The following is a 57671-nucleotide window of genomic DNA, read 5'->3' as shown; positions in this document are numbered from 1 at the left end:
CATGATGGAAGTTTTCCTATTGGGAATTCTAGTATCCATGATCAAGCTGGGGAAAATGGCAACCATTATTCCCGGCACTGCAATGTGGGCATATGCCGCACTTATTCCGGTTCTCATCGCAGCATTTGCGGGACTTAATCCCCATGACATATGGAAGCGCCTTCCACTTCGTGATGATTGTGACTACGAAGGAATGCACACACAACCGGCAACATGCCATAGTTGTTCTCTCGTCAGTGAGATTCCTGAAATGCACCATACGTCATGCCCGCGCTGTGGAGCTGCATTGCACCTCCGAAAACCGAACAGCTTTCAGCGTACGACTGCGCTCGTTATCGCTGCCATAGTTCTTTATCTCCCTGCCAATATGCTGCCCATTACTGTTACTGAAGTTTTCGGCAGTGCACAGGCAGATACGATTATGAGCGGTGTTATTTATTTCATGTTTTCAGGCTCGTGGCACATAGCACTCGTCATCTTCATCGCCAGCATTCTTATCCCGTTACTCAAACTCATTACGCTGGTATATCTGCTTATTTCAGTCAAATTTCGCCATCAATGGAAGCCGGAAACCCGCACCCGCATGTATCGCCTAACAGAAGCAGTCGGCCGATGGTCAATGGTTGATGTATATGTCGTTACAGTGTTGGTTGCTCTGGTTCAGCTAGACCCGTTTGCTGCTATTAAAGCAGGACCGGGAGCTGTCTATTTTGCTGCTGTCGTGGTTATTACTATGTTTGCAGCAGAAAGCTTTGATCCAAGACTTATTTGGGATCAGAAGGAAAATTAGATGTCAGAAGAAAATACTGCTCCGGCAATTTCAGAAGAACTCCCACAGGCTGCAATTCATAAAAAGAAGAGTTTTTCATTAATTTGGATAGTTCCCCTTGTTGCCCTGCTCGTCGGTATAGGACTTGTATACACCGCAATGATGGAAAAAGGGCCGACTGTTGTTGTTACGTTTGCGTCTGCCGAAGGGCTTGAAGCCGGTAAAACAAAAGTTAAATATAAAGATGTGGAAATCGGAAAGGTTGAATCCGTCGAACTTTCTGAAGATTTTGAACACGTTGAAGTCACAGTCTCGCTTGTTAAGCGGGCTGATTCCTATTTAAATGAACAAACCAGTTTCTGGGTTGTTCGCCCGCGCCTCAGCGGGGGGAATGTTTCCGGCTTAAGTACACTCCTTTCCGGCGCATATATTGCGGTTGATCCCGGAAAAGAAGGGGACTCAAAATACGAATTTGTCGGTTTAGAAATTCCCCCTGTTGTCACAGAAGATACTCCCGGTAAGTTGTTTACTTTGAAGGCAATCGACCTCGGTTCCTTGGACTATGGCTCTCCTGTGTACTATCGGGGAATAAAAATAGGAAAAGTCGTAGGCTACTCACTACAGGACAAAGGTGAAGGGGTTGATATTACAGTCTTCATCGATGCACCATATGATGATTACGTAAAAGACGCCTCCCGTTTCTGGCTTGCCTCTGGAGTAGATTTAGAAATGAATGCTGATGGCGTACGTTTTGATACCGAGTCACTTGTCAGTCTTCTTATCGGAGGGATTACTCTCTCCAATCCTGACCACCTGAAGGGCGTACCGGTTGCAGACTCCGGAGATATTTTCCAGCTGTTCCCGACTCGGGAAGCTGCCATGACAGAACAATTTGTTGAAAAAGAATACTACCTTCTCAAATTTGCCCAGTCTGTACGCGGTCTCTCCATTGGCGCACCTGTTGAATTCAAAGGTTTCCCTGTCGGTCGTGTCGTTGATATCGGCATTGAGTTTGACTGGAAAAGCGGTGAAGTACTCGTTCCAGTACGCATTGAGGTAGAGCGCAAACGTCTGGAGCGTATTGCTTCAGAAACTGGTGAAGCAAGCACAGACTCTATGCTCAACCTGCTTGTCCAACACGGTTTACGCGGACAAGTGCGCACAGGAAATATTCTTACTGGTAAACTCTATGTCGCACTTGATTTCTTTAAACCGGTGAAACCTGCTAAAGTTGTGGCACATGACGATGTTCTTGAGCTTCCAACTGTTCCGACACCTATTGAAGAATTAACCAGCAACTTTACGGCATTGCTTGAAAAACTTCAGAAAATACCTATGAAGGAAATCGGAAACAATGCTGTTGAAACATTACAAAGCATTAAAGAAACGAGTGAAAAGCTAGAAAAACTGGCTGAATCTGAAGAAATCCGTCTTGCTTTTGAAAAGACACGCAAAACTATGGATAATGCAAATAAACTGCTGGCAAACGACTCTGCGACCATGGTTGAACTCCAGCGCGCTATGCGTGAAATGAGCGAGGCCGCCCGTGCGGTTCGCTCGCTTGCTGACCAGTTGGAACGTCACCCAGAATCACTGCTTAGAGGGAAGGAGAATTAACAATGCGCAAAGCAGTATCTACCACTCTGCTTCTTGTGGGAATATGTATTGTGCTCGCGGGCTGTGGCAAAATGTCCCCGCCTTCTTCATACTATGTTCTGACAAGTACCAAGGCTGTTCAAACACAAATGGAACCTCTTCATGACATCAGCGTCGGAGTAGGACCAGTGACTATTCCGGGACACCTTGACCGCTCACAGATTGTTACCTCTACAGGCCAGAACAGTATCAATATCCATGAATACCAACGCTGGGGCGATTCCTTTAAAACACAAATCGAAGAAACACTGGCAGAAAACCTTTCTACCCTGCTGCAAACTCCCAAAGTAGCCGTCTACCCTTGGGAACGTGCGCAGCGCCCTGCCTATCAGGTATACGTCACGGTTCGTCGATTTGAAGGTAAATCCGGTATGGATGTCACCCTTGATGCCATCTGGCAGCTTGTTGATATCAAAACAGAAAAATCCCTCCTAACCCGTCACTTTGTGCACACAGAACCTGCTCTTGGAACACAGATGAGTACCTATGTGCAGGCACAGAGCGATGCTTTGGAGGCGTTAAGTATTGATATCGCCAAAGGCTTGCATACAGTGCATACCCAATAAATAGAAAAGGCAGATTGAGTAACTCAATCTGCCTTTTTTTCTTCTGATCGCAGGCTGCTACAAATCTTCCACAGCTTCATACTGCTCTCCGGTAATTTGCTCACCAGCCAAAGAATATTCATACTTAATTCCCCATTTCTTCATTTGCATAAAGATTGGAATTAACTCCTCACCAAGCTCTGTAAGAGAATATTCCACACGCGGCGGCATTTCATTATATGCAGTACGCAAAACAAGCTTATCTGCTTCCAATTCCCGCAGCTGTTTTGTCAGCATCCGTTGCGTAATATTTCCCATTGTTTTTTTGAGCGCGCCAAAACGCATTACTTTTTCCTGAGACAGATGGTATAAAATTATCGGCTTCCATTTACCGCCAATAACCTGCAACGTCAGCTCAAAAAAACATCTATACTTCTTACCTTCCACTTCTTTTTCATCACATAAGCGGATCATTATCTCTCCAACAGTACCCTGTATGATACCTAGGCACAAAAAAAACCGTACTTGTATATTTACAAAAATATGTCACTATTTCTGTACCTATCCATCATCTACCTTTTGTCGAGGCTGATGAGGATATAAACACTACTTATACCATTTCAAACGAGGATTACATTTTTATGTACGTACTTGCCATCAACGGAAGTCCGCGTAAAGGCGGCAACACCCATATTTTACTGGAAAACGCAGTAGCACCACTTGCAGCAAAAGGCTGGGAAACCGAGATCGTACAGATCGGCGGTAAAAAAATGAAAGGATGCCTTGCCTGCTCTAAATGTTTTGAGACCAAGGACAACTGTTGCATCATTAAAAATGACATGTTCAACGAACTTTTTGAAAAAATTCTTCGTGCAGATGCAATTATCCTTGGTACTCCGACATACTTCACAGATGTTTCCGCTGAACTCAAAGGCCTGATCGACCGCATGGGGTATGTTGCCATTGCCAACGGCAGAGCTCTAGCCGGAAAAATCGGTGCAGCAGTTGTTGCTGTTCGACGTGGCGGTGCAACACATGCCTTTGACAGCATTAACCACTTATTCCTTATGTCCCAGATGATCGTTCCAGGCTCTATTTACTGGAACCTTGGCTATGGCCTTGCTCCAGGTGACGTAAAAAGTGACGCTGAAGCCATGGCAAACATGGAAAACCTTGGTCAGACTATCCACTGGCTTGCAAGTGCCACTCACGATCATAAAGATTCCTTCCCTGTATCCACTTTTGGACGAAGAGACTAACTCCCTGCCTCCAACACAAAAAAGCCATACCGCGAATACGGTATGGCTTTTTTGTTAGCTGTGTCATCAGCATAAAGGCTTAGCAGATGCTGCAAATCTTTTGGCGCGGTGTCCAGCCTATTACTGAATTTTGGCTGTCCAGTTCAAATGAACAACAGTCGTATAGCATTTTACGTAACAGCCTTCGTCCACGTTGAACCCGCGACTTCGCTCCAGAAAGCGATATTTCTTCCATAACAGCAAGATCTTTTTCTGTTTTCTTCTTTGATGGAAAACTCAACAAAAAACGGCATACAGACGTTTACCGCCTGTATGCCGTTTTTCATTCAACGATAACCTGTCTCAGACAGGTGACATGTCGTCTCGATTGCTATGCTTCTGAAAGAACTTCTACACCAGGAAGAGCTTTGCCTTCGAGGAATTCAAGTGAAGCGCCGCCACCTGTTGAAACGTGAGATACTGCTTCAGACAGACCGGCTTTTTCGATAGCAGAAGCAGAGTCACCACCACCGATAACGGTAATGCTGCCTTTCTTAGTTGCTTCTGCAAGAGCTTCTGCCACAGCAAAAGTACCTTTTGCAGAGGCATCGATTTCAAACACGCCCATCGGACCGTTCCAGACAACTGTACCTGATTTTTCGATGATGTCTTTGAACACTTCCATTGTCTTAGGGCCGATATCTACAGCCATAAGACCTTCAGTAATGGCGTCTTCTGCTACGATTGCTTCGCTGCCGATTTCACGGGCATCGAAATCAAGTTTGTCAGTTACAAGGTAGTCAGAAGGAAGAAGAATTTTTCCTTCTCCAAGCTCAAGAAGTTCCTTAGCGAGAGGCAGTTTTTCATCTTCGCAAAGAGAATTACCGATTTCACGGCCTTGAGCTTTAAGGAAGGTACATGCCATACCACCACCGATGATAAGGCTGTCTACTTTTGGAAGAAGCGCCTTGATCACATCAATTTTGCCAGAAATTTTTGCACCGCCGATAATTGCGGTAAATGGACGTTTAGGTTCTGCAAGTGCGCCACCGAGGAAATCCAATTCCTTCTTAAGCAGGTAACCACAAGCACATGTTTCCATGTAGTGAGTGATACCTTCGGTTGAGGCATGCGCACGGTGGGCAGTACCGAATGCGTCGTTAACATAGAGTTCTGCAAGCTCGGCAAGCTGCTTTGCAAACTCTGGATCATTATCAGTTTCCGCTTTGTGGAAACGAAGGTTTTCAAGAAGAAGCACTTCACCCGCAGCAAGTTTTGCCACAGCGCTTTTAGCAACATCGCCAATGCAGTCTTCTGCAAAGGCAACTGGTTTTCCTAAAAGTTCTGCAAGACGATCAGCAACAGGTTTAAGGCTTAATGCCTCTACACGCTGTCCCTTTGGACGTCCAAGGTGAGACATAAGAATAACTTTTGCGCCCTCATCAACCAGATGATTAATGGTAGGAAGAGCTGCACGAATACGTTTGTCGTTATCTACTGCGCCGTCTTTAAGCGGCACGTTAAAGTCCACGCGTACAATTACAGTTTTCTCTTCACAATTGAGATCGTTAATAAAAAGTTTGTTCATATGCGATGCCTCGTAAAGGTATGATAATTTTGTTGTAAAAACCCCAGCACTAAATCACTGCGGCTCACCTTATAGAAGGCAAGCCGCAGTGTATACTTCATACTGGAACTAGTTAGCAGCTACGTGAGCAAGCAGGTCGAGAACTTTACAGGAGTAACCCCATTCGTTGTCGTACCATGAGATAAGCTTAACAAAATTATCATTAAGAGCAATACCGGCTTCTGCGTCGAAAATAGAGGTGCAGGACTCGCCAACGAAGTCAGTAGAAACTACTGCATCTTCGGTGTATGCAAGAATGCCTTTCAGCTCATTTTCAGAAGCAGCTTTAACTACTGCTTTAATTTCTTCGTAGGTTGCAGGCTTTTCAAGACGGCAAGTAAGGTCAACTACGGATACATCCGGAGTAGGCACTCGGAACGCCATACCTGTAAGCTTACCATTAAGGGAAGGAATAACCTTGCCTACTGCTTTTGCAGCACCGGTGGAGCTAGGAATGATGTTCTGACCTGCGCCGCGACCACCGCGCCAGTCTTTACATGAAGGACCATCAACGGTCTTCTGCGTTGCTGTGGTTGCATGAACGGTTGTCATGAGACCTTCTACAATACCGAATGCGTTATGCACAACGTGTGCAAGCGGAGCAAGGCAGTTTGTAGTACAGGAAGCGTTAGAAACAATATCCTGACCTGCGTATTCTTTGTGGTTAACTCCCATTACAAACATAGGAGTTGCATCTTTAGACGGAGCAGAAAGGATAACTTTCTTTGCACCAGCTTTAAGGTGACCACGGGCAGTTTCGTCAGTAAGGAAGAATCCGGTAGATTCTACAATGTATTCTGCGCCGATTTCATCCCATGCCAGTTTGTCCGGACAGCACTCGCAAGATACACGGATTGTTTTACCGTTAACAACGAGGTGACCGTCTACAACTTCTACGGTGCCGTTAAAGCGACCATGAGTAGAGTCATACTTAAGAAGGTACGCGATGTAATCTACATCAATAAGGTCGTTAATACCTACAACTTCCATATCATCACGCTGAATTGCAGCCCTGAAAACAAGGCGGCCAATGCGGCCAAAGCCGTTAATACCGATTTTAATCATGGTGTTCTTTTACTTGTGCTAAATGGTTACTGTCATACCGAGACGAGTGTAGCATCTGAACATCTGCACATCACTGTAAAGCGTATGGGCGATCGCGCTTTACCCCGGCACCTATGCCATACGTAGCTTCTTCATCTTTAGAATTGCTCGCTGCACAAACTCAAATGAACTTCTGCTAAAACATGACGTAGGTCGCTTGAAATGAATAGTTCTAGTGAATTTTATAGAGCATTTTTGAAACTTATTACAACACAAAATAATGTAAACGGTCTTGCAACCGGTTTGGCAGCACCCTCACGGCACACCAAACCAACATATTGTTTTTACTACTGTTAATACAAATACACGTCATTAATGTAAACGGTTTTACATTTGACGCACGTTTTGCAAAAAACAAGACTGAAAACTATGTAACCACCTAGTTTTACATTATTTTGAATTATTTTTATATTTTTTTTGCGTTACTGTGCGTGAAACGGTTTCATAATGCCAGTTACATGCACTCGCGGCAACACTATACAGACATTTTTCTAACAAATAATGAGTCCGCTGTTTGTCCGAAACACACTACACAGAAGATATTTGGAATGATGAAATGCCATTTTAGCATATAGAAAGGAAAGAAGGCTTGAACCCTTGGTTATGACTTCAAGCAATAGCGCAGGAAAAAACTTAGAGGACATATAAAAAAACAGCAGCATGATATTGCTACCATGCTGCTGAATAAAACCAAAGAGCTTGTTGTAGGGAGCTCCTTGCACATGGAGCTAAACAAGTATCAGTGTACTATTTGAAAAATACCGGACGTGAGGAACAGCCAAGAATTAATTCTGTCTGCTCTTTACGGCTCATTGATGTAAATTCACCAATTTTTGTTTTGTAGAAGATAGCGCCAAGGACGCACCATACTAACAGAGCCATCCATGATTCGGTGCCAATTGCACCAGGGGAACCCGGAATTGTTAAAAGACAAAGGCAGATAACGGAACTTAAAGAACCAAGAGCTGCATAAAGTTTGCCTCTTTTTGAACCTTCTTCAAGTGGGTGGGCAGCCATATATTTGTAGGCTGCAAGACAGGAGTAGAGGTACGCCACTACTGTACCGATTGCAGACATATCTACAACCCAGTTGAGTACTTCACGACCGAAGAATGGCGCAGAAACTGCGATTACAAGCACGAATAAAATAGCATTGTGCGGGGTCTGATGCTTAGGATGAACCTTTGCAAACCATGCTGGAAGCACTTTTGCACGTCCCATACTGAAGAGCAGACGGGAAGATGCAATGAAAAAGCCGTTAATACCGGTAAAGATAGCAGCGGATACAGCAATAGCCAGAATCACACTACCTGCATTACCAAGACTCATTTTTGCAACAGTACCGGTTGCCCATGGCACATCCATCTGAAGCAGGTCTTGATACGGCATAACAACTGCTACAGCGATAGTAACAAGTGCATAAAGCAACACGCCCCATGAAATAGCTGAAAGCATCAGGCGTTGTGCATCCTTATGCGGGAAGTCAAATTCTTCTGCCGCTTGAGGAATAGTATCAAAGCCTACATACAGCCATGGAGCAATAGCCATAATTGCCATAACGCTGGCAATCGGGCCTTTATTTTCCGCGTAAAGCGGGTAAAGGTTTGAAACAGATGCTCCCTCCGTCAGGCAGGAACCTGCGAAGAGGGCAAATACTCCAGAAACCAAAGCAAATGCTAAGAAGACTTGTATCTTGCCTACGAGATCGGCACCACAGTAGTTCAAAAATCCACAACCTACGAGAATAGCAATAAGCATTGCCAATTCACCAGCGTAAACTTTCCAACCTACAATAGTATACAGGTACCCAACCTCAAACACACCCGGTAATAAAAATCGCGATAATAACGCGAGGGCAGTTGCGTTAAGTGCGATAATACAGATGTATCCGAGAACGAGCGCCCAGCCACAGATAAATGCTGCGGTCGGCCCGAAACCGATATAGGCAAAAGTAAATGCGCCTCCTGCTACAGGATACTTGCTCACCATGTTTCCGTAACTAATGGCTACAAAGAATAACATACCTCCACCAAGCAAGAATCCGATGCAAGCTGCCAATGGCCCTGCTGAAGGCAAAAAGCGCAATGCAGGCAGAACAAATGCACCCCATCCAAGAATAGCCCCTAATGCTAGAGCCCATGCTTGAGATGGTTTAATAGATTTCTTTAACGATGAAGATTCGTCAGAATTCGTTGAAATACCACTCATAGTAAGCCTTCTCCTAAATTAAGAAAATGGCCGAAGCCACTTCCAGTTTACCTTTTTACCATAGCGTCGTTACAGGCAGAGAACACAAACTTGGGGACAGGTTACATACCACCCAATAGCAACGATGAGATTACTCATGCACCGGTGTTTATTCTATCATCAAGATCGAACAGCACCCGTGCCTAAGGTTTTGGCACTCTTTAGGAGCACTCACCCTCATGCATCTCGCATGCCAAAAAACACACATCTCGCAACAGCCTGTTTTGATAGACTTTATTTTTTAAACCCTGATTCCACGCTCAACTGCAATTCAAAACTGCATTACTTTTAGACGCTTTTGAGTCGTTTTAGACTTAGGATAACCAATACTACTGATTTTGCCCTAAAAACACTCACTAAACCACATTGCAGGGGGAAGTGCGTGTTACTCGAAAACCTTACTCTTAGAACAAAAAAGCTTAATTTAAAGGCATTCCAGAAAGCATTGTGCGACCCATGTAATTTTGACTCACTAACAATTCAGAAATGAATTAGTGGAATTATTTTGTTAGAAAGTCAAGGCTTTTTATCTACCGTTTAATCAAACAGTTAACTCATATTTTTTCTTCAACCAACTGTAATTAATCAATTAATAATAGGAGAAAGTTTGACACTTTCATTTATAATGAACTGGTTCTCACTTTAAAGAGCAAGGTGGCATTCTTCAGCCCTTAAAAATAGTGATCTATAAAGAGTTAGCTATTTTTTACGGCAAAACTCTCCTTTGTCAAAAAACAAGAATGAAAAAAAGACACCACAAGCCCAGCACATCGACAGAGGTCGAAGCAGTCATCAGAAAATAATGAAAACCGGAATTTACTGCTTTACATGCTAGCCAGTTTTGCTATTGTTTGGTTGCTCAATCAAAACAATTTACGTAAACCTCTTTTGCGGAACAAAAGGGAATACCATGAATCTGTTTTTCAATGTTGACGACTCAAAAATCAATTCTGGCTCTGCAAAACATGCAACACTGCTCACTGTGGCAATTCTTCTTACTGCTTTTTCCATCAAAGCTCACGCCGTAGGTGCAAACGTTTTACAGATTGCTCAGTACATTAAGTAAGCTAGCGTCTACTTAATGCGGCAGACCTGCCTCTCCACCACTCGGGTTCTGCCAACTACCTCCTTCATACAGTAAAGGCTCTGCCTGGCAGAGCCTTACAGTGTGTTATACAAGTACCATCCACACTTATCTGCTGTATCGGGCAATAAAAAACTCTGCCGGACGAACCAAATCAGTCCAGCAGAGTGAATACTCACGCCTGTTCAAAGAAAAACTTTTTAAAATTTTCTTTCATTACTCAAAGAAAATTAGAGTTGTTATTTTATTTAACATTTTAAAATAGATGCGCTTTGTAAAAACTGTTCATACTAAACTGTTTGAAAGCACAACTAAGAAATAGAACTTGAAAACATAAAAAATAATCTGCAATACTAGTAACCAGCAATGTACAAAACGTGGCTGCTTCGTCCTGCGCTACAGTGCTTTTGTAGCACTGAAAAAAGACTGTTCGCCACACAGTACCAAGGGGAACCGCTATGAACCGCTGGTTACGAATTCTGCTCGAGTTACTACCGCTTCAGGTCTTTGCATTTTCATTTCGATATGTAGATGTTTCGCAGCCGGACAGCTGGATGATGCCATTTTACGTGGCAGCGGCAGTTGCCTTGGTCACCTTTGCTATTTTCATAAAAAAACACGCTATTCCAGATCCTGTTATCATTGGGATCAACATGTATATTTTATTGAGTGCTGCCTTGCTGGGCGGAGGCACCGTCGGTTTTCCGGTTTTGCTTGCGGATTTAAAAGCTGCTGGAATTCTTGGTGTAGTTTTTCTGGTCTCTCTCTTTTTATATGGAACTAAGCCGCAATGGCTGCTTGTTTCACATAATCAGGTTCCGGAAAAATTTACTCAGATTCAGCTTGCAGTAACAGCTGTATGTTTTGTTGTTTCTTTTGTTTTCCGCGAAAACGTTTTTGTTTCCGGATTGCTCATGCTCGGTGTTTTGTATCTTGCACGGCAGGTGCTGTGTGACCAGCTTCAAAAGTTTGGTTTTGTAGAACAGGCATCGTAGCCTTAACGAAAGGCAGCAAAGCATTGCTGTATGCGGAATGGACTGGATTTATTCAATGCGCAGGAGGTGCTGGTGCACCTCCCTCGCATTGCGAATAGTCTAGTAGATTGCGTGCAAGTACGGGATAAGACCGTACACAAGAGTACCTAGAACAAGCACGTAGCCGCAGCAAACTACGATGGTCTTATTCATAATACGACCTTCACTGCCGGTAATACCGGTTGCTGCTGTTGCGATAGCAATAGACTGCGGTGAGATCATTTTACCTGCTGTGGCACCAGCTGCGGAAGCTGAAACCAGCCAGGCCTGATCGACGCCGATCTTTGCTGCAACCTGCATCTGCAACTGCCCGAAGAGCACATTTGAAGATGTATCGGAGCCTGTAACAAAGGTACCAAGCGCACCCACCATTGGAGAGATGAATGGGTAGAAGGAGCCGGTAAGTTCGGCAATAACCATTGCAATGGTATTAATCATACCACTGTAAGACATTACCTTCGCAAGCGCGACAATGGCCACTACTGTAATTGCAGACTTGGTGAGCTGCTTTGCAGTATTGGCCAGAACTTTTGTGATTTCCGCGATTGAAACTCCCTGAATCATGCCGCCAAGGTAGGTAGCAATGATGATGAGAACACCCGGTGTAGCAACCCATTTTACTGTAAACGGCTTATCACCATAGATAGTAATTACAGATTTAAGGGAACCGACTGCAGCTTTAATCGCCGGGAACAAATTGCTGCAAAGAACAATAAGCGTGAGGATAAGAATATAAGGAACCCACGCAAGGAACTTGTCCTTTGAAGTAAGAGCGTCTTCCGCTTCGGCTGCGGTGCTGCGATGTGCCATACGGGTGTACGCAATGGTTGCCGCCATACTACAGATACTGCCAACAAGACATGGAAGTTCTGCACCCATAAATTTAGCTACATACAGCTGCGGAAGAGCAAAACTGAAGCCGGACACAAGACATGCGCCCATAACACCTTTAAGGCCCTTGAAACCGTCAACAAGGCCAACGACCAAGAAGGTAATAAGAACAATAAACAATGAAAGCTGGAACGCAGTAAGGTAACTTACTACTTCTACTGGGATACCGGTAACGCTTGCCATTGTAGTAATCGGGATACCGATTGCGCCGAAAGCGGTCGGAACTGTGTTCGCTACAAGACAGATTACAGCTGCATGCATTGGAGCAAAGCCCATTGCAGCAAGAATACTTGCAGGAATTGCTACAGCAGTGCCGTAGCCGGCTACACCTTCAAGGAAGCCGCCAAAGCCCCATGCTACGATGAGTACCAGCAGACGACGGTCGGTAGTAATGCTGGAAAGCATTTTTGTAATGACATTCATGCTGCCTGTCTGAGTAGACAGGTTGTATGTGAATACAGCAGCAATAATTACAATCATAATTGGCCAAAGTGCCAATGCGCCACCTTCTGCCGCAGCGGCAGCAGCGTTGAGTGCAGGCATCTGCCATTCACCTAATACCGCAATCGCAACAGTTGCAACTAATGTTGCTGTACAAGTTTTATGTGCTGGGAGCTTGAGAACAACAAGCGAAAAGATAAGCCACGCAATTGGCAGTAATGCCAATAGAAAAGACAAGTATTCCATCACAGGTCCTAGTTCAGGTATGTGTAGGTAGAGACCAGGCCAACGGAACGCTACCTACATGTGTCTAACTCTCTGTCATACTGCCCGGCTGTACCAGAGCTCAGGCAGTATGACAGTCCACCACCCTTGTTATGCAAAAAACGGCAACGTCTTGCATAAGGGCCCACAGAGTCGATGCTCAAACTGGTTGAGCAATCAACCTGAAGAACTACCACGATGTATAGTTTTAGCAAAGTCCTTTACTACTCCACGTTACGAAAGCGAAACCCGCCTTTTTAAATGTGCTTTCCGCATATCACAAAGCAGACTCCGATATTTTTAGAGTGCGCTTTGCAAAACTTCTTAGTTACACTCTCGCACCTGAAATCACTGCTTATACCTCTACTTGAAGCCCAAAATACAACTAACCCATTAAAAATAAGTGAATTAGCATTTTTAATGGGTCCTTTTTGCTTTTTTTTGAATAGTGTTCACAAAAAAAAATACATCAATTCATTTTGTAAATTTTTCTGACTGACTTTTTTATTTCATACAGATTTTCGTGCAATATTTTTTTGAAACCGTTTCCCAAGCTGGACCAACCAATTTCACCTTGAGAAATTTTGTACAAAAAAGATTTGTGTTTCTCAAAACAACATCATCGAAATAACACATTGTATTATTAATATTTTCTTAAAAAATCCTCTCAAAATAAATTACGATGACTTCTCTCTTATCATTTTTTGCGTTGACACAGAGAGCGTGAATATTTAAAAAAGACACATATTGATTGAGCAATCAATTTGTTCTGGGTACCGAAGTAGCTATTCCGCAGGCTGCTTTTATGCACCACCATCCATGCAGGTACCTTCTAAAAAAATTTTAGAATAAGAACGCTCTTCACGTGTGCCTCTCTCTCACCAAGAGAGGCACACACTTTTTCCCCCTTAGGATATCCCCAAAAAAAGGCAGTCAGAGAAATCTGACTGCCTTTTTTTCTAATCGAAAATCATATCGAGCAATATACGCATCGCGACCAGAAATAAAATCCCCCCCAAAAACTTCTTCACGGATGAGGGTTGCATCCGCCTATGCATTACGCTTGTTCCAAAATAGCCGCCTATACATGCTGCTATGCCTGCGACAATCCAGATATCCCAAGCTACAGATCCCATAAGCGCATACGTAATAAACCCCGCCACTGAGGAAAACGGAACTGCAAAAGCCGTTATTGCAGCAATTTTCTTAGGATTAAACCCCTGCATAATTAGCAACGGAGAAATCAGCCCACCGCCGCCTACTCCAAGCAAACCGGAACAAAAGCCAGCAAGAACACCGACCAAAGCCGGACCTGCAAATGGATGATCTTCTCTGTAAACTATGTCTCCCTTTGAGCCTTTAAAAAAAAGCATCATGCCTGAGGCAAACAAAAGAAAAAGAACTAAGGCAATAAGGAGGTACTGTATCGGGAAAAAATGTCCACTCCATGCTCCGATGGGTGCGGTGACCAGAGAAGTAATGATGACCGGAAGTCCCAACCTAAAATCAAGCCTTCCTCCTCTAATATTAGAGTATGTAGCGCCGCCCATACTTAACGTATTAATAAAAAGCCCTGTTGGCCGAGCAATATTAAAGGGCACTCCCACCCACGTAAGCACCGGAATAATCGCTGCTGCTGATCCGATCCCTCCAAGGGCAAAGACAAAACTAAAACTGAATGACAAGCCGAAAATGAGTATTAGAAGTGAATCCATAAGCGTACGTCCTGATAGATGTTTATCTTGCCGTATCAAACTCTTAGCACTAATGCACGATCTTCGGACTTTACTTGTTTTTTCACAACAACTTACAAAAACTTAACATTCAAAGAATATTACACTGTCTGTTCTTGATCTGTTACCAGGCTATTCCGTGTAACAACACTCGCTCCTGTGAGCTATCCTTTGAGGTTAATACAGACAACTGTTCTTCTGCACTGCCAATACAACGAGACTAATAATCATTCTGGAGTGTTATTCCATGCGTCTAGTGATTACTTATTGCTAAAGCCTGCTAATCTTTTTCACGAAAAAAAAGGCCTATAACACGTACAGCTTATGAATTTTGGCATCCCATCTCAGTGCAAACATACTGCGATAACAGTATCTTTTCATAGTGCCTTTACTTGTCACTACAATCTATCATTACGGAATATAACCAGACAAACAATCGTATCCTCATTCATTTTACTAAAAGCCTTTCCCAAAACGGTCTCAACCAGTTGTTTTTACGACATAAAGAATGTATGTATATATATATTTCTTTTGTGCACGCAAAGCACACCAGCTTTCTGTCTCACAATGTTTGTTGATAATGACTACGCCTCTTCTCACAAACACTCTTGATTTCAAGCTTTGCGCTTCGCAGCATCTGTAACATATTCCATATTTCGGGGGGAACATGCTACATCTGCTGAACTCTTTCGGGGGAGTTACTCATGGATCAAATGTTTTACCAAACCCTGCTTAATTCAGTTACAGACGGGATTTACTTTGTAGATTGTGACCGTCGAATTACATACTGGAATAAAGCTGCGGAACGGCTCAGCGGCTACACAGCAACGGAAATGATCGGCAAGCTGTGTTCTGAAAACCTGCTGCGCCACGAAGATGAAAACGGCTCCTCACTATGCGGGAAACGTTGCCCGCTGACAGCAACACTGGGGGATGGCGAAGAACGCCACAGAAATGTATTTATGCGCCATAAACTTGGGCATAAAGTACCAGTAACGGTGCAGGCGTCGCCTATGCTCGATTCTAACGGCAACATCGTGGGGGCGGTGGAAGTCTTCGCGGAAAACAGCGAATCAATAAACATCAGACGAGAGATGGAACTTCTGCGTAAAGAAGTTCTTACAGATGAACTTACAGGGATCGGCAACCGACGGTATGCCGAAATCACTATGCGAAACCTAGATCACGCTATGGAACAAAACCTTGCTCCATTCGGCGTTCTGTTTATTGATATTGACGACTTCAAAACAGTAAACGATACCTTTGGGCATTACATAGGGGATCAAGTCATACGCATGGTGGCACAGACCTTGATGAAATCTCTACGTTTTCTTGATGTTATCTGTCGATGGGGCGGTGAAGAATTTGTTGTGTTTGTTCCAAACACAACACTTGAAAATCTTGCGAGTATGGCTGAACGCCTACGACGCTTAGTTCAGGACTCCTGCATTATCCATAAAAGCGCTAAAATCAGCGTTACAGCTTCGTTTGGCGGAGCAATATCTCAACATAACGAATACAGTATTTCTGTCCTGTCACGGGCAGACAAACAGCTTTACCATTGCAAGAAGAATGGACGGAACTGCACAGTTATCGATAATAGCTCTGAAGAAAAAATTGCGTGCCCGAACGCATAACTTTTTGTAAAACATACAGACTCGATTTCTATAACAAAAATTCAGCGCGACCTACTGAACATTTACTTCACTGTTATACAAAATATTGTTTTCGACTGCAGGTTATCGCGTAATAATAAATAGTTCATAAATTTTCATTGCGTATCCATTTAATGGATGCGCAATTTTATTTTGATGGGCACACCCTGACTCGTTATATCTTATGGCAAAAAATAACACTGTAACATACTGTTACGGCATCAAATAATTACTAGAATTTCTTCATCATGAAATACTGAAGTATGTGTAACTTTAGTATTCAATCATCGCTGAAAGAAGACAACAGCACACAGACTAAAAGTTCACGTTATTTATTCTTACAACGTGTATTTTTCGTACTAATTATCTTTTGTATATTCTTATCGCCGGCTATCAGCCTAGCTGAATGCCAATGTGCCTACAAAACAGTACTAATCATACATTCCTACTCTTCTACTGATAAATGGACAGCAAATACGAACAGAGCAATTACTGAAACATTTGCAGCTCAAGCTCCCTCTGTACAACTACGATTTGAGTACATGGACAGTAAAAATTTTTCCGACAAAAGCTATCTGAGCTCATTAGCGCTCATGTATGCCAATAAGTACGCATACGAACCCCCAGACGGAATAATCACCACGGACTACAATGCATTACGTTTCATGGAGACCTACGGGGCGGATATATTTCCTGACGTTCCTGTTGTTGCAAGCAGCGTTAACAACGCCAAAAAACCTTCACCTCATTCGAATATCCGTTCAATTATCGCTGAGAGAGCAGATCATTTAGGTACGATATCGCAGGCAATACAGATGCGACCTAACTTGCGAACACTTCATATCATTGGTGACAATAGTCCGGCATGTAACTCTCTGATGCAGGAAATTAAAAAAATCGCCGACGTAATTCCACCGTCGGTCACCCTCAACTTTACACCCGCCCTTACGCTTGAAGAGATGAAATTTTTTGTCAGTACTCGACGAAAAAACGAAATGATCTATCTGCTGCCCCATTTTAAAACCTCGGACAACACCTTTTACACTCAAGGCGATATCGAAAAGGAACTGGCCGAAGTTTCCACAGTTCCAATTCTTGTTTCATGGTCTTTTCAGCTTGAAACAGGTGTTGTTGGCGGAAGAGTTCTCTCTGCGTACAATCTGGGGAGACAAGCTGCATTTTCGCTGATTCGCTTGCTGGAGGGGCAACCTGTTATCCCTCTCCAAGTTGATGCAAACATTCATAAAAGTGTTTACGATTATCCGCGTCTTGTTTCCTATGACATTGATCCGGATACTCTCCCTAAAGAAGCTTCTTTCATTAACAGGCCCGAATCATTCTTTATTCAGCATTACAAAGTGATTGTTCCCTCTATTGTTATCATAACGATTCTCTCGCTCATTCTTTTTCTCACCTACAACAACCTGCAAAAAGAAATTATTCTACGCCAAAATAAGGAACGGATAATTGTTTTGGACAAAGAACTTATTGAGACACAAAAAGTTATCGTTTCAACTCTCGGAGAAGTCATCGAAGCCAGATCCCAAGAAACTGGCGGCCATGTTCAACGCGTAGCTAAAATTTCACGATTTCTGGGAGAACATATCGGAATGAAGGAAAAAGATCTCGACCTTCTTGAAACAGCATCACCTATGCATGATGTCGGGAAAATAGGCATCCCTGAAGCAATCCTTCACAAACCCGGCAAGCTTACCGTTGAAGAATTTGAGATTATTAAAACACATACATCCATTGGAAGAGATATCTTAGATGGATCAAGCAAAGAATTGCTCAATGTAGCGTGCGAAATTGCCTATCAGCATCACGAACGCTGGGACGGTAAAGGATACCCCAATGGGCTTAAAGAGAATGATATAAGTATATTTGCTCGAATAACCATGCTCGCTGATGTGTACGACGCACTATGTTCAAAACGTTGTTATAAAGAGGCATGGCCTCAACACAGAGTCTTTTCATATATTAAATCTGAACGGGCAAAAGCGTTTGATCCTCAGCTAGTTGATATTTTCCTTAGTCATGAACAGGATATTCGCAATATTCGTGAACAATATTCAGATATTAAAGATCCACTTACCACAGCATAAATAACAACATAAAAAAGCAGAGAAATGAGTAACCATTTCTCTGCTTTTTTATTCACAATACAAACACACTAAAAACGCCTGTTACGTACCTATTGATTTAATAATCACCTGTAATCGTCCTGCCATATCAGACAACTCGCGGACACCTTCCGAGGCCATAACTATTTCACCTGAAGACTGTTCAGAGATTGATCGAACCTCATCAACAGATTGATTGATATGATCGCTTGTTGCAGCCTGCTCGTCAGCAGCGGTCGCAATTGCCTGTACTTGATCGGTGGAATCAATCACAAGCTCTACAATTCTGCTTAACACTTCACCGGAGGCTCCTGAAAGCTCTCTAGAACGAGCGACTGCCGTTGTTGCAGCTTCCACACTTTCAAGGTTACGTTGTGCGCCCGCCTGAATAGCGGTAATGGCATCGCCCACCTCTTTTGTGGCTTGCATAGTTTTTTCTGCCAGCTTTCGAACTTCGTCCGCTACGACGGCAAAACCGCGGCCGGCATCGCCTGCTCTTGCAGCTTCAATTGCGGCATTCAAAGCCAATAGGTTTGTTTGATCTGCAATATCTGTAATGACATTCATAACGGTGCCAATACCTTCTGCCTGTTGCCCAAGGGAAGCCATGTCATCATGCAGTTGTCGGGACAAGCGCGCCACATCATCAATGGCTTCAATCGCTTCACTGACGACCTGTGAGCCTTGCTCAGCTTTATCCCGAGCAGAAGTTGCCTGCTCAGCTGCATTCGAAGCACTTTGTGCCACCTCAGAAACAGCTGCGTTCATCTGTTCCATTGCAGAAGCTGTTTCCATTGCCCTCTCTGTCTGACGAGCAACAGCAAGGCTAGTTTCTTCCATCTTTGCTGCAATATCCTGAGCAACACGAGCAACATCATGCGAAACACCTTCAGAATCGCGAACTGCAGAAGCGATTTGCTCATTCTTACTTACAATTTCTTCTTCACGCTGACGCAGAGCTGTTAAATCCTGATAAATACAGAGCGCTCCCATTAACTCACCATTCAAATCAAACAACGGTGAAGCATTAATGAAGATTTTACGCTGTCCGCCTTTACGCCCTGTCAAAATAACTTCCCGCTTGGTCACGGTGTGTTTTTCCAAACTATCTGCCAAAACAGTACGGCGCGAGGCATCTCCGTAAAAAAAGTACGCAACATTCTGCCCGAAGTAGTCTTCCGGCTTTCCATCCTGTTCAAGGATAGTAAGAAGAGTATCGTTTGTGTAAGTTAACACCTCATTGGTATCAACAACTACAAAAGGCGTATCTATGCCTGTAAGCACCCCTTGAGCGAAGCCGAGCTTCTGCTTCACACACGAGAACATATCTTCCACACTTTGCTCTACAGCGGCCAAATCTGAAGCACTAGAGCAGGGAAAACGAACTGTGTAGTCCCCGTTACAAACGAGCTTACATTTTTCGCGTAAAATGCTGCTTCCTGTTCGAAACGTACTCAGCATAATAAATACCAGCGGCAACACCAGTAATGTGAATAATCCTGCTGAAACCAATAGTCCGGTTCGTACAGTCTCCATGGAAACACCTGTGACGGTTGAACCGGCATACATGAACGCATACCCCGCCCCAAGTGATAACAGCGCACTAGCAACAATCAGGATAACTTGCATCTTCAGGGAACACTTTCCCATATTCCACTCCTTACAATTCCAACGCACAGCCGCCATAATGGCATACCTTTAACTCGATATCCCCAACGGTTAATCGGTGCCATGCGTCAAATTTAATCGTTGCGTAGCGGAAGAGGACACACAAAAACGATGTCCCTACGCAAGTATCTCTTCGGTCAATTACGTTAATTCAATATATCTTACTGTAAATTATAAGAGGACTAACTCACCCATTTTCAAGAAGTGTACTCCTGTACTATGATGTAAAAAAGTACAAAATAAATGCAGAGTAAGCATATTCACGACTTACACCAAAAAGATATTGTCCCAAGCTCATGCATAAAGAGCAATATTCGGGTAGCTAAACAAAAAACACTCAATATAATGCTGAGTAGACCACAAAGGATCAGCATGACAAAATGTAGAAAAGACCTAGAACATTACAAGCGAGTTGAAGCAGCCATTCGCTTTATTGAACAGCAAGTAAATAAGCAGCCTTCTCTTGAAGAGATTGCTGCACATGTTCATTTAAGTAAGCATCATTTTTCGCGCATATTCAAAGAATGGGTCGGTATAAGCCCCGTACGTTTTCTTCATTTTTTAACCGTTGAACATACGAAAGAAAAATTGGCAGAGAGTAGACCACTACTTGAAACCGCACTTTCAGCAGGGCTTTCCGGATCCGGGAGATTGCATGATTTGTTTATTAACTTTGAAGCAATGACACCGGGTGAATTTAAGCTGCATGGAAAAGATGTTACAATTGAGTACGCCTTTGCGCCCACTCCTTTTGGAAAAAGCCTCTTAGCGCAAACTACACGCGGAATATGCTATCTTGGGTTTGTGGGAGAGAGTAAGGACGTTCTTCTTGCTGAATTATTCACTGTCTGGAAGGGAGCAACATTTATACATGCTCCATCTAAAATTCTTCCATTAATTGAAGCCATTTTTTATCCCAGTCCAAACGTTTCTCAAAATATCTCTATCCTCATGAAAGGAACGAATTTTCAAATTAACGTATGGCGTGCTCTTTTAACTATCCCTCAAGGACATCTTGTAACGTACAAAGATATTGCTTCAGCGATTGGAGCCACGAACGCTGCGCGAGCTGTAGGAAGTGCAGTGGGAAAAAATCACATCGGATATATTATCCCATGTCACCGAGCGATTACCAGTACAGGAGTATTACAAAAATATCGGTGGGGCTCTTCTCGAAAGAAAGCCCTAATTGGCTGGGAAGCAAGTAGACAGGAACTTTCCAATGAAGAAGAACAAAACAGCAAATGCTATGAGCCATAGTGAATGAAACGAACAAACAGCAAGCCGTAAAAAAATGTTTATTCGTTAAAAAACGACTAGATTTTTCTCTTAATAATACGTAGAAACGCCCCTGTACTTAGGTACTTCAGGCTCTTGTAGCTCAGTCGGCAGAGCGCATCCTTGGTAAGGATGAGGTCAGCAGTTCAATCCTGCTCAAGAGCTCCATGAATTGCATCCCTGCATAGAAAATATGCAGGGATTTTTTTATGGAATCACAAGAGTTGTTACAGCCCATCAGCACAAACATTCCCAAAGAGCGATTCCCTACCTAACAACAAATGAAGGGAGTGGAAACGCCCTTCCACTCCCTTCTTCAAGGATATGCGATCCAAATTTTACGGACGCATCAGCGAATTTAGACACAGCCCACACTGTATCTACCAACCCTACCCAGAGTGGTTAAGGGTACCCTACATACCCTTTCGCATCCTTTTATGGTCACACCCGTTATCAAACCATTGCCTCACAACGGGTATGAACACCGCAAACCATGTAAACATGTCGCGGTAAAATTTATTTACTAGCAACATTCATTTGCCATTTTTCATTTCAACGATACTACACTGTTAGCAAAACAATTGCATCTTTAATATATCTAACGTGCTTTCCACTTTTTAAAACATTAAAAAGCACATTTATGTATATATCGAACATGTCAAAAGACAATACATAAGTGAAGTTTACTACATAAAATCTTATTATACATGAATAAGACTTTTATAATGACTTAAAATAGCACTTAAAGAAGTCATTAAAGCCATTTTCAAGGCATAGCACCATCTATAGCAGTACGGCATAGCAAAATCCTACAAACTAACAGTAATACTATTATCGTAGTACAAAAAAAAGCAGCAGCATGAATAAACATGCTGCTGCTTATATACCCAAATAGCGTGAGCTACTCAGACGCGCTTTCGCGCGCTTATAAGGCTAATTACCACAACTTTCGGATTAAAGAGTTATGCTGAGCCGAAAGCTGGTTGGCAATCAAACTTATAATACGTCTTCAACTGGAGTGTACTCAAGGCCGAATGCGTCGCAAACAGCTTTGTAGGTAAGTTTACCTTCGTGTACGTTGAGACCGAGTTTGAGTTCTTCGTTTTCCTGACAAGCTTTTTTCCAACCTTTGTTAGCAAGCTCGAGAGCGTAAGGAAGAGTTGCGTTAGTAAGAGCCATGGTGGAAGTTGCTGGAACTGCACCAGGGATGTTAGCTACGCAGTAGTGAACAACGCCGTCTACTTCGTAAGTTGGGTTTTCGTGAGTAGTAGCTTTAGAAGTTTCGAAGCAACCACCCTGGTCGATAGCAACGTCAACGAGAGCTGCGCCTTTTTTCATGAGTTTGAGATCTTCACGAGTTACAACAGCAGGAGCTTTTGCACCAGGAATGAGAACTGCGCCTACAACGAGGTCCATTTCTGGGAGAAGAGCCTGGATTGCGCCTTTAGAAGACATGAGAGTGGTGCAGTTAGCAGGCATTACGTCTTCGAGGTAACGGAGACGATCAAGGTTGATGTCCATGAGGTAAACCTGTGCGCCGAGGCCACAAGCCATTTTAGCAGCCTGAACACCTACAACACCGCCACCGATAACCATAACTTTAGCTGGTGCTACACCAGGTACGCCACCGAGGAGTTTACCGAGGCCACCGTTGGTGGATTCGAGAGCTTTTGCGCCCTGCTGGATAGACATACGGCCAGCAACTTCAGACATAGGAGTAAGAAGTGGAAGGGAACGGTCAGCTTTCTGAACGGTTTCGTATGCGATACAAGTTGCGCCAGACTCGATAAGACCTTTGGTCTGTGGCTCGTCAGCAGCAAGGTGGAGGTAAGTAAAGAGGATCTGGCCTTTACGGAGCATGCCGTATTCAGAAGGCTGAGGTTCTTTAACGTGCATTACCATTTCTGCTTTGTCGCAGATTTCCTGTGGAGTATCGATGATAGTTGCACCAGCAGCTACGTATTCTTCATCAGAAAAACCGGAACCAACACCAGCGTTTTTCTCAACGAGGATTTCATGACCGTGTGCTACCATGGTGGTAACGCCAGCAGGGGTCATACAAACGCGGTTTTCTTTAACTTTAATCTCTTTAAGTACGCCTACGATCATTGTCTTATCTCCTAAGAATATCGAATTATTTTACTATGCAGAAACAGATGCAAAAGACTTGTCGAGTGCATCAATGATTTCATCAATTTCAGATTTACCAGCGATCAGTGCAGGGCTGAAGCAAAGAGTGTTGTTGAACTCTTTGAAGGAGCGGTTAGTACGACCGATGATAACGCCTTCTTTAGCACAACCACCAGCAACACCAGCTGCAACAGATTCATCAACAGGCTCTTTAGTAGCACGGTCTTTAACGAGTTCGAGACCCTGGAAGAGACCTTTACCACGAACGTCGCCGATGATGGAGTACTTGTCTTTCAGTTCAAAGAGACGATCCTGGAAGTAGTCGCCCATGGTAACAACGTTTTCGAGAAGGTTTTCGCGAACGATGATGTCCATGTTAGCAAGAGCAGCAGCTGGACCTGCGGTACAACCACCGAAAGTGGAGATATCGCGGAAGTAGTGCATGCGATCGGAAGGATCAGCTTTAAACTGGTCGAAAACTTTTTCAGTAGTTACGGTACAGGAAATACCTGCGTAACCAGATGCAACACCTTTAGCCATGGTTACCATGTCTGGGGTGAAGTCAAAGTGCTGGTAACCGAACCATTTACCTGTACGGCCGAGACCACAAACAACTTCGTCGATGTGAAGAAGAACGTCGTGACGGTCACAGATTTCGCGAATGATTGGGAAGTACTCAGGAACAGGTACGATTACGCCGCCACCAGCAGTGATTGGCTCGAGAATTACGCCGCCAACGTTTTCAGGACCTTCGTTCTGAATGAGAGTTTCGAGAGCGTGAGCACATTCAATGTCACAGCTGCCGTATTCTTTACCGAAAGGACAACGGTAACAGTTGCAGTGAGAGAGCTCTACGAAACCTGGAGCGAAAGGACCGTACTGGTTTTTACGCTCGAACTGACCAGTGGAGGAAAGTGCACCAATGGTAGTACCGTGGTAATCGCGGTCACGGAAGATAATTTTGTGTTTGGAACCGTCACCTTTGAGGTGAGCAAGCTGACGAACGATTTTGTATGCTTTTTCGTTAGCTTCAGAACCGGAGTTAGAGTAGTAAACTCGACCCATGCCAGGCATTTTGTCGAGAAGAGCTTCTGCAAACTGTGCACCAGGAATGCTACCAGCAGAACCTGCGAAGTAACAAAGCTTTACGAGCTGGTCGTATACAGCTTTAGCGATTTCTTCACGGCCGTAGCCAACGTTAACTGTCCATACGCCACCGGAAACAGCATCGAGGAATTCTTTGCCGTTTGCGTCTTTGATGCGCATGCCGTTACCTTCTACAACAACCATTGGGTTTGCATCACCATCGTATGCTTTATGCTGTGTAAGGTGGTGCCAACAGTTTTCTTTATCTTGCTGTACTACTTTTTTTAAATCTACATTGCTCATTTTTTTACCCTTCTACTATATCAAAGATAATTAAACAAAATATCAAGACACTTTAGGAGGGGGAACCCCTTAGTCGCGACGGTGATAACGGCTCCGGCGCTGCTAAGGGGACCCCTATGCGCTAAAATGTTTTCTGCAAGTGGTCGAGAAGCTGCTTCTCAGTACACTGACGCGGGTTGTTGTCCATGAGACGTTTCGCTGCCATTGCACGAGTTGCGATGCCTTCGAGATCAGATTCCTGCACACCGTAAGGAGCGAGACCAACTTTAATGTCGAGGTCTTCGAGCATTGCGATGAATGCATCTGCACAACCTTCAGCACGTTCCAGAACAGGACCACAAGTGTCTTCGCCGTTCAGGATGTCTGCTACGATTGCATATTTCTCTGGGTTAGCCATGTAGTTAAAGCTAATACCTACAGGAGCGAAACATGCCATCAGGAGGCCGTGAGGGAGTTTGTATTTTGCAGGAACAGAAGTACCTACTGCGTGGATAACACCGTTCTGAGTGTTACCGAAGCCGAGACCTGCGAGAGCGGAACCGTAAAGCATTGCTTCACGTGCTTCGAGGTTAGAACCGTTTGTGTATGCTTTACGAATGTTTGCAGCGATAAGTTTCATTGCTGCAAGGTTCTGAGCATCGGTAAATGGAGTAGCACGCAGACCTACGAAAGATTCCATAGCGTGAACAAATGCGTCTACACCAGTCATTGCGGTAACGTGAGCTGGAAGACCGGTAGTGATTGCTGGATCGAGGATTACAGCATCAGCGTACAGGTAATCACTTACAACACCCATTTTCGCACCAGTTTCGTTGTTGGTCAGTACAGAAATGGAAGTCATTTCAGAACCAGTACCCGCAGTTGTTGGAACTGCGATCATTGGCATACATGGACCAGGAACAACGTTTACGCCGAAGTACTTGGAGATAGGACCTTCATGTGCTGCAAGAACAGAAGCTGCTTTTGCAGTATCGAGTGCACTACCGCCACCGAAGCCGATGATTACGTCAGCTTTGAATTCGGTTGCTGCGTTGGCGCAATCCTGGATAGAGTCAGCATTTGGCTCGAGCTCTGCTTTTGCGTAGAGAACGAACTCAACGTTTGCAGACTTAAGAGCCTCTTCTACTGGCTTGTGCAAGCCGAGAGAAGCAAGACCCGGGTCAGTTACGATAATTGCACGCTCGCCACCGAGGTTTTTAACTTCTTCGCCAGCCTGTGCAATAGAACCTACGCCGTGTACAGTTTTGCTTACTGAATGGAATGTGTGATGCATCACTTTCTATCCTTTTTATTTGTTTAGTACCTTAAAATTAAGCTTCTTCTATTTTTTGAAGAAGACTGGGAGGTCAATGCCGCCCATCATCAGTGAACGCTGAGTCTTAAGATCAAGGCCTTTGAATTCACCCATTTTCAATTTGTAGAAAAACGCGCCGAGCAAAGTCCAGAGAACTAAAGCGATCCAAGATTCTGTACCGATGGAACCAGGGGAACCAGGAACGGTAAGAAGAAGGATACAAATTACGGAGCTCACTGAGCCGATCGCCGCAAATATAATCTTTTTAGAGGTTTTCTCTTCACTGCGGAACGCTACAGCAACTTTGTATGCAGCCATGCAAGTAAAGAGGTAACCAATAACAGTACCAACAGCAGACATATCTACTACCCAGTTCAGTACCTCACGACCGAAGAACGGTGCGATAATGGTAAGCAGGGTTACAAACACAATTGACTTGTGCGGGGTACCGTATTTTGGATGAATATCACCGAACCAGGAAGGAAGGATTCTTGCGCGACCGATGCTGAAAAGCAGACGGGAAGATGCGATGAAGAAACCGTTAATTCCTGTGAAGATAGCTGCTGACACTGCGATTGCGAGAATCACACTACCTGCTCTGCCCAATGACAGGTGAGCAACGTGGCCAGTAGCCCAAGGTACATCCATTGCCAAAAGTTCTTTATAAGGCATGAGACCGGCGACTGCGAGAGTAACCATTGCGTAGAGAACAACACCACACATAATCGCGGTAATCATAAGCTTTGTTGCCATCTCATGCGGAAAATCAAATTCTTCAGCAGCCTGTGGAATGGTATCAAAACCAACGTAGAGCCAAGGGGCAATTGCTACGATAGCCATGATAGATGCCAAAGGACTGCGGTGTTCTGCATACAGCGGGAACAAGTTGGAAAGTGAGGAAGTCTCGTACATTGTTGTACCTGCGAACAGTGCAAACACACCGCCTACAAGTGCAATCGCGAGGAAAACCTGAATTTTACCAACAAGATCCGCACCACGGTAGTTGATCCAGCCACAGCCAACGAGAATAGCAATAAGCATTGCCAATTCACCGGCGTACACTTTCCAACCAACGATTGTGTACAGATAACCTACTTCAAATACCCCTGGTAAGAGGAATCTAAAGAGCAGCGCAAGCGCTGACGCGTTAAGTGCAATAATACAAATATAACCGAGCGCTAATGCCCAACCACAGATAAATGCGGCTGTCGGGCCGAATCCAACATATGCAAATACAAATTCGCCACCAGCAACTGGGTATTTGCCAATCATGTCACCATAACTCATGGCAACAAAAAGAAGCATACATCCACCGAGTGCGAAACCTATGCAAGCAGCAAGTGGTCCCGCGGTTGGCAGAAATCGCAGTGCAGGCAATACAAATGCGCCCCATCCCAAAATAGCGCCAAGCGCTAACGCCCAAGCCTGACTAGGCTTAATCGTCTTTTTTAACGTAGTCTGTGTCTCAGCCATAAAGCTAAATGCCCTCCAAAACCTTTCGCGACATAATAGTCGCAGTAATCTCGTTTTTTTAGCGTCAATAAAAACGCCAAACCAATGAGTAGTATGTAACCTGTCCCACGAAGTTCATTCTACTGCTTTGCAACACCAATCTAACAGCAAGCCTTGTGCCAATTATCACATTTTACGCAACCTCATGCTTTATAAGGGTTTTTATTGTTCGCCCAATGAATCCAAACTAACGAGCAAGTCATTCTTGCATTGCTTTTAAAAAAAACTTAATGAGAAGTGTAGATTTTCTGAAAAAACGATTCAGAAATGAATTATCATCAAGCGAAGGAAGCTATGCCAACTAATCGAACTATAACATCAGATTCCGCAAATGAGAATTTTTTCTCAACCGTACTTTGTAAAGGAAAAGAGTGGGTTATAGAGGACTATACCAACAACCTCTGCACACTTTTCCCCATTTTTTCACAAGCGGACAGCCCTAAGTCATTCTTGCATCACATTCAGGAATATGCTCTTCCTGCTGATGCCTTACAACTTCAAAACATGCCCGAAGGGGCTACTGTTTTTGTGAAAATTCAAAGTGTTAGTTACTGTGTCACCTGGCACTGGATCAACGAAGCTACAGAGTTCAGGTCAGTAACGGTCTACAGTATTAATGATGAAAGCTTTCAAAACGCCGCACTCCATAAAGAAGAACTCGATGTTCTTTTTGAATCCATGCACGATGGTATATGGGTAATTGATGGAGACGGCATAACTCAGCGTGTTAACAAGGCTATGGAGCGTATTGCCGGTATTAAAGCTGAGGGAGTAATTGGGAAACACGTTTCAGAAGCGGTTGAAATGGGCTACACAACAACATGTGTAACGCTGCGAGCTCTTGAAGCAGGACACTCTGTAACAATGTTTGATGACTACAGCAACGGCGTACGTTGTCTGAACACAAGTACACCTATCTTTGATGCCAATGGTGAAGCATGGCGAGCCATTGCGTGTATTCGTGATATCAGTGAATTGAAAACATTACAGACAAAACTTAGTAAGTATGAGTTGGAAGCTCAGGTATATAAAGACAAATTAAAGACACTGGAAAAAGGACAGGCAGAAGGTGTGCTTGGAAACAGCCCTGCTATGCTGCAACTTTCACAGGACATCCAACGAGCTGCTCAAGTGGATGCCCCTGTTTTACTGTTAGGTGAGACCGGTACAGGTAAAACACTCACCGCCGGCACCATTCATAAACAGAGCGGTCGAGGTGAAGGTCCGTTTATCTCCATCAACTGCGGTGCGATTCCTAGCGAACTTCTTGAAGCTGAATTATTCGGTTATGAACCGGGGGCATTTTCCGGTGCATCAGACAAAGGCAAAGCAGGTATGTTCGAGCTTGCTGATGGCGGAACCCTCTTTCTAGATGAGGTTGCCGAGCTTCCATTGCTCATGCAGGTAAAACTTCTGCACGTTCTTGATGGGGATGGATACCGAAAAGTCGGGGGGACATCGCAGCTAAAACCAAATGTGCGTATCATTGCCGCAACAAACAAATCTTTCGACCAGCTTCTTGCTTCCGGTAAATTCCGTGAAGACCTCTACTATCGTTTGCGAGTTCTTATTGTTTCTATTCCTCCACTTCGCGAGCGTGCTGAAGATATTCCACTCCTTGTTCAACACTTCCTCACCACAGCGAATCTGAAATACAACTTACGAAAAACACTCTCGCCAGACCTGCTCTCAATTCTTTCACAAAACAGTTGGCCGGGTAACGTTCGTGAATTACGAGCAGCAGTTGACTACCTTGTTGCTATGAGCGATCAGGATTTAATTACTCCAGACTACCTTCCTCCTCACTTCCTTTCCGGCAGTGAAGACGGAAGCGCTATAATTTCCAGTGCCACACACATTAACATGAAAGATGAAGTGGAAAACCTTGAACGCAAACTCATCAAGCAAGCCTTGATTGAAGGAAAAAGCACATACAAGGCTGCTAAGTTGCTGGGCACAAGCCAATCTACAATTGTTCGAAAAGCACAACGTTACAGAATCGGGCTGGTTGAAGTGAGCCACGATCTTTCGTAACATTATATATAGAGTAAAATAGTTCGACCTTCGATACAGAAAGCTCCGCATAGTATGCGGAGCTTTTCTTTCGACTTTCGCAACATTTTACTATACGAAATTATCCATTATTTTGGTGAGATGCAAACGAGACAGATTCTCTACACATCGTATTGTTTCAGTAGTATCAACGGAGACACACTATGCCGACTCGACTTTCGTTCTTCTTTTTTTCAATGACTATTTTACTGTTACTCACTCTTAACGGCTGCTCGAGTCATAAATATATCTCTGGTACCGACACGTATGAAGGTAGCGACTGCATACGTGTTTTGGATGTTGAAAAAGACGAAGCTCTGGCAATAGGTTTTACTGCTGCCCAAGAAACATTCGGAAATGTCCGCATTTCAATTTCCAATAAACTTATTGCAAAAACCTACTCAAACTCTCTTGGCGGAGCACGGTCAGTTATCACCCCAGTAAAAATTTCATCCCAAAAACAAGAACACGTCTCCGGATTTGTTTTTGACGTGTTGACCGAGGGCGATGGAATAAACCAAACCCTAGTTCCTGCCTACATTACTTCAATCTTTGCTAAGCATGTTCAAGAGTACATCGATCAAGATGAGATACCTACAAAAGTCATTTGTAACTTTGAAGTAAGCAAACACAGTGAAAAATCTGTTCGTTCCACAGGAACATGCTGGCTTGTAGACTCGAAAGGTTACCTTGTCACATGCGAACATGTAGTCGGAAAACGTCGAACTCTTCAGGTTGTACTGGCCGATGGCACAACACAAGACGCCACCGTAGTTCTCACTGATAAAACAAATGATTTGGCAATCCTTAAAATTGCTCCGCTTCCCGAAAAATATCATCCTATTCCTGTAATGCTGGGTAAATACAGCAAAGTTGGTGAAGAGGTAAGCGTTCTCGGCTTTCCAAAGGGCGAGAGGTTGGGCAACTCTTTAAAAATGACTTCTGGGTCCATCAGTTCTTTACTTGGATTTAGAAACAACATCACAGAATATCAACTTGATGCCGCGATTAATGGCGGAAACAGTGGTGGTCCTGTATTCAACTCCCACGGTTCAGCAATAGGAATTGTCAGTTCAAAATTAGTTTCAAAACAGACTGAAGGCATCGGCTATATTAAAAAAACCAACTGCCTTGCCCTTCTTTTTGCTCAAGTCGGCATCACTCCAGCACCAACAGTAAAAGAAACATTTTCTCCGCAAGAAATTTATGAACAATACAAGAACTCTGTTTTTCTTATAAGGCAATATTAGCTGTTACTTGTGTAGCATTGTGAAAATGCACATCATTTTTGAAGAGGTATGCACATTCATGATTGCACAGAAAAAACAGTACCTCTAAAAAACCTTTATTAACAGTAAACTACAAGTAACAAGTCAAACAGAACGTTTCCTTTTTGACGAATCAGCAGATATGGTTATATAGAAAACAGCGTTTTCGCAGCGGCACGCCGCATCATTATTATTCATAGAAAGAGCATACAATGGCATCAGTTACTGAAACAAAAATTGTCGAGGTCAAAATTGACCCGCGCGATATCACCAATGAAAAAGTCATACGCAAAACGGCGTTACGAAAAGCAGGTTTTTCGGACTCTCCAGAAATCCACTCCAGCGTAGTTCGTCGTTCCATTGACGCACGCTCCCGCCGTCCTCAATTTGTCTGTCAGGTTCAACTTGGCGAGCGTCCTCAGAAACCGAGCCATTCTATTTTTTGTCCGGCTAAACTCACCGGAAAACGTGTCGCTATCGTAGGAGCTGGCCCTGCCGGATACTTTGCTGCTCTGACTCTCTTGGAAAAAGGAATTAAACCTATCATCCTTGAACGCGGCAAGGATGTTACGGCTCGTCGGTACGATTTAAAGAAAATTCAAGCTGATGGACTTGTAGATCCACACTCGAACTACTGCTTTGGTGAAGGTGGCGCTGGAACATATTCTGACGGTAAACTCTATACTCGTGCCACAAAACGTGGAAACGTTAAGCGAATTCTCGATCTGTTCATTGAAAACGGGGCAGAACCTGATATTCGAATTGACGCTCATCCACACCTTGGCTCAAACATGCTGCCGAGAATTGTAAGCAGTATGCGTGAGGCAATTACTGCCGCAGGTGGCGAAGTTCACTTCGGAGCCCATGTCGCCGACCTCATTAAAGACAACGATACTCTGAAAGGTGTCGTCCTTGGTTCTGGAGAACAAATAACAGCAGACGCCGTTATTCTGGCTACTGGCCACTCTGCTAGAGATATTTTCCACACACTGGTTCGCAATAACGTTCCAGTAGAAGCAAAACCATTCGCGCTGGGAGTTCGTATTGAACATCCACAGCCTCTTATTGACCAAATTTTCTACCATCAATCTCCAAGACATAAAAACCTTCCAGCTGCAAGTTACCGCATTACAACACAAGTTGAAGAACGCGGTGTCTTCTCTTTCTGCATGTGTCCCGGAGGCTTTGTTGTTCCTGCATCAACTGCACCGGGAGAACTGGTTCTCAACGGCATGAGCATGTCCAGCCGCAGTGCCCCATTTGCCAATGCCGGTCTTGTAGTTGAAATCCGTCTTGAGGACGTTGGTGGTGATCCTTCTGATCCTCTGTCAGCCCTCGCTTTTCAGGCATCTGTTGAAAAAACTATGTTTGAAGCAGGAGATGGATCTTCACAAAAGGCGCCAGCACAACGAGTGGGCGACTTTATCGCTGGAAAACTGTCTGAATCTTTGCCTGAATCATCATACGTTCCAGGACTCTATACAGCCCCACTTAACGAACTTTTGCCACATACCGTTGCTGACCGACTTGCCAAAGCACTGCCCGTCTTTGGTCGAAAGTACAAAGGATTTGATTCAAACGAAGCAAAAATGATGGCTGTTGAATCACGAACAAGCTCACCTGTACGTGTGCTTCGTGATCGTCAGTCATTAGAACATCCTTCTGTAAAAGGACTGTATCCTTGTGGTGAAGGTGCAGGGTATGCCGGCGGCATTGTTTCTGCTGCTATTGACGGAGAACGAGTTGCAACTGCTGTTGCAGAAAAATTGAGTGCTTAACCATCTTTTGTAACAATATCTCAACATAAAAATAGTCTTAAGCCCTTATCATTTTTGATAAGGGCTTATTTTTTCGAAACTTCATTTTTTTTACATTGACAGCTTTAAGATGAAGGACTACATTTTTTCTCATTGATTGAGCAATCAATCGAGATACGCGATGCGTTTCCGCTTGCATCACTGCTCCACCACCACTAGCAGGTATCGAATATCATAAATTTCTTTATGAAACGCTCTTCGAAACCCCTTCCTCACCAGAAGGGGTTTTCTGTTTTTCTACTTCGCTAGCGTTGCAATCATCAAAAAACCGTTTGTGATTGATTACATCCCAAACGGTTTCCAAACATTGTGGACAAGAAGCTCCTAAACAGCCCTTATTCTACATCACTAAATTTTTTACATCGCTCTATAAATTCAGAAAAAACATTTTGCTCATCAACAACCTCATCGATGAACAATCCTAATGTCATCCCGCCTTCACGCATAATAATTCGTTTAATTACAGCATCAACAACAACTGACGATGCCGAACCAAATGGTCGTATATTCAGCGAAATATTTTGATCCTCATAAAACGGATACTCTTCCGCCTCCGTGTCGCCATTCTCAGGCAAAGCTGCTAACAAGACTTTTCCACCGTGCTCTGAGATATTTATCAGCATCCCCTCATGCATCTTTTCCTCAAAATGTACAGTAACCGGACAAAAGCAGTTATACCTTGATTCATTGCGCAACTGCATCTGCTCAATTTCTCGAGGATAATGCAAAATCACCTGTGAAAACGGTTCCGTCAAATAACGTGCGACTGTCGTTCGAAAACCGCACAACACTCCGTCACCGTTACTGATGCATCGTACGGTAACAGAATCTTCTGGTAAAAAAGTAGGTGAGTTGAGACTCTTACCGGTTTCAACAAGGAGGTACTTATCCTTTTTGAATCCAACTACTTCCCCCCAGCAACGTTGTCCCGTGCTAGCTAACTGGATATTCAGGCTTTCACCAACATGCATATTAATAGAATTCACGCTACCACCTACTATTCTCAATGAAAGACTAAAATTACGAAATCAAGATTAGCAATACTTAATTGCAGACAAAAAATAAAGATTAACACGTGCTGTCAGCCTTTTATATAAGACGGACTATAAAAAAAGCCGAAGCAGTTTTCTGCTCCGGCTTTTCATTTTTTCTATTAAACACAGGTTAAATATACACTCGCCGTACGCGCGCCATAAGGCTGGCAACAACTTCATAATTAATCGTACCGAGCATCTGTGCCATATCATCTGCAGTTACTGAGCTATCTCCTTGCTTTCCAAGTATGACCACCTCGTCACCACACTGCGCAGTAGAGTCTGCACCCAAGTCAATCATGGTCTGATCCATACAGACCCTGCCTACAACTGGAGCACGCTTGCCATGTACAAGCATTATCCCTTTGGAAGAAAGATATCTGTCATATCCGTCTGCATAGCCGATAGGAACCACACCTATACAAGTGTTCCCCTTACAGACATGTGTATGTCCGTAACTAACAGTTGTGCCGCAAGGAGCCTCTTTAACACTCACAAGCGAAGCCTTAACAGTCATTGCCGGACGCAAATCCATAAGATTACGATCTACAGCGTCAGAAGGATACAACCCGTACGTGACGATTCCCGGACGCACCATATTAAAATGGGCTTCAGGCATTGTCATAATGGCCGCACTGTTTGCAGCATGAACAAGCGGAAAGTCAAATCCCGCAGTCTGCAAAGAATCTAGTGTCTGCTTAAATAATTCTAACTGGCGATATGCATTGTCCAGGCATTCTGCATCGCTGGCAGCAAAATGTGTATATATGCCTTCCAAGTTGAAAACACCGTGGGCCGCAATAGCCTGAACACGGTCAACAATGGAAGATTGCCCCGGAGCAGTTTCCGGAAGCAGCCCTAACCGTCCCATGCCCGTATCGATTTTGACATGAACAGTCAGTTTTGCCTTGGCACAATGCAAAAAAGACGCAAGACGCTCTGCATACTCACATGAATGTACAGTCTGCGTCAGCTTTAAATCTACAAGGCGCGGTGCACAGTCGGGCGGAGTATAGCCAAGTATTAAAATAGGCGCTTTAATACCTGCATTTCTGAGTATAATTGCCTCGCTCAACCGAGCAACGCCCAAATACTCAGCCCCTTCACGAACAACAGCATTAGCGACCTGAATCGCTCCGTGACCGTAAGCATTGCCTTTTACCACAACGAGCATCGCCTTTTTGTCTCCAACGACTCGACGAATTTCCCGAATATTGTGACGAATTACAGAAAGATCTATTTCAGCCCATAATGGCTCTGAATGCAGCATATTTCCTTCCTTAAATGTAAGACAGCTCTCTAATTCCCCCATACGTTATCCATACGAAACTTATGTATGCAGACACAAGGATGCACCTTCCTGTTTCTGTAACCAAACAATTTTGTTCCAGAAACGAAAACCTTGCTATGAAGATAGCACGTGCAGCGATCTTCTGTTTTCTGCTACAGCATAAGTAATCCGCTCTTCTCAACCATTCTTATCCATAAAAAATCCTTCCTGTTTAAAAAACAAAGCAGGAAGGATTCTTACCAACAATACCAATAAAATGTCCTGCTATTCTACGGTAACACTCTTGGCAAGATTTCGTGGTTGGTCCACGTCTTTACCAAGGTAGTCCGCAGCTTCATAGCTGAACAACTGTAACGCCGGAAGCACCAAGAAAGAGGAAAGCGGGTAAACGCATTCCGGCAACACCCATTTATGTTTCACAGAAAGATCAGAGTTCGGGTTCGTCAAAGCAATCACATCACCTGCGCGTGCCTGAACTTCTTCAAGGTTTGACTTAACCTTGGCAAAGAACTGGTCATGCAACGCAATAGCAAAAGTTGGAAACTCTGGATCAATAAGGGCAATAGGGCCGTGCTTCATTTCACCGGCAGCATACCCTTCAGCATGAATATATGAAATTTCTTTAAGCTTGAGTGCACCTTCCATTGCAAGCGGGTACCCTACACCGCGACCAAGGAAGAAAAAGCTGCGTGCTGTAGAGTACTCACGCGCAAGACGCTTTGCATCTTCGCGAATACGCGGCAATTCCGCTTCCAACAATTCAGGAAGCTTGTGGAGTCCGTCAAAAATATCACGACGCAGTGTCACCTCAAGCAAATCTTTTCTATCTGCCCAAGCAAGTCCCATCAGAAGCAATACTGCCATCTGGGAACACATCGCTTTGGTTGATGCTACTGAAATTTCAGGCCCTGCCTGAGTGTAAACTGTAACGTCAGATTCACGGGCAATGGAAGAACCAACAACGTTACAAAGCCCCACAACAGGAACACCCTGTTCTTTTGCGATACGCAATGCAGCCAAGGTATCTGCGGTCTCACCGGACTGGCTGATAACAAGAACAACATCACCTTCATCAAGAATGACATCGCGGTATCTGAACTCTGATGCAATTTCCACAGTAACAGGGATACGCGCCCAGCTTTCAAATAAATGCTGTGCCCATTGTCCAGCATTAAAGCTCGTACCACATGCAACAATGTGCAAACGCTTTGGAACAGGCATTTCACTCAACTCAGGGAGAACAGCAGTCTGTTCACGCCAGTTAACCCGTCCAGCAAGACAATCTTTTACTACACGCGGCTGCTCAAAGATTTCTTTAAGCATAAAGTGCTTGTAGCCGTCTTTTTGTGCTGCTTGAACATCCCACTCAATATGATGGACTTCTTTCTCGATAGGAGTCAGCGTGCGCGCATCTTTTACAGTCCAACTGTTGGCGTCAATGCGTACCATCTCACCGTCTTCAAGGAAAACAACATTACGGGTATACGCTAAAAACGCCGGAATATCAGATGCAACAAAGTTTTCACCCTGCCCTACACCGAGAACAAACGGACACGCACATCGAGCGCCATAAATTACACCCGGATTTTCTGCTTCCATAACCAGTACAGAATACGCGCCGTCAGCCTTATTGACAGCCCAGCTCAACCCTTTTTCAAGAGAGCCGGTTTCTTTAACACCTTCAGCAATCAAGTTACAGAAGACTTCAGAATCTGTATCTGAACGGAAACCATACCCTTTAGAGGTCAACAGGTCTTTCAGCTCCTGATAGTTCTCAATAATTCCATTGTGAACTATCGCAAGAGATTCGTCCCATGATCTATGTGGATGGGCATTACGTTCAATCGGTGCACCGTGCGTTGCCCAACGGGTATGTCCCATGCAGGATGTTGCAAGAGAAATATTCATGGTTTCAAGCTTGGACTCGAGGTTTACAAGCTTCCCTTCAGCACGCACAGTCGTAAGTTGTTTATTCTGTACAAACGCAACACCGGCTGAATCATAACCACGGTATTCCAGGCTTTTCAAACCCTTAACTGCAAGGGGAACAGCAGGTCGATGACCTGTATACCCAATAATTCCACACATATAATACGTCTCCTAATCTCATAGAGATGCAAGTCTATTTTTCCGATTATGTATATGCTTTCCGAGCAATAGGCAAGAAAACCTGCCTTCTACTTAGCTACCGGATACCCATGTTTTTTCCATACTTCAATACCGCCGTCCATATGAATAACAGTATGTCCCATCTTCTTAAGAAGACGTGCAGCACGAATACTTCGATAGCCAGTCGCACAATAGATCACAATCGTATCCTCTTTAGGTAGTTGTGACAATTTCCGTTCAAAATCATCACCGTGATAATCATATAACACCGCCCCCTTAAGGTGACCGGTGGCATATTCTTCCGGAGTACGTACATCAAGCAGGATAACATTTTGCTCCGCACCATTCAGCAAAGCATGCACTTCTGCAACGGAACGCCGCTCCAGTGTCCCAGCAGATGCAACCGCTGCGAGCACCAGCCATAGCAACATAAAAAACAGTCCGCGAATCTTCCACATACCACTCTCCTTATTGCTATTTTCAGTATACATATTTTGATTTCAGAAACAATAATTGTTCCTGCCTGTAGCGGGTGGCAGAAATATAGTGTGGGAAATCCCCCCTTTTTAGCGAAACACGAGGTGATGATATGGGGCAGCGCGTACCAGATATTGACTTCCAACTCGTCCGCCGAGGCGATCTAGCCATCGAATCGATGGATCGAGCTGTTCGGGCAACAGGTGTAAAACAGTGCTATCCGTACAAAGCGCGATGGCAGTGGATGAGACGTCTTTATTTGCAGGGGCGGGCAACGCCTTCGCTTCTACGCACGTTCATTATCCGATTATCGAGACATACTCCTTACTCCCTGCGAACCTTAATGGATCTCCATATCCGATCAGGTGTTGATTTAGTATGTCCTGTTATGGATGAAAAAGGACGCTTTGACCTGTAATAAACCAACATTATAGAACTTTCAGCAGGGCTACCGTTTTTTCGGTAGCCCTGTTATTATATCTACTCAAAAAACAAGCTACTTTTCTTAACTTGTTTGCACCTACTAACTTGTGTACTTTTCTTAACTCAAGCTTTCCTATCGCTATTGAATATATTAGGAAGAAGTTACTGACCACTGCATAACTTTTACGCAGTGATACGCTATCGTTATTTAGCCCACTGTAAGAGTTACAGATAGTAAGGAGTGTTACATGATTTACACTATCTCTGCGCTGGTTAAAAACCAGCCGGGTGTTGTTGCAGACGTTACAGCAGTCTTCAGAGACCGCAGCGTCAATTTCAAGTCTATTTCCTGTGCTGAAACAGAGGAATTTAAAGTTTCAAGACTGGTAATCACTGTTGATTGCGAATCTGCTACTATCAAAACTCTTCTTGATGACATCGCAAACCTACCTGCGGTTTCTGAAGTAGATACACTTGAGCGTAATGATTTTGTAGACCGCCAGATGGCACTTATTAAAGTCGGTTTTACAAAAGATACCATGACACAGGTTATGCAAATTTTTGAAGTCTTCCGTGCAGATGTTGTCAGCATGGGACAAGAAACCATCATGGTTGAAATTACCGGCGATGAAGATAAAGTTGACGGCCTTATTAAAATGCTACGCCCGCACGGCATCCGCAATCTGTGCAGAACCGGCGTTGTTGCCCTGAAACGCGGCGACGAATAAGTAGGCCGGAGAAACACACTATGCCTATAAATTCCCTTCAGTCCCTTGCAGATTACATTATTGAAGGCCACGTAAATACAAAACTCGCTGTTGCAGCCTGTGCTGAAGGTTTTGTTTTACGCGCGTGTGTAGAAGCACACCAAAAAGGAATTGCTGAACCTATTCTTGTAGGTGACATTGAACTTGCTGAAGAACTTGCCGCAGAACGTGATCTTGATCTTTCCCCATTTGAGAAACATCACGTGCCGCAGCCGGCTGAAGCAGTTACAAAATGTATTGAACTGGTGAAAGAAGGCCATGCCAGCGCCATTATGAAAGGCAAGGTTAATACCGACGTACTGTTGCGCGGAATTCTTAATAAAGAAACCGGTATGCCGCCTAAAGGCGTTCTTTCCCATGTCGGGCTTTTCAATGCTCCGAACGATGACCGGCTGATGATTATCACAGATGCCGGAATTAACATTGCGCCGAACATGCAACGTAAGGTTGATATTGTTAAAAATGCCTTGCGCGTAGCAAAAGTGCTTAAAATTGAGCAACCGAAAGTCGCAATGCTCGCAGCAACAGAAAAAGTTATTTACCCTGCCATGCCCGCAACCCTTGATGCTCAAATGGTTGCCAAAATGGCAGAACAGGGTGAATTCGGCGACGCACATGTTGCCGGACCGTTTGCACTTGATCTTGCCGTTTCCATGCGTGCTGTAGAGTGTAAAGGCGTCGACAATCCGGTTGCCGGCAAGGCGGATATCCTTGTTGCACCGGACATTGAGAGCGGAAACATTTTATACAAATCGCTTACCGCACTTATGAATCTGGATATGGCCGGCATGGTAGCCGGCAGCGAAGTACCGATTGTACTTCCTTCCCGTGGTGATACTGACCGTACAAAATTCTATTCGATTGCACTGGCCATTGCTATGGCTATGGGTGAAAAGGAGTCGCCTTAATGGCTGAGCATATTCTGGTAATTAATCCGGGTTCTACCTCTACCAAGGTTGCTGTTTTTGACGGAGAAAAAGAACTTTTCTCACACACAGCAGAACATGAAAAACACGAAACCCTCGCTTTTAATACTGCTTTTGAGCAAATGGAACTTCGACGCAGCACCATTAAAGCAGTACTCAAAGAATACGGAATGGATACCGTCAGATTTGCCGGTATTGCTGGCCGTGGAGGACTTCTTGCCCCAATGCATGGCGGCACATGGAATGTTACACCTGCCATGCTCACAGATCTGGAGTCAGCCAGATACGGGGAACATGCATGCAACCTCGGTGCACCGTTAGCACTCGAATTTGCAAAAGAGCACGGAGTAAAGGCATATATTGTTGATACCGTTGTTACCGACGAAATGGACAGTAGAGCCAGACTCAGTGGTCTACCGGAACTACCGCGACGCAGCGTTTTTCATGCCCTCTCTCAAAGAGCGGCAGCCAGAAAGGCAGCGGAGCAACTGGGAAAAGAATATGCAGACAGCCGCTTCCTCGTCTGTCACATGGGCGGCGGGGTTTCTGTAGCGGCACACCGTAACGGTAAAATTTGTGATGTGGTCAATGCACTGGAAGGCGACGGTCCGTTCTCACCGGAACGCACTGGACGCCTGACAGCACTGGGCGTACTTGACCTTGTCAAAAATGGCACCTTTACTTACGAAGAACTACGTTCACGTATTTTGAAAACAGGCGGTCTTTGGGCTCACCTTGGCACCAATGACTTGCGCGAAGTAGAAAAACGTATGGCCGCTGGCGATACGAAAGCGCAGCAGGTTTTCGACGCTCTTGCATACTGCATTGCAAAAGAGCTCTCGGGACTTCTTCCAGCGCTCATGCACCTTGATGAAGGGGAGAGCGCACCGGTTACCGTTGACGGGTATGTACTCACCGGCGGTATGGCAAACAGCAAGAAACTTGTTGAAACTATTATTAACAATTTACCACCGCTTGCACCTGCTATTATCTTCCCTGCTGTAGAAGAAATGCATGCACTTGCAGGCGGCGTTTTACGCGTACTTCGGGGCAAAGAAGATGCCCGTGATTACACAGGAACCCCAAAGGATTTACTGTAGATCACAACGCATTGATTTTCTTTTCTATTTCCACTAATAGATAAGGATAAGGTTCCCGTATATTACAGGACCATCATTTAACACCGTGGGGCAGACATGGGTTCATCCAAAGAACTAATTCTTAATAATGCACGCCAACTCTTTGCAGAAAAAGGCTTTAAGGGCACAACTGTTGCTCTCATTGCCCAGCTTTCTCATGTGACAGATGCTGCTATTTACAGACATTACAAGTCGAAACAGCAGATATTTGACCAGATTATTGAAGAGCTCATTACAGAGTACAAAGGTATGCTCGATGAGATAAAGGCTCGCCAGAAATCCGGCTACTGCCTTTTAGAGACACTCATCCAGGACGTTGTGGTTTTTGTTAATGAAAATGAGACAGGATACAAAGTTATCCTAACGACATATGCCACAATTCCAAGCGCAAAAATTGCTATGGAAAATATGACTGACGCACTGAAACAGACTATCGTTGCCTGTCTTGAACGGGGAATTAAAGACGGTACTGTGCGCGAAGATATTGAAGTAGACAGTACTGCGGAAATTATCACCTGGCTTCTTGCTGGACTTAACCGTCGCCGCATTTTCTGGCCGGAACGTGATGAAATTACCAAACCTGCCGTTACCTTCTGCCTTAACTCTATTAAAGGCTTTTAACGGTTTCAGGTACACACTAAAAAAAGGGAGAGCAATTCAGCTCTCCCTTTTTTTATGAAATGGTTATTTTTTATTCTTATGCATCATTTTGCGACTTTGAATATATTCCTGATATTTTTTAGCCTGCTCATCAGTAAGCACTCCGTTTAATTCATCTCTGTACTTCTGATGCTGCTCTAAAATATCAATCTTAATTTCACGCTGTTCTTCTTTGTCATTTGCTTCAGAAAGTGACTTGAAGAGCGGCTTCATTTCCGCATCACGACGCACAATGATATCTTTTATTTTTGTCTGCTGATCTGGAGTCAAATCAAGCATTTTAGTCATATGTGCTACACGCTCATCCGGAGACATTTTTCCGTGAGAATACCCTTTTGCGAAAGCTGAAGAACATAACGCCATAGCAAGTATTGCCACACACACTATCAACAATCTTTTCATACCGGCCTCTCTAAATAGAAATTAAAGCAACATAGGCTGCAACTACACGAAGTACAGTATGAAAGAATGTCAGGATGTTGTCATAGTATATTAATGAAGCTAACGAGTTATGACTTCAATATGCTTTTCAATTTTAGCAGCAACAAGAGCAGGATCTAACTCATACAAACACTTGTAGTCCAAAGAACAGGAAGTACTGTTACATGGACAACATTCTATATCTGAATTGACCGTTGTATGCTCTTTGGAAGGGAAGCGCCATGCATCACTACTTGAACCAAGAATAACAAACGTCGGAGTTCCTACTGCTACAGACATATGGCGTGGCGCAGAACAGTTACCGAAATGTAAAAGGCTTCGTTCCTGACATGCAGCAACCTGTCGTAGCTGCAAACTCGGGGAAGGCACAATCACAGCTTCCGGCGTATCACAGGCGCTAAGAATTTCATCAAAAATGCCCTCTTCCCCCGGTCCGGCGAGAAGGACAAATCGTAAATCCTTATGCTTTTCAGCTAAAATACTAATGACTTTTGCGTAGTTTTCAGGAGGATACTTTCTACCGCGATCATGATGGGTTGCATCAACAGTAATAAGCTTATGCTCATCAGTCACACCCCACTCCTTAAGTTGGGCAGACATTGCATTTCGCTCCTCATCCGTAAGGTACAGCTTAGGAGTCGTAAAATTCCACTCAATGCCCAAAGGAGCCAGGATTGCGGCTTTTGACTCAGAAGCATAGCCGCTTTTTGCAGGCGTTAAGTGGGTATACCCGATGTCGTTAATCCATGAGGAATTGTAACTCAATTTTACAGGAGCATCCGTAAGATACGATATCCACCTGATACGCGGAAGGTGCTGTAACCCCACCATAAGGTCATACCCTTGGCGTGCAACCTTTCTATAAAAAGCGAACTCCTTAACAGGGTTCGACAGTTCTTTTTTATCCAGCGCCCATATTTTAGAAATATACGGATTATTCTCAAGAACAGGGACACATTTTTTTTCTGTAAAATAATGAATCTCTGCATCTGGAAACTTCTGTGCGAGTAGCTCTGCCACTGGTGTGGAAAGCATTACATCCCCGATCTGCCGAAGCTGGCAAACAAGAATTTTCCTTACTTTTTCTGGATTAAGACTAATTGTGCTGTCAGTCACAGATACTCCGAATAATATTGCAATGGTGTCTATACGACGTGAAACATAATGTTCTGCGCATAGAGCGTCAACGAGTAGCAGATTACAAGTTCGTAACGCTTCTACCTTCAATTTGTAAGCAAAACTTTGATAACTCTCTTTCCACCCCAACAGTACAGCTAAAAATTGTATAAAAACAATACAGTTTTCGGCTTTAAAAAACTTCAGGTTGAATATAAGGTTTTATAAATTTTCAAAACGATTGTTGACATGACAACGAAGATATTGGCATTACTTGACACGTCAACAACACATATTTCGATGTAGATAAAAAACCTTATTGCACGCTAAAAGGATTATATGATTAAATTTTTACTTCCAGCGCTTCTTGTGAGCACAATGCTCTGTTCTGCGTGCGCGCCATTTGCCCCTACACAAACCCTACAGCCGAATGTTTCACTCGATAAACCGTACTCTATCGATGTAGCGGGGCAGGAATCAGATAAATTATGGTGGAAAAGTTTTAACAGTCCGGAACTAAATGCTCTTATTGATAAGGCTCTTTCTGACAACTTTACCATCAACATCGCCTATGCCCGTCTCAAGCAAGCAGCAGCGAACTTAGAACGTGCTGGAGCAGAACAGTACCCTACTCTCGACCTTACCGGCGGAGCAAAAGCCGGAAGAACAGGATCGAAAACCAACACTGGCGCTAAAAGTACCTATGACGATACCCAAAGTTATGAAGTTGGTGCAGCAGCGGCATATGAGCTTGATCTATGGGGGCGCATTGAAGCCCAACGTAGTGCCAGTGAACAACAGTTTTATGCAACCTACGCAGACCTTGATGCTGCGGCAGTAACAGTAGCAGCATCGATTGCTGAAAACTGGGTAGATCTACTCAGAGTTCGTGAAGAAATCGCTATTCTTAACGAGCAAATCGATAACAACAGACGACAACTTGAGTTTCAGGAATTACGCTTCGCAAATGGTATTGCTGAATCAGTAGATGTATTGCAGCAGCGCCAGATTTTAGCATCAAGCCAATCAGAACTGCCTTTACTTATTGCAAAAGAGCAAGTGCTCCTTAACGCAATTTCAGTTCTAATAGGCAGCACCCCGCTTGAGCGCCCTACAATCGTACAAAAAGAACTTCCTGATCTTATCGCTTTGCCTGCGACAGGGCTTCCTTCCGACCTTCTGGTCAACAGACCGGACGTCCGCTCTGCCGGATTAGAGTTATTTTCCGCACAGTGGGATGTTGCTGAAGCACGTGCAAACAGACTTCCACAATTTACTCTCAATGCAGATGCTGCATTCAAAAGCAGTGTAGCAGCCGTACTCTTTAACAACTGGGTTGCGACTCTTGCCGGTAATGTTATGCAACCGTTACTGGACGGCGGGCTTCGCGCGGCTGAAGTTGACCGTACACGAGCCATTGTTGAAGAACGAGCCTCTACCTACAGTGAGACTGTTTCCAAAGCTATTCAGGAAGTAGAAGATGCTCTTGTAAATGAAGAACAGCAGCAGGAATATCTGCGCTTGATTGCTGCACAGCGTGATGCCACAGCTAAAACCCTTCAGGATGCACGTTTACGTTACCTGCAAGGGCAAAGCGGCTACCTGCCGTTATTACAGGAAGTCTTAAACGTACAAGGACTGGAACGCCAGATGCTGCAGCAAGAAGCTGAGCTCATTAAACTCCGCATCACACTCTATCGCGCTCTGGGAGGCGGCTGGACATACAATCTTGCCAACGTCCGAACAACCACACCTTCCACAAAGAATGAGGGGATATAACCGGTATGCAGAATAATCCTACATCCCGTAAAAAACTTATTAACGTCGCTGTATTTCTTGCCATGCTCCTCATCGGCTTCGGTGGGTACTCTGCTTTTATGGGTTCAAAGCCTAAAGTTGATAAAAAAGCACCGGAAGAAAAACGGACGACTGTAAAAATAATGCATGCCACTAAAGGCAGTGTTTCCATGAAAGTCAAAGGAACCGGCATTGTAGTTCCTGCACAAAAAGTAGAGTTGCAACCTGAGGTTTCCGGCACCATCTCATGGATATCACCTCAATTCGCTGCTGGCGGGATCATCAAAAAAGGTGAGCCTATTCTTCGGATCGACACCAGTGACTATGAAATCGCGCTAAGAAAAAGCATCAGCACTCTTGCCAGTGCTCAAGCTGAGCTGATGCTTGAAGAAGGACAACAGCGAGTCGCTAAAGAAAGTATCCGATTACTAAAATCGGATAAGAGTGTTCAGGATTACAGTACTGACCTTGCCCTGCGTAAGCCACAGCTAATGAAAGCAGAAGCTGCGATTGAAGAAGCCAAGGCTGATGTCGATCAAGCAAAACTTAATATCGCCCGCTGCGAACTCCATGCACCGTTTGATATAATGGTTCAGGAAACTAATGTTGATTTAGGTTCCCGAGTTACCACATCAACTCTGCTGGCTACACTCGTCGGCATAAAAGAATACTGGGTAGAAACAGCTGTTCCTTTGGACAGGCTCGAATACCTTGGGCTCTCCCGTGACTCCATTACAGCCAAAGTCGTACGACAGGGAGGTACGTCGCGCTGGAAAGGTGAAGTGCTGCGTCTTACCGGCTCTCTTACGGAATCAACCCGACTTGCCCGCGTTGTGGTTGCAGTTAAAGACCCACGCGGCCTTGCATCTAAAGACTTCTCCATGCCGCTTATGCTTGGAGACTATGTAGATGTTTCCATTGAAGGCAATTCGCTGTCCTCTGTGTACAAACTTCCACGTGAAGTTGTCCGCAATGAAAACCAAGTATGGGTTTATGAAAACGGCCAGCTTATTATCAAGCCGATTCAAATTGTATGGACTTCAAAAAGCTGGGTATACGTCTCAAGCGGCATTACGGAATCTGACGCCATTATCTCGTCGTACCTTAGTAATCCTTACTCCGGAATGCTGCTTAATGTTGAAAAACAACAGGCTCCGAAACCCATCCCAGAGTTCAACTCAAGCGAACAGGAAGATGGAATGCCGCCTTCCACTAAGCAAGTTGTTACTGCGGAGTAGTGAATGAAAAAATCTCCACTTGCTTCGCAACATAAGGCTCCCTGCGCACCGGAACCGGAAAAAAACCGTGGGGCTGTCGCTTGGATGGCGGGTAACTCCGTTGCTGCAAACCTGTTGATGATCCTTTTTCTCGTTGGCGGGCTGATTCTCGGTAACAACATCACACAGGAAGTCTTTCCAGAAATTGAACTTGATACAATTTCCGTATCTGTCGTCTATCAAGGTGCCAGTCCAGAAGAAATTGAACGCTCTATTATTCAAGCTATTGAAGAATCCATTCAGGGCATTGAAAATGTAAAAGATGTGACCTCAACCGCAAGCGAAAACAATGCAAATGTAGTTGTAGAGCTCGTTGACGGCGCAGATGTTGATCGTGTCTGGCAGGATATTAAAACCGAAGTTGAAAGAATAACAACGTTTCCGGATGAAGCCGAAGACCCGAGGGTTACGATTGATTCCCGAAAGCGTAGCGTGTTGACGCTTGTTGTCAGCGGTCCGGTCTCTGAATTAAAGCTTCGGGATTACGCCACGCAACTTGAAGATGCTCTCCTCCAAAGTGAAGGAGTAACTCAGGCTGAGGTAACAGGTATTCGAGACTTAGAAACACACGTTGAAATTTCTCGAAACACCCTGCGTAAATACAACATAACTCTCAGCGATGTAGCCAAAAAAATTGCAGCCGCGTCTGTAGAACTTGGTGGCGGCAGCCTTAAAACAGCTCAGGGTGAAATTCTCGTTCGAGTAACCGACCGAAAACTTACAGCAAAAGACTTTGAACGAATTCCCGTTCTTACAGACACTGACGGTGCATCCATTTACCTTGGTGACATTGCCAACATATGGGACGGATTTGAAGATACTGATCAGTGGAGCAGTTTCAACGGTGATCGTGCAGTCTCTGTTGATGTGTATCGTATTGGCTCTCAGACCCCTATGAGTGTTGCGACATCCGCACTTGATGTTGTGGAAGAATTCAAACAAACACTTCCACCGGATATCCAAGTAGGTTCCCACCATAACCGATACGTCATGTTTCAGGATCGAGCGGACTTACTGCTGAGCAACGCATATTTAGGACTGGCGTTAGTCTTTATCTTTCTGGCGCTGTTCCTTGAAATACGTCTCGCGTTCTGGGTAAGTCTCGGTATTCCTATTTCATTCCTCGGTGCTTTTGTTTTTCTTCCTTTCACAGACTTCAGCATCAACATGATCACAATGTTCGCCTTCATCATTACTCTCGGTATTGTTGTGGATGATGCGATTGTTGTAGGGGAAAACGTATATTACCACAGGAACTTAGGAAAAAGCCGGCTTCAAGCAGCCATTGACGGCGCAAAAGAGGTTATGGCTCCGGTAACATTCAGTGTTATTACAAACATTGTCACCTTTCTTCCGCTCTACTTTGTGCCCGGCACTATGGGAAAAATATTTAAATATATTCCCGTCGTTGTCGGTATAGTCTTTTTCATTTCACTTATTGAAAGTTTATTTATTCTGCCTGCCCACTTATCCCACGGCAGTGATAAGTCCCGTATTCCCGGATTCGGCTGGCTTATCAACTTCCAGCAACGATTCAGTACTCGGGTAGAACATTTTATTACAGACAACTACGGGAATTTTGTAAGCAAAATTATCGGGTACAGATACGCAGTACTTGGTACTGCTATGGCTATTCTCTTCATCACCGTGGGGTTTGCACTCTCTGGACGTTTAGGCATGGTTCTCTTCCCGACAATTGAGTCTGATTACGCCTACGGCGCGATCACTATGCCATACGGCACACCTGTTAAACGCATTCAGGAAGTAGAACAAAAGCTTATAAATGCAGCCTACGGAGTTGTTGAAAAAAATGGAGGAAGCGAACTGAGTACAGGGGTCTTCACCAGCGTAGACAACAACCAAATCAGTGCAAGAATCTATCTTACACCTCCAGATGTCCGCCCTGCGTCCACCTCTCAGGTAACTGAAGAATGGCGCGATGCTGTCGGAACAGTTGCCGGTGTTGAAACCGTAGATTTTCTCGCTGATAGAGGCGGCCCGGGTTCCGGTAAAGGGGTTACGATCCAGCTTACCCATCGAGATATTGATACCTTGGAACAAGCTGCTAGAGAGCTTGCCAAAGCTATGGAGCTTTTGAAAGGGGTCAGTGATGTTGACGATGGTAATGCCCAAGGCAAGCGTCAATTCGACATCAAGCTCCTTCCGGCCGGTGAAGCTGCGGGGCTTAGCTCACGTGAAATTGCCGACCAGCTGCGTAATGCATTCTACGGTGCAGAGGCGTTAAAACAGCAAGTTGGGCAGGACGAAGTAACTGTACGAGTTCGATTCCCTGAAAACGAACGTGCCTCGCTGGCTACCTTTGACGACTTAATACTTCAGCTTCCATCGGGTGGCGAAATGCTTCTGCGTGATGCTGCCGCTATCACTAGAGGGTTTGCTGACACATCTATTAAACGTGAAAACGGAAAACGTATTCGAAGCGTTACCGGTAACGTTACTCCTCGCAAGCTTTCTGAACAGGTTGTAAACACAGTACAAAAAGATATTCTCCCGAGCCTTCTCCAAAAATACCCAGGGTTATCTTATAGTCTGGAAGGCAAACAAGCGGACATGCGAGATAGTGTGCAAAGCCTTATTCAAGGCCTACTTCTGACACTTCTTGCAATATATGCACTGTTGGCTATTCCGTTCAAAAGTTATGTGCAGCCACTGATTGTGCTGTTGGCTATCCCGTTCGGAATGGTCGGGGCTGTCATCGGCCATCTCGTCATGGGCTACTCTCTCAGTCTCATGAGTATGTTTGGGTTAGTCGCGCTGGCAGGGGTTGTTGTGAACGATTCACTTGTGCTTGTGGACTTCATCAACCGTCTGAGGCGGGAAGGCTCTACAACAAATGAGGCGGTTATCGTAGGTGCGATTAAACGCTTCAGACCAATTTTGTTAACCACGATTACCACATGTGGCGGCCTTGCACCGATGATCCTTGAAACATCGCGCCAAGCACGCTTTCTTATCCCAATGGCTATTTCTCTCGGGTTCGGTATTCTGTTCGCAACCATGATTACATTGATTCTTGTACCGTGTTTTTATCTGGTATTCGAGGATATCGCAGAATTATTTGCGTCAAAAAAATCGCTCGCTTCAGAGATACACGAGCACCCTGTGTAAGCCACAACCTATCCGGTTCTCTTCACACCTCTGCAATGTTTCTTTGCAGCATGGTCAGCTGAAAACATAAAAAGGCAGTTCCTCAATACGGGGAACTGCCTTTTTTCTATTCTATCTGAAACCACAAAGGTATCGTAAGAGACTTGTTATCTCACGTCTTCATCCGATGCCAGAAAACAAACAGAAGTACTGTGTGTCTCTAAAAATTCAATGGATGCAGGAAACGCCTCTTCTGTATGCGGCTCCAGTGTCGCCGTGGGATAAAGCTCATGTTCCTGTATGTAATCAAAGAGTTGCATCAAAGGTATTGATCCTGCCCCTAATGCTAAATGCTGGTCACCTGAACCATCATTGTCATGTAGATGAAGATGCCCGAGGCGCGGAGAAAATGCCTCCAACCATGTACTCAAATCCTTACGCTGAGCACCTTTTGCAAAAGAGTGCCAATGCCCCACGTCAAAACAATGCCCCACACGATCTTCAGGAAGAGACTGGACAAGATCCACCAATGGCTTCGGAGACAATTCAAATGTGTTCTCTAAAAAAAGCTGCGCACCGGATTGATCTTGTTCTAGAAATTGCAACCACGTTTTACGTGAACGAGCAAGCCATTCATCGTAATACAAGTCGTGTTGTCCGGCTTCATAGTCGGGATGCCCTACAAAGTGTGTTGGTTCATACACTTGCGCAAAAAGTGAAGCCTTGTGCAGGGTTTCACGTGTTGCCCGTAAAATAGCATCATTCAGGCTCCCCGGAGCTAGGTCAAAAAAAGGAAGATGGATGCCGCAGGAAAGCCCTGCTTCAGCAAATCGTTCCGCTGTTTGTATGTGCCATTTTAAATCAAGATTCTGAACAGCAAAGGTATCCATGCCAAGTTCAGGGTACACACCCTGATCTATAAGCATATCAATATATCGCGGTTCCTTAGCAGCAAAACTTAGGGGAAGATTTACAAACAAGCTCATTACCGTTTGATCCTTTTTTCAACATTTGAAATCTTGAAGCAACTCCATTTTTACTAAGCTTCTTACTCATCGTCAAAAGACATTTTGAACGATGTTTTTTCATCACACTAATATCAAAAAAATCAAATCTAATTGTCTACTCACTCGTTGGACAATAATTCCTACTTTTTTTGTATATTTTTGAACAAGTATTTTTTTCGATATATTTCAGATAATTATACACAAAAAATACTCACCCACACTTCTCTTACTCTCTTGACGAAAGCTGACAAATACCCTACCCCGTCGGTATGATAATAACTCATACCGAATCGGTAGGTTTTAAAATCACCGGTTTACCGATGAGTTATCGGGCACCGTATTTTTTACGACGCCCGTGCAACCGCATACATATCCAGACTGCCACAGTGCCCTTAGGCCGCATGGCTAGTTCTGCGCGGTTCTGCTTTACTCTTGAAGTTGGGGAACTCTCAAGAGGTTGATGGCTAAGGGGTGTCTGAGGACGAGTAAATATTTCATCGAAAGGACTGCCACTATGATGAAGGGAAGATCACTGCTTCGCTTGGCGGGCATGCTGATGGTTGTAGCGCTTGTATCGGTCGTCGGTATTAATGCGCACAGCTCCAATGTTACAGCTGCTTCTGCCGAGAAACATTCCGATATCATTACCATTAATGTTATCGGCGAGCTTGGTGATATGGAGTTGCCAGCCGTTACGTATCGCCATGATTTGCATACTGATGCGCTGAAAAAAATGGATAAAGACTGTGCAACCTGTCACGAAAGTGAACAGGGCAGCATGGAACTTACTTTCAAACGAACAGGTGATATGTCAGCTAACGAGCTGAAAGATTTATATCACCAGAACTGTGTAGGCTGTCATGCCGACATGGCTAAAGCCGGTCAGGACACTGGTCCTCTGGAAAGCGAATGTCGTTCATGTCACAATCCAAAGCCGAATATGGTTTCAGACCGTAAACCAATCGACATGGATAAATCCCTGCACGCACGTCATATTTCATCTAAAAAAATCGTTGTTTCACAGCAGGACAAAAACTGTGGCGCTTGTCACATGAATGTTGATGTTGTTGCCGGCACAGCTACCTACGTACCGGGTACAGAAGACAATGATAACGGCTACGGCGAAGGATTTGTTAAATACAAATGCCCTAAAGCCGCAGCTCACTCCAGCTGTATCAGCTGTCATATGAGCGAAGCGAAAAAAGACGCTGCTTCTACAGGTCCTGTTACCTGCGCAGGCTGTCACAGCCCTGTAGCTCAGAAAGCTATGAAAACAGTGCCTGCTGAACGCCTTGACCGCGGCCAGCCGGATTCACTCCTTATCGTTCCTGATACCGCAGCAAAAAGCGACATCGCACCAGTGGCGTTTGACCACAAACTGCATGAAGCAAACGTGAAAGATTGCAGCACTTGCCACATCAACGGCATCGGTAACGAAAAAGACGGCTTCAAGCCTCTCTACAGCGATATGCACGACGCTAAGTCTTCTGCAAGCTGTGTTGGCTGTCACGCAATGCGTGTTGCTCAGGATCCTACCTGTGCAGGCTGTCACTCTATGATTCCAGTTCAGAACTTTAACGAACAGTCCTGTGCAACCTGCCACAACGCCAACGGCGTTACCGTTAAGCAGGCAGCAAAAATGAGCAAGAAAGAGCGTAACGCTGTTGCTGCTTCAGTTATTGCTGCACGCGAATCCGGCACAGTGACCTACACCGCTGAAGAAATCCCTGAATTCGTAAAAATCGACGCTCTTGCAGATAAATACGAAGCTTCCAATATGCCGCACCGCAAAATCGTTGAAACTATGCTCAACGCAACTGCGGACAGCAAACTTGCTGGCAGTTTCCACGCTGAAAAAGGCAAAGTATGTCAGGCCTGTCACCATCAGAGCCCAATGAGCATCAAACCGCCTAAATGTCAGAGCTGTCACAGCGAAGCATTCAAAAACGGTGACCGTCCGGGCCTTAAAGCTGCTTACCATCAGCAGTGCATGACCTGTCACACCGAAATGAATATTCAGAAGCCACAGAACACTGAGTGCGCAGGCTGCCACGCCGCACGCGCTAACTAGGAATCAAGGAGCAATTATGCATCGCAGAAAATTCCTAAGCCTGCTTGGCGGCGCCGGTATTGCTTCCACATTGGGAACTACTAAGGCGAAGGCTGCCAGCAACGCTTCATTTGACGGATATCCTGACGCAATGGGTGTGCTGCACGACAGCAGCCGTTGTATCGGTTGTCGCAAATGTGAAGAAGGCTGTAATACAGTTAATAACTTCCCAAAACCGGAAAAGGCATTTGATGACCTTTCCGTTTTGGACACCAAACGCAGAACCAACTCCACCACGCACACTGTAGTTAATAAGTACAATGTTGCAGGTCTGGATCACCCTATCTTCCGTAAACAGCAGTGTAACCACTGCATGGAACCGGCATGTGCTTCCGCATGTTTTGTAAAAGCGTTCACCAAAAACCCTGACGGCTCCGTTACTTACAACGGCGACGTTTGTGTTGGTTGCCGCTACTGCATGATCGCATGTCCATTCTCTGTTCCTACTTTTGAATACGAAGATCCATTAGATCCACTCATTCAGAAATGTACTATGTGTCATCCGCTCATCAAAGAAGGCAAGCTTCCTGGCTGTGTTCAGGCATGTCCAAAAGAAGCTCTTACCTTTGGCAAGCGTTCTGACCTTATTGAAATCGCTCGCGAACGTATCCGCAAGCATCCTGATCGCTACGTGAAGAAGATTTACGGCGAAACAGAAGCTGGCGGAACCAACTGGCTCTACCTTGCTCCGGTTAAACATACCGAACTCGGTCAGCCTGTTGTTGGTAAAAAGTCCGCTCCGGAGCTCACAGCCGGCGCTCTTGGTGCTGTACCTATGGTAGTAGGCATCTGGCCTGTTCTCCTTACCGGTGCATATGCAATCAGCAAGCGTAAAGAAAAAATCGCTGCTGAAGACCAGAAAGCCGCTGTTGCACAGGCTGTTACTGAAACTCAGTCCGCTGCTGATGACAAGCTTAAAGCTGCAATGGATAAAGCTGCTAAAGACAAAGCTGCTTCCATTGAACGCGAAACAAAGAAAGCTGTCGCTAAAGCAGAAAAAGAGTTTGAAGAAAAGCTTGCTGCACTCCAGAACCCTGAGAGCGAAGAAGTAGAAGAAAGCTCCAAGCCTGAGGGAGATGCATAATGAGTAATGAGCAGAAAAAATTCTGGCACGCCGGAAACATCATCACCGCCATCATTCTTGCGGGCGGTCTGGTGCTCACTTTCCTGCGTTTCTACAAAGGTATCGGCGCTGTATCCAACCTTGATGACAACAACCCTTGGGGTATCTGGATCGGTTTCGACCTTATGTGTGGTGTAGCACTGGCTGCCGGTGGGTACGTTACCTCCGCATCCTGCTACCTCTTCGGCATGAAGCACTACCATTCCGCAGTGCGTCCTGCTATCACAACAGCTTTTCTTGGCTACTTCTTCGTAGTTGTAGCTCTTCTGTACGATCTGGGTCACCCATGGAGACTCCCGTACCCGCTGGTATACTCACAGGGTACCACCTCCCTTCTTTTTGAAGTTGGTTTGTGTGTATCCCTCTATGTGTCCGTTCTTTTCGTAGAATGGTCTCCTGCAGCATTCGAATGGCTCGGCATGCGCAAAATACGTAACTTCGTAGTAAAGCTCACTCTGCCGTTAACCATTATGGGTGTTGTACTTTCCACAATGCACCAGAGCTCCCTCGGCGCTCTGTTCCTTATTGCTCCGGGCAAAGTGCACCCGCTCTGGTACTCCAGTTTCATGCCGGTGTTCTTCTTCATCTCCTCCATGGTGGCTGGTACATCCATGGTAATTTTTGAAGGCACTCTGGCGCATAAAGGTCTGCATCGTATGATGGACGAAACGCATCTTAAAGAAGCAAACGGTGTGGCATTCGGCTTTGCAAAAGCTGCCTCCTTCATTCTCATCGGTTACTTCTTCATTAAAGTGTTCGACATCACTATGGATAATGACTGGAAATATCTTGCTACCGGATACGGTGCTATCTTCCTTGTTGAAATGTTCGGTTTTGTACTGCTTCCTTCTTTCCTCTACGCAATCGGCGTACGTGAAAAGAACCTGAAGATTGTACGCATTGCTTCTGTACTCGGCGTACTCGGCATTGTTGTAAACCGCTTCAACGTGAGCATGGTTGCATACAACTGGCAGCTCCCTGCTGCTGAGCGTTACTTCCCGAGCCTCATGGAGATCGGCATCTCTATCTTTGTTGTAACTCTTATTATTACAACATACCGCTTCATCACTACTCGTATGCCTGTTCTTTTCGAGCATCCTGAGTACAAAGACGCACATTAGTCCGGAGGTCAATAACAATGGAAAACATTATCTTTACTCTCCACGACTTCATGCTCCACACCAAAACCATCACATACGTGCTGATGGGTGTGGCTCTGGTCAGCTTTGTCGGTTACTGGGCGTTCCTGACCGGCAGAGAAGAGAAAATGAGAAAGTACTAGTCATGCAGGGAGGGCAACCTCCCTCTAGACAAGGAGATAACAATGATAGCATTTCTTACCGGACCGATGCTGTGGGTATCACTGCTGGTATTCTTTGGCGGCCTTACAGTTCGTGCCGTATTGTACGTACGCGGTCTCAGCTGGAAGCTTGACCGTGTAGCATATAAACCGCACATGGCTCTTGGCATGCGTGGTGCAATTCACTCCATCCGTTGCTGGCTCATTCCGGGCGGCACATACGGTTGGCGTCAGCAGCCGTTCATGGCAGTAGGTTTCTTCCTCTTCCATATCGGCGCAATCCTGCTCCCACTGTTCCTGCTCGCGCATCAGGAACTTATTAAAATGGCATTCGGCTTCAGCCTGCCGACATTACCGTCCGGCGTTGCAGATGCACTTACAGTTCTCGCAATCATCGGTGGCTTTATGCTCGCTATCCGTCGTATCGCGCTTCCTGAAGTACGCATCCTTACAACTCCATACGACTGGTTCATTCTCGGCATTTCCGTGGCACCATTCGTAACAGGCTTTATCGCCCGTCTGCATCTCGGTAACTACGATTTCTGGCTTACCTGCCATATCCTTACCGGCGAAGCTGTGCTTATTCTGGCACCATTTACCAAGCTGTCCCACATCGTACTGTTCTTCATGTCCCGTGGTCAGCTCGGCATGGATTACAACATCAAGCGCGGTGGCGCAAAACGCGAAACCGCATTCCCGTGGTAACAGTAAGCCGCTAGGAGATAACAATGCCTCAAGGTACTTTTTGTAACACCACACCTATCAGTAGCGAAGAAGAGCTTAAAGCTCTGCTTGGCGACAAAGGTGGCGCTCAGTACTACGAAGAAATGAAAGAGCTTGACGTTAATTCCGACGCCATTGCTAAACTTCTTGAAGATACCTGTCAGTCCCGTATCCGTACGTGGCTTGAAATCTGCGCCCACTGTGGCATGTGTGCTGATTCCTGTTTCCTTTACCGCGTAAACGACCGCGATCCTAAACAGGTTCCTGCATACAAAATCCAGTCTACCCTTGGTGAGCTGGTTAAGAAAAAAGGTAAAGTGACCAACGAATTCATGCGTCATTGTGTGGACGTTGCCTGGTCACAGTGCACCTGTTGTAACCGTTGCGGTATGTACTGCCCGCACGGCATCGATATGGGTGTAATGTTCAGCTACCTGCGCGGTATCCTGAACTCTCAGGGTTTTGTACCTTGGGAAATGAAAATCGGTTCCGGTATGCACCGTGTGTACAACGCTCAGATGGACGTTACCACCGAAGATTGGATCGATACCTGTGAATGGATGGCTGAAGAGTACGAAGAAGAATGGCCGGGTCTGGAAATTCCTATTGATAAGGAAGACGCAGACATCATGTACACTCTGAACGCTCGTGAGCCTAAGCACTACCCTGAAGATCTGGCAGAAGCAGCTATTCTGTTCCACCTTGCAGGCGAAAACTGGACTGTGCCGAGCACAGGTTGGGAACAGACTTCCCTTTCCATGTTCGCAGGTGACTGGGCTGCATGTAAAATGCAGGTTGAATCCGTATACAACGCTATCGAAAAACTTCGTCCTAAGCGTGTTATCGGTACTGAATGTGGTCACGCACACCGTGCAACCGTTATTGAAGGCCCGTACTGGGCCGGTCGTGAAGACGGTCTGCCGCCTGCACCATACATTCACTATGTTGAATGGGTTGCTGAAGCACTGCGCACAGGCAAAATTAAAATCGACCCAGAGAAAAAGATTAAAGAACCTGTTACTCTTCAGGATTCCTGTAACTACGTACGTAACCACGGCTTAGCAAAAGCTACCCGTGAAATTATGAGTTACATTGCTGAAGACTTCCGCGAAATGGGTCCTAACCGCGAACACAACTACTGCTGTGGCGGTGGTGGCGGCTTTAACGGTATCGGTAAATACCGTAAAGAGCGTAACAAAGCGCTTCAGACCAAACGCGATCAGATTCTTGCTACCGGCTGTAAGCTCGTAATTGCTCCTTGTCATAACTGCTGGGATGCAATCCGCGATCTTGAAGAGGAATACGAAATCGGCATCCGCTGGTCATTCCTTAAGCCTCTGCTTATCAAAATGGCTATTGTTCCGGATCACCTTAAGCTTCCTGAAGAATAAGTCATTACGATTGACTATAGATTGAGAATTCCGAAATCGGAACTTCTCAGCCTGTAAAGTATGCCCTGACCGGAGCGGAAGGCCACACCGCTTTCCGCTCCGTTTTTTTCTCCTGACGCTACACTGCGTCCTGCACCATCTATCCCGAAGAGTACGGTATGAGAAAACGTATCCTTGTTATTGAGGATGATCCTAATGTCCTCGAGTACATGATCAATTTTCTACAGTCTGGTGATTACGATGCTGTAGGAGCACAGAACGGCAATACAGCCCTTAAAATTGCAGCCGGAACCCCGTTCGACCTTATCACTCTGAATATGGAAATGACGAACGACTCTGGTGCGGTGGTGTACAAACAGCTCGCATCCGGCAATTACAACAGGGAAACTCCGTTCATCTTTGTGGGTGGGCCTAAAGACATCCATCAAGCAATTCCCAACGCAGTAGCGACAGTTAACAAGCCATTTGATCCCGACAGAATGCTCACCATCATCCGACAGACTCTCGGCGAATAGCTTTCAGCTAGGTCCGAATTATGAAATTTACCACACGAAGCCGCTACGCAACCCGCATGCTCCTCGACATTGCGATGAACGAGGAAGACGGCCCTGTCTCAATAAAAGACGTTGCAAT

46 protein-coding genes and 1 tRNA gene (2 of these 47 cut by a window edge) are annotated in these 57671 nt (G+C 44.8%); 29 read left to right on the top strand and 18 right to left on the bottom strand.

Annotated features, from left to right (window positions below; translation table 11 throughout):
• The 3 genes in view from QZY95_RS12315 to QZY95_RS12305 are tightly spaced (at most 2 nt apart) and all read left to right on the top strand, a layout consistent with a single transcriptional unit that may run on beyond the window.
• Window positions 1-790 carry the 3' portion of a paraquat-inducible protein A gene (locus QZY95_RS12315; protein WP_290923925.1) on the top strand. It extends 437 nt beyond the left edge of the window, so the window shows 790 of its 1227 coding nt (coding positions 438-1227); the start codon falls outside the window, past its left edge; its stop codon occupies window positions 788-790.
• Window positions 791-2386, top strand: coding sequence for an MlaD family protein (locus QZY95_RS12310; protein ID WP_290923924.1), 1596 nt, complete (start codon window positions 791-793; stop codon window positions 2384-2386). It abuts the gene before it with no gap.
• A 2-nt stretch (window positions 2387-2388) separates the two neighbouring features.
• Complete coding sequence (locus tag QZY95_RS12305; RefSeq protein ID WP_290923922.1) at window positions 2389-2991, top strand: PqiC family protein; 603 nt, start codon at window positions 2389-2391, stop codon at window positions 2989-2991.
• Window positions 2992-3048: 57 nt separating this feature from the next.
• Here QZY95_RS12305 and QZY95_RS12300 read toward each other — a convergent pair whose 3' ends face one another.
• Entirely contained in the window at window positions 3049-3444 is a 396-nt protein-coding gene (locus QZY95_RS12300) for a helix-turn-helix domain-containing protein (RefSeq protein WP_290923920.1), read from the bottom strand.
• A gap of 167 nt (window positions 3445-3611) precedes the next feature.
• On the opposite strand from QZY95_RS12300, the gene QZY95_RS12295 reads away from it, so the two are divergent.
• Window positions 3612-4229, top strand: a complete 618-nt coding sequence (locus QZY95_RS12295) for a flavodoxin family protein (RefSeq protein WP_290923918.1) — start codon at window positions 3612-3614, stop codon at window positions 4227-4229.
• A gap of 370 nt (window positions 4230-4599) precedes the next feature.
• Here QZY95_RS12295 and QZY95_RS12290 read toward each other — a convergent pair whose 3' ends face one another.
• From QZY95_RS12290 to QZY95_RS12280, 3 genes are all read right to left on the bottom strand, one after another.
• Complete coding sequence (locus QZY95_RS12290; protein ID WP_290923916.1) at window positions 4600-5796, bottom strand: phosphoglycerate kinase; 1197 nt, start codon at window positions 5794-5796, stop codon at window positions 4600-4602.
• 108 nt (window positions 5797-5904) lie between these two features.
• Window positions 5905-6900, bottom strand: coding sequence for a type I glyceraldehyde-3-phosphate dehydrogenase (gene gap, locus QZY95_RS12285; protein ID WP_290923915.1), 996 nt, complete (start codon window positions 6898-6900; stop codon window positions 5905-5907).
• Window positions 6901-7686: 786 nt separating this feature from the next.
• Entirely contained in the window at window positions 7687-9147 is a 1461-nt protein-coding gene (locus QZY95_RS12280; protein ID WP_290923913.1) for an APC family permease, read from the bottom strand.
• Window positions 9148-10096: 949 nt separating this feature from the next.
• On the opposite strand from QZY95_RS12280, the gene QZY95_RS12275 reads away from it, so the two are divergent.
• The gene (locus tag QZY95_RS12275; protein WP_290923911.1) at window positions 10097-10252 is read left to right on the top strand and encodes a hypothetical protein; all 156 of its coding nucleotides are present in this window, start codon (window positions 10097-10099) and stop codon (window positions 10250-10252) included.
• Between the two features lie 476 nt (window positions 10253-10728).
• Entirely contained in the window at window positions 10729-11265 is a 537-nt protein-coding gene (locus QZY95_RS12270; RefSeq protein ID WP_290923909.1) for a hypothetical protein, read from the top strand.
• Window positions 11266-11364: 99 nt separating this feature from the next.
• Here the strand turns inward: QZY95_RS12270 and QZY95_RS12265 are convergent, their stop codons facing one another.
• Complete coding sequence (locus tag QZY95_RS12265) at window positions 11365-12882, bottom strand: lactate permease LctP family transporter (protein ID WP_290923907.1); 1518 nt, start codon at window positions 12880-12882, stop codon at window positions 11365-11367.
• 977 nt (window positions 12883-13859) lie between these two features.
• The gene (locus QZY95_RS12260) at window positions 13860-14615 is read right to left on the bottom strand and encodes a sulfite exporter TauE/SafE family protein (protein ID WP_290923905.1); all 756 of its coding nucleotides are present in this window, start codon (window positions 14613-14615) and stop codon (window positions 13860-13862) included.
• A 722-nt stretch (window positions 14616-15337) separates the two neighbouring features.
• Here QZY95_RS12260 and QZY95_RS12255 point away from each other — a divergent pair.
• Both QZY95_RS12255 and QZY95_RS12250 read left to right on the top strand, forming a co-directional pair.
• A complete protein-coding gene (locus tag QZY95_RS12255) occupies window positions 15338-16270 on the top strand; it encodes a diguanylate cyclase (RefSeq protein WP_290923902.1) in 933 nt (310 codons plus the stop codon).
• A gap of 560 nt (window positions 16271-16830) precedes the next feature.
• Window positions 16831-18393, top strand: coding sequence for an HD domain-containing phosphohydrolase (locus QZY95_RS12250; RefSeq protein WP_290923900.1), 1563 nt, complete (start codon window positions 16831-16833; stop codon window positions 18391-18393).
• 81 nt (window positions 18394-18474) lie between these two features.
• On the opposite strand, the gene QZY95_RS12245 is transcribed toward QZY95_RS12250, so the two are convergent.
• Entirely contained in the window at window positions 18475-20061 is a 1587-nt protein-coding gene (locus tag QZY95_RS12245) for a methyl-accepting chemotaxis protein (protein WP_290923899.1), read from the bottom strand.
• A 261-nt stretch (window positions 20062-20322) separates the two neighbouring features.
• On the opposite strand from QZY95_RS12245, the gene QZY95_RS12240 reads away from it, so the two are divergent.
• Both QZY95_RS12240 and QZY95_RS12235 read left to right on the top strand, forming a co-directional pair.
• Complete coding sequence (locus tag QZY95_RS12240; protein ID WP_290923897.1) at window positions 20323-21339, top strand: methylated-DNA--[protein]-cysteine S-methyltransferase; 1017 nt, start codon at window positions 20323-20325, stop codon at window positions 21337-21339.
• Between the two features lie 110 nt (window positions 21340-21449).
• A tRNA-Thr gene (locus tag QZY95_RS12235) sits at window positions 21450-21525 on the top strand.
• 828 nt (window positions 21526-22353) lie between these two features.
• Here QZY95_RS12235 and ald read toward each other — a convergent pair.
• From ald to QZY95_RS12215, 4 genes are all read right to left on the bottom strand, one after another.
• A complete protein-coding gene (gene ald, locus QZY95_RS12230; protein ID WP_290923895.1) occupies window positions 22354-23466 on the bottom strand; it encodes an alanine dehydrogenase in 1113 nt (370 codons plus the stop codon).
• Window positions 23467-23499: 33 nt separating this feature from the next.
• Window positions 23500-24876 carry an aminotransferase class III-fold pyridoxal phosphate-dependent enzyme gene (locus QZY95_RS12225; protein ID WP_290923893.1) on the bottom strand — a complete coding sequence of 459 codons (1377 nt, stop codon included), beginning with the start codon at window positions 24874-24876 and terminating at the stop codon, window positions 23500-23502.
• A 121-nt stretch (window positions 24877-24997) separates the two neighbouring features.
• Complete coding sequence (locus QZY95_RS12220; RefSeq protein WP_290923891.1) at window positions 24998-26149, bottom strand: iron-containing alcohol dehydrogenase; 1152 nt, start codon at window positions 26147-26149, stop codon at window positions 24998-25000.
• A gap of 48 nt (window positions 26150-26197) precedes the next feature.
• On the bottom strand, window positions 26198-27643 hold the full coding sequence (locus QZY95_RS12215; protein ID WP_290923889.1) for an APC family permease: 1446 nt from the start codon (window positions 27641-27643) through the stop codon (window positions 26198-26200).
• 333 nt (window positions 27644-27976) lie between these two features.
• Between QZY95_RS12215 and QZY95_RS12210 the strand changes: the two genes are divergently transcribed.
• The 3 genes from QZY95_RS12210 (at window position 27977) to QZY95_RS12200 (ending at window position 32780) form a co-directional block, all read left to right on the top strand.
• Window positions 27977-29716, top strand: a complete 1740-nt coding sequence (locus tag QZY95_RS12210; protein ID WP_290923887.1) for a sigma 54-interacting transcriptional regulator — start codon at window positions 27977-27979, stop codon at window positions 29714-29716.
• A gap of 182 nt (window positions 29717-29898) precedes the next feature.
• Window positions 29899-30984 carry a serine protease gene (locus QZY95_RS12205; protein ID WP_290923885.1) on the top strand — a complete coding sequence of 362 codons (1086 nt, stop codon included), beginning with the start codon at window positions 29899-29901 and terminating at the stop codon, window positions 30982-30984.
• A 230-nt stretch (window positions 30985-31214) separates the two neighbouring features.
• Window positions 31215-32780: an FAD-dependent oxidoreductase gene (locus QZY95_RS12200; RefSeq protein ID WP_290923883.1), complete on the top strand. Its 1566-nt coding sequence runs from the start codon at window positions 31215-31217 to the stop codon at window positions 32778-32780.
• A gap of 374 nt (window positions 32781-33154) precedes the next feature.
• Here the strand turns inward: QZY95_RS12200 and QZY95_RS12195 are convergent, their stop codons facing one another.
• The 4 genes from QZY95_RS12195 to QZY95_RS12180 form a co-directional block, all read right to left on the bottom strand.
• Window positions 33155-33805 carry a PilZ domain-containing protein gene (locus QZY95_RS12195; RefSeq protein WP_290923881.1) on the bottom strand — a complete coding sequence of 217 codons (651 nt, stop codon included), beginning with the start codon at window positions 33803-33805 and terminating at the stop codon, window positions 33155-33157.
• A 178-nt stretch (window positions 33806-33983) separates the two neighbouring features.
• Window positions 33984-35123, bottom strand: a complete 1140-nt coding sequence (gene alr, locus QZY95_RS12190) for an alanine racemase (RefSeq protein ID WP_290923879.1) — start codon at window positions 35121-35123, stop codon at window positions 33984-33986.
• A gap of 285 nt (window positions 35124-35408) precedes the next feature.
• Window positions 35409-37232, bottom strand: coding sequence for a glutamine--fructose-6-phosphate transaminase (isomerizing) (gene glmS / locus QZY95_RS12185; protein ID WP_290923877.1), 1824 nt, complete (start codon window positions 37230-37232; stop codon window positions 35409-35411).
• A gap of 89 nt (window positions 37233-37321) precedes the next feature.
• Window positions 37322-37711 (bottom strand): rhodanese-like domain-containing protein, encoded by a 390-nt coding sequence (locus QZY95_RS12180; protein ID WP_290923875.1) that lies wholly within the window; start codon window positions 37709-37711, stop codon window positions 37322-37324.
• 131 nt (window positions 37712-37842) lie between these two features.
• Here QZY95_RS12180 and QZY95_RS12175 point away from each other — a divergent pair, with 131 nt between their 5' ends.
• The 5 genes from QZY95_RS12175 to QZY95_RS12155 all read left to right on the top strand — a co-directional run bounded on the left by QZY95_RS12175 (window position 37843) and on the right by QZY95_RS12155 (window position 41606).
• A complete protein-coding gene (locus tag QZY95_RS12175; RefSeq protein ID WP_290923873.1) occupies window positions 37843-38148 on the top strand; it encodes a hypothetical protein in 306 nt (101 codons plus the stop codon).
• A gap of 253 nt (window positions 38149-38401) precedes the next feature.
• Window positions 38402-38881: an acetolactate synthase small subunit gene (ilvN, locus tag QZY95_RS12170; RefSeq protein ID WP_290923872.1), complete on the top strand. Its 480-nt coding sequence runs from the start codon at window positions 38402-38404 to the stop codon at window positions 38879-38881.
• 20 nt (window positions 38882-38901) lie between these two features.
• Window positions 38902-39828: a bifunctional enoyl-CoA hydratase/phosphate acetyltransferase gene (locus QZY95_RS12165; RefSeq protein WP_290923871.1), complete on the top strand. Its 927-nt coding sequence runs from the start codon at window positions 38902-38904 to the stop codon at window positions 39826-39828.
• A complete protein-coding gene (gene buk, locus QZY95_RS12160; protein ID WP_290923869.1) occupies window positions 39828-40946 on the top strand; it encodes a butyrate kinase in 1119 nt (372 codons plus the stop codon). Before QZY95_RS12165 ends, buk begins: the two co-directional genes overlap by 1 nt.
• 96 nt (window positions 40947-41042) lie before the next feature.
• Window positions 41043-41606 carry a TetR/AcrR family transcriptional regulator gene (locus QZY95_RS12155; RefSeq protein ID WP_290923867.1) on the top strand — a complete coding sequence of 188 codons (564 nt, stop codon included), beginning with the start codon at window positions 41043-41045 and terminating at the stop codon, window positions 41604-41606.
• Window positions 41607-41669: 63 nt separating this feature from the next.
• On the opposite strand, the gene QZY95_RS12150 is transcribed toward QZY95_RS12155, so the two are convergent.
• Both QZY95_RS12150 and QZY95_RS12145 read right to left on the bottom strand, forming a co-directional pair.
• Entirely contained in the window at window positions 41670-42047 is a 378-nt protein-coding gene (locus QZY95_RS12150) for a Spy/CpxP family protein refolding chaperone (protein WP_290923865.1), read from the bottom strand.
• A 99-nt stretch (window positions 42048-42146) separates the two neighbouring features.
• Window positions 42147-43202 (bottom strand): glycosyltransferase family 9 protein, encoded by a 1056-nt coding sequence (locus QZY95_RS12145; protein ID WP_290923864.1) that lies wholly within the window; start codon window positions 43200-43202, stop codon window positions 42147-42149.
• A 339-nt stretch (window positions 43203-43541) separates the two neighbouring features.
• Between QZY95_RS12145 and QZY95_RS12140 the strand changes: the two genes are divergently transcribed.
• The 3 genes from QZY95_RS12140 to QZY95_RS12130 are packed head-to-tail and all read left to right on the top strand — an operon-like array spanning window position 43542 to window position 49405.
• Window positions 43542-44981 (top strand): efflux transporter outer membrane subunit, encoded by a 1440-nt coding sequence (locus QZY95_RS12140; RefSeq protein ID WP_290923862.1) that lies wholly within the window; start codon window positions 43542-43544, stop codon window positions 44979-44981.
• 5 nt (window positions 44982-44986) lie between these two features.
• A complete protein-coding gene (locus QZY95_RS12135; RefSeq protein ID WP_290923860.1) occupies window positions 44987-46237 on the top strand; it encodes an efflux RND transporter periplasmic adaptor subunit in 1251 nt (416 codons plus the stop codon).
• 3 nt (window positions 46238-46240) lie between these two features.
• Entirely contained in the window at window positions 46241-49405 is a 3165-nt protein-coding gene (locus QZY95_RS12130) for an efflux RND transporter permease subunit (RefSeq protein WP_290923858.1), read from the top strand.
• A gap of 146 nt (window positions 49406-49551) precedes the next feature.
• Here QZY95_RS12130 and QZY95_RS12125 read toward each other — a convergent pair whose 3' ends face one another.
• Window positions 49552-50370, bottom strand: coding sequence for a TIM barrel protein (locus QZY95_RS12125; RefSeq protein WP_290923856.1), 819 nt, complete (start codon window positions 50368-50370; stop codon window positions 49552-49554).
• Window positions 50371-50905: 535 nt separating this feature from the next.
• Here QZY95_RS12125 and hmcA point away from each other — a divergent pair.
• The 8 genes from hmcA to QZY95_RS12085 form a co-directional block, all read left to right on the top strand.
• Window positions 50906-52462, top strand: coding sequence for a sulfate respiration complex hexadecaheme cytochrome HmcA (gene hmcA / locus QZY95_RS12120; protein WP_290923854.1), 1557 nt, complete (start codon window positions 50906-50908; stop codon window positions 52460-52462).
• 16 nt (window positions 52463-52478) lie between these two features.
• The gene (hmcB, locus tag QZY95_RS12115; protein ID WP_290923851.1) at window positions 52479-53585 is read left to right on the top strand and encodes a sulfate respiration complex iron-sulfur protein HmcB; all 1107 of its coding nucleotides are present in this window, start codon (window positions 52479-52481) and stop codon (window positions 53583-53585) included.
• Window positions 53585-54745, top strand: a complete 1161-nt coding sequence (gene hmcC, locus QZY95_RS12110) for a sulfate respiration complex protein HmcC (protein ID WP_290923848.1) — start codon at window positions 53585-53587, stop codon at window positions 54743-54745. The genes hmcB and hmcC overlap by 1 nt, the downstream gene beginning before the upstream one ends.
• A gap of 17 nt (window positions 54746-54762) precedes the next feature.
• The gene (gene hmcD / locus QZY95_RS12105; RefSeq protein WP_290923845.1) at window positions 54763-54906 is read left to right on the top strand and encodes a sulfate respiration complex protein HmcD; all 144 of its coding nucleotides are present in this window, start codon (window positions 54763-54765) and stop codon (window positions 54904-54906) included.
• A 42-nt stretch (window positions 54907-54948) separates the two neighbouring features.
• A complete protein-coding gene (gene hmcE, locus QZY95_RS12100) occupies window positions 54949-55629 on the top strand; it encodes a sulfate respiration complex protein HmcE (protein WP_290923841.1) in 681 nt (226 codons plus the stop codon).
• Window positions 55630-55652: 23 nt separating this feature from the next.
• Window positions 55653-57038: a sulfate respiration complex iron-sulfur protein HmcF gene (gene hmcF / locus QZY95_RS12095; protein WP_290923838.1), complete on the top strand. Its 1386-nt coding sequence runs from the start codon at window positions 55653-55655 to the stop codon at window positions 57036-57038.
• 158 nt (window positions 57039-57196) lie between these two features.
• Window positions 57197-57553, top strand: coding sequence for a response regulator (locus QZY95_RS12090; RefSeq protein WP_290923834.1), 357 nt, complete (start codon window positions 57197-57199; stop codon window positions 57551-57553).
• Between the two features lie 20 nt (window positions 57554-57573).
• A protein-coding gene (locus QZY95_RS12085) for an RrF2 family transcriptional regulator (protein WP_290923831.1) crosses the window boundary here: on the top strand, window positions 57574-57671 show its 5' portion. 352 nt of this gene lie beyond the right edge of the window; the window shows 98 of its 450 coding nt (coding positions 1-98); the start codon lies at window positions 57574-57576; the stop codon falls past the right edge of the window.

It is taken from the genome of Halodesulfovibrio sp. (assembly GCF_015482765.1).
GTDB lineage: Bacteria > Desulfobacterota > Desulfovibrionia > Desulfovibrionales > Desulfovibrionaceae > Halodesulfovibrio.
This window is presented reverse-complemented; position numbering and strand designations above follow the sequence as displayed.

Bases quoted from the DNA above. Each gene is read 5' to 3' on its own strand.
- QZY95_RS12310 (WP_290923924.1), top strand. From the start codon at position 791: ATGTCAGAAGAAAATACTGCTCCGGCAATTTCAGAAGAACTCCCACAG.
- QZY95_RS12305 (WP_290923922.1), top strand. From the start codon at position 2,389: ATGCGCAAAGCAGTATCTACCACTCTGCTTCTTGTGGGAATATGTATT.
- QZY95_RS12300 (WP_290923920.1), bottom strand. From the start codon at position 3,444: ATGATCCGCTTATGTGATGAAAAAGAAGTGGAAGGTAAGAAGTATAGA.
- QZY95_RS12295 (WP_290923918.1), top strand. From the start codon at position 3,612: ATGTACGTACTTGCCATCAACGGAAGTCCGCGTAAAGGCGGCAACACC.
- QZY95_RS12290 (WP_290923916.1), bottom strand. From the start codon at position 5,796: ATGAACAAACTTTTTATTAACGATCTCAATTGTGAAGAGAAAACTGTA.
- gap (WP_290923915.1), bottom strand. From the start codon at position 6,900: ATGATTAAAATCGGTATTAACGGCTTTGGCCGCATTGGCCGCCTTGTT.
- QZY95_RS12280 (WP_290923913.1), bottom strand. From the start codon at position 9,147: ATGAGTGGTATTTCAACGAATTCTGACGAATCTTCATCGTTAAAGAAA.
- QZY95_RS12275 (WP_290923911.1), top strand. From the start codon at position 10,097: ATGAATCTGTTTTTCAATGTTGACGACTCAAAAATCAATTCTGGCTCT.
- QZY95_RS12270 (WP_290923909.1), top strand. From the start codon at position 10,729: ATGAACCGCTGGTTACGAATTCTGCTCGAGTTACTACCGCTTCAGGTC.
- QZY95_RS12265 (WP_290923907.1), bottom strand. From the start codon at position 12,882: ATGGAATACTTGTCTTTTCTATTGGCATTACTGCCAATTGCGTGGCTT.
- QZY95_RS12260 (WP_290923905.1), bottom strand. From the start codon at position 14,615: ATGGATTCACTTCTAATACTCATTTTCGGCTTGTCATTCAGTTTTAGT.
- QZY95_RS12255 (WP_290923902.1), top strand. From the start codon at position 15,338: ATGGATCAAATGTTTTACCAAACCCTGCTTAATTCAGTTACAGACGGG.
- QZY95_RS12250 (WP_290923900.1), top strand. From the start codon at position 16,831: ATGGACAGTAAAAATTTTTCCGACAAAAGCTATCTGAGCTCATTAGCG.
- QZY95_RS12245 (WP_290923899.1), bottom strand. From the start codon at position 20,061: ATGGGAAAGTGTTCCCTGAAGATGCAAGTTATCCTGATTGTTGCTAGT.
- QZY95_RS12240 (WP_290923897.1), top strand. From the start codon at position 20,323: ATGCAGAGTAAGCATATTCACGACTTACACCAAAAAGATATTGTCCCA.
- ald (WP_290923895.1), bottom strand. From the start codon at position 23,466: ATGATCGTAGGCGTACTTAAAGAGATTAAAGTTAAAGAAAACCGCGTT.
- QZY95_RS12225 (WP_290923893.1), bottom strand. From the start codon at position 24,876: ATGAGCAATGTAGATTTAAAAAAAGTAGTACAGCAAGATAAAGAAAAC.
- QZY95_RS12220 (WP_290923891.1), bottom strand. From the start codon at position 26,149: ATGCATCACACATTCCATTCAGTAAGCAAAACTGTACACGGCGTAGGT.
- QZY95_RS12215 (WP_290923889.1), bottom strand. From the start codon at position 27,643: ATGGCTGAGACACAGACTACGTTAAAAAAGACGATTAAGCCTAGTCAG.
- QZY95_RS12210 (WP_290923887.1), top strand. From the start codon at position 27,977: ATGCCAACTAATCGAACTATAACATCAGATTCCGCAAATGAGAATTTT.
- QZY95_RS12205 (WP_290923885.1), top strand. From the start codon at position 29,899: ATGCCGACTCGACTTTCGTTCTTCTTTTTTTCAATGACTATTTTACTG.
- QZY95_RS12200 (WP_290923883.1), top strand. From the start codon at position 31,215: ATGGCATCAGTTACTGAAACAAAAATTGTCGAGGTCAAAATTGACCCG.
- alr (WP_290923879.1), bottom strand. From the start codon at position 35,123: ATGCTGCATTCAGAGCCATTATGGGCTGAAATAGATCTTTCTGTAATT.
- glmS (WP_290923877.1), bottom strand. From the start codon at position 37,232: ATGTGTGGAATTATTGGGTATACAGGTCATCGACCTGCTGTTCCCCTT.
- QZY95_RS12180 (WP_290923875.1), bottom strand. From the start codon at position 37,711: ATGTGGAAGATTCGCGGACTGTTTTTTATGTTGCTATGGCTGGTGCTC.
- QZY95_RS12175 (WP_290923873.1), top strand. From the start codon at position 37,843: ATGGGGCAGCGCGTACCAGATATTGACTTCCAACTCGTCCGCCGAGGC.
- ilvN (WP_290923872.1), top strand. From the start codon at position 38,402: ATGATTTACACTATCTCTGCGCTGGTTAAAAACCAGCCGGGTGTTGTT.
- QZY95_RS12165 (WP_290923871.1), top strand. From the start codon at position 38,902: ATGCCTATAAATTCCCTTCAGTCCCTTGCAGATTACATTATTGAAGGC.
- buk (WP_290923869.1), top strand. From the start codon at position 39,828: ATGGCTGAGCATATTCTGGTAATTAATCCGGGTTCTACCTCTACCAAG.
- QZY95_RS12155 (WP_290923867.1), top strand. From the start codon at position 41,043: ATGGGTTCATCCAAAGAACTAATTCTTAATAATGCACGCCAACTCTTT.
- QZY95_RS12150 (WP_290923865.1), bottom strand. From the start codon at position 42,047: ATGAAAAGATTGTTGATAGTGTGTGTGGCAATACTTGCTATGGCGTTA.
- QZY95_RS12140 (WP_290923862.1), top strand. From the start codon at position 43,542: ATGATTAAATTTTTACTTCCAGCGCTTCTTGTGAGCACAATGCTCTGT.
- QZY95_RS12135 (WP_290923860.1), top strand. From the start codon at position 44,987: ATGCAGAATAATCCTACATCCCGTAAAAAACTTATTAACGTCGCTGTA.
- QZY95_RS12130 (WP_290923858.1), top strand. From the start codon at position 46,241: ATGAAAAAATCTCCACTTGCTTCGCAACATAAGGCTCCCTGCGCACCG.
- QZY95_RS12125 (WP_290923856.1), bottom strand. From the start codon at position 50,370: ATGAGCTTGTTTGTAAATCTTCCCCTAAGTTTTGCTGCTAAGGAACCG.
- hmcA (WP_290923854.1), top strand. From the start codon at position 50,906: ATGATGAAGGGAAGATCACTGCTTCGCTTGGCGGGCATGCTGATGGTT.
- hmcB (WP_290923851.1), top strand. From the start codon at position 52,479: ATGCATCGCAGAAAATTCCTAAGCCTGCTTGGCGGCGCCGGTATTGCT.
- hmcC (WP_290923848.1), top strand. From the start codon at position 53,585: ATGAGTAATGAGCAGAAAAAATTCTGGCACGCCGGAAACATCATCACC.
- hmcD (WP_290923845.1), top strand. From the start codon at position 54,763: ATGGAAAACATTATCTTTACTCTCCACGACTTCATGCTCCACACCAAA.
- hmcE (WP_290923841.1), top strand. From the start codon at position 54,949: ATGATAGCATTTCTTACCGGACCGATGCTGTGGGTATCACTGCTGGTA.
- hmcF (WP_290923838.1), top strand. From the start codon at position 55,653: ATGCCTCAAGGTACTTTTTGTAACACCACACCTATCAGTAGCGAAGAA.
- QZY95_RS12090 (WP_290923834.1), top strand. From the start codon at position 57,197: ATGAGAAAACGTATCCTTGTTATTGAGGATGATCCTAATGTCCTCGAG.